Source organism: Humibacter antri (assembly GCF_054777235.1).
Window position 1 is genome coordinate 1 of the sequence record NZ_BAAHAW010000019.1, and the last position, 57,671, is coordinate 57,671.

Here is a 57,671-nt window from a genome sequence, read left to right on the forward strand (position 1 = left end):
CCACATCCCACTCGGAGGTTCTCGTTCGTTCAACCAGGCTCGCCGCCACCAACGTCCTGGCCGGGTACAGCTAGACGCTCTCGATATGACACTGAACAAGACGATCACTGAGAACGGGCTCGACTACCTTCCTTGTTCAGTACTGGAGACCAACCAGGACAATCGGTGCGGCGACGCGCTCGACGCGAACTGGGCGGCACCCGGGACTTACTACAACTGGGCTTGGAACGGGTACCTGATGGATGCCCCGATCAGTTCGCCGACGTCTGCCTCCATGGCCTCCTGGATCGACTCCACACTGTCCTATGGATTCGGACGCACAGAGAACGCACTGCCGCAGGACACGTTCGGCGGATATCCGGGAGAAGGGTTCTACTCGACGGCATACAACGCTGCGTACGGTGGGTGGGGCCTTGCGAGCAACGACTATCGCGATGAGGGCATCCGGGCGTACGAGTTCATGATCAGCAACGATCAGAGCGGTCCGAACGCATGGTGGGAAGGATCGACCGCGCCCAGCGCGTCCACACCTTGGATCGGCTTGCATCCGGCGAGTGGAGGGGGCTCCTCGCCGCACTCGTGGGGTATCGCGTTGGCGAACCTGACCCTCCTGGACTCGCTGGTCGCTCAGCGCGCTGACGGCTCTCTCATCGTGGGTCGTGGGGTGCCGAACAGCTGGGTCGCTGACGGCAAGCCGTTCGGGGTGACGAACGTTCCGGTCTCAGGGGGCAAGCGAGTCGACGTCAGCATACGGGAGCGCGGGAACGTCGTGACTCTCCACGTGTCGGGGGCACGGCGGACGGCCCCCACGACCTTCGAGCTGCCCGCCTTCGTGAACAATATCGCCAGGGCGTCCCAGGGTGCTGTCGATCAAGCCTCGGGTGCCGTCACGGTGGGTGCAATGACGGAAACGCTGACAGTCACGCTGAAGCAGCGGCCCGACACCACCGTCGCGCGACCGCCATCGACCGCCCCTAAGCTCACTGCCGTTCAGCCGTCCGCGGCTTACGCAGGCCAGACGGTTGTCGTCACGGGGATCGGGTTCGGTGCCACGCAGGGATCGAGCTATCTGAAGTTCACCGACGGCGACATCAACTGGGGGCAGCCGGGCGACGCCGCGACCTTCCAAGTCGACTCGTGGAGCGACACGTCTATCAGTTTCACCATCCCTACTGCGTCCGGCCCGGGCGGCGAATATGCGGTTACGTCCGGAACGACGGGAAGCATCATCGTGAACACAAACGGCGGAATATCGAACACCGCAACCGTCTCGCTCCTCGCCGCACCGGACATACCGACGATCACGGCGGTGAACCCGTCCGCTGCCTCCGCGGGCCAGGAGGTGACGATCACGGGGACCGGGTTCGGTGTCACACAGGGGTCGAGCTACCTCAAGTTCACGGATGGTCAGATCAACTGGGGTCAGCCCGGCGATCTCGGTACGTTCCAGATCGACTCATGGAGCGACACTTCGATCTCCTTCACGGTGCCGACGCCTTCTGGTCCAGGGGGCGAGTATTCGGTGACGCCGGGAACGACCGCGACCATCGTGGTGACGACTGCGGTAGGAACGTCGGCGCCGACGACGATGCACGTGCCGCCTTCTTGATCGGACCGCCGCGATTGGACGGGACCACATCCGCACGCAGGGAGCATCCGCCTGCCCGGTCACGGCCGCGCAAATCGCTCATAATTACAATCGATCCCATGGCACAGAGACCGGCGCGGACCACCATGGCTGCCGTGGCGGCCGCCGCCGGTGTCTCGGTTATGACCGTCTCCTACACGTACTCGCGCCCCGATCGGGTCGCTGCCGTGACACGTCAGCGCGTCGAAGCCGCTGCCGCCGAACTCGGTTACCACGGGCCTGATCCGACAGGTCGGCTTCTCAAGCGCGGCCGCAGCAACACCCTTGGCGTGATTGTCGGCGAAGGGCTCCCCTATGCATTCGACGACCCTGAGTCTGCCCGGTTCTTGGCCGGTGTCGCATCGGTGTGTGTGGAATACGAGCAGAACATGATGCTCATTCCGATCAACGACGACGCCGGTGACCGTGATCGCATCCAAGAAGCCGTCGTCGACGCATTCATCTGGTGGACAGGGGTCTCGGATGGACCCGTCCTCGATGCGCTGCTGGCGACGGGGAAGCGGCTTGCGATCCAAGGATCCGAACCGCACCACCTTCGGAAAAGGCTCGAAGAGCCTGGCCGACAGCGTCATGGGGGTGTGCGTGTCATTTCGATCGACGACTTCCGTGCAGCGCAAGATGTGGCGCTGGAGACGCTCAACCAGGCGCGTGCACCGGCGGTAGTGAGTTTCTCACTTGTTCCGAGCGATCACGCTCGACTCGTCTACGGGCCCGACCCGGACGAGGCCGAGATCCCCAACGCACGCGAACGGCTCCGTGGATTTCGAGCCGCCTGCGAGCAGCGGGGGTTCGAGTGGTCCCGCGTGCCGGTGGCGGTGGTGAGTCGCAACGATCGACAGGATGCGGTCCAGATCGTTGATGATCTGCTCGGGTTGGAACCGCGACCAGACGCTGTCATGACCATGAGTGACCAGCTTGCCCTGGCTGTCGCTGACGCCGCCGGGCTGCTGCGGCTGCCCATCCCCGACCACATTGCCATCAGCGGCTGGGATGACTCGACCGCAGCCGCCGAGCACGGCCTGACCAGCGTGCACCAATCTCTCTACGAGCAGGGGGCATCCTGCGCGGGATTCGCCATCAAGAAGGCGCCCAGGCGGGCCACATCGGAATGGAGCCTTGCGGTGCGCGCCTCGACCCGTCGTTCGCAGAGCCCGGGCCGACCGCGGCATGGGCGACTCGCTGGAGACACCGCCCCGGGCAGTGATACCGCGCGGGAGTAATCTGCGGGCACGTTGTGCCGACTACCGCGGGTGGCTGAGGTGGCAACTGTGTGTATCGATACGACATACGTTGCCACGGCGGAGTGCGAGGCGGGCGACGGATCGGAAGAGGGGCTGATGGGGTTATCGAGACCGCACCGGGCGAGCAGGAACGCAGCGGAGGGGTGCACCGACCCGGGTGTGGCAGTGGTTGCGGCGAACCCACGGGCACGCGCGTGATCGCGCTCGTACAATGGGTCGGTGGGAACGGAAGCTGGGAGGTGCACCTTGCAGAAGGTGCGCTTGTCGACCAAACACCCTCCGGGTGGACGCTCCAGATCCGAGGGCAGGTCTTCACGTTCCCGGCCGACTCATGGTCGTTGCTCGAGGATCCAGCAATCCTCCCTGTTCTCAGGCGGGGAGTCGGAAGTTGAGAGAATTAGCGCCGCAGGGCGACCGCTTCGCTCATTCACCTAGCGTGCAGCGCCCCAGCGATTCACGAGCACAGCGTTCCACTGGCCACCGACCGTCAACCGGGAACCCGAGCGGGATCGCTGTTCAGGATGCCTGCACTGCGCGTCTGGCGAACGCCGGACCGGCCAGACGGATGCCCTCCTGGGCGACCGCGGACAGCGACGCGTCGGTGCGCGCCACGAACTCCAGGTACGGCGCGAACTCGTCGTGGGTGCGATCCGTCACTGAGCGCGAGGGTTCGACGGCGACGCCACCGGCTGTGAGACACGTGATCGGAGGCATGTCACAGTAGGCGCGGGTGGGACCGCGGGAACCCCGCATGTTCTGTGCCACGAGAACCTGCTCTGGCACACGATAGGCTCCGTCTCCGCCTCCGCCGCCTTAGATCATCACACCGGGGTTCAGTATCCCGTCGGGGTCGAGTGCGTCCTTGATGCGCCGAGTGAGCAGCATGACATCGGGGCCGAGCTGGTCGGGCAGCGAGTCTCGCTTTGCCCGGCCGACGCCGTGCTCGCCGGTGATGGTGCCGCCGAGCGAGATGGCGAGGTCCATGATCTCGTGGAACACCGTCATCGCCCGCTCCTGGGCTCCGCGTTCATCCGGGTCGAAGACGACGTTGGGGTGCGTGTTGCCGTCGCCGGCGTGCGCGCACACCGAGACATCCATTCCGTGGCGCTCCCCGATCGCCGTGATGCCGTTCACGAGCTGTGGCAGCAGAGGAACATGTACGCCGACGTCGCCGTACATGAGCCTGCCCCGCATGCCCAGCGCCGGAAACACGGCACGGCGTGCTGCCGCGTAGCGCTCGCCGTCGGCCGCGTCCGAGCACACCCGCGTCATGATCGGCGCGTGGGCGCGGCAGATCTCGTCCATACGTGCGATCTCCTGCGATCGCACCGGCTCTGGGGCATCCGATTGGATGATCAGCATCGCCGCGGCGTCCCGGTCGAGGTCTTCGCCGGAGTAGTCGCACACCGCGCACGTCGATGCACGGTCCATGAATTCCAGCATGGCCGGGCGGATGACCTGGCGGATGGCAACGACGGCTTCGGTGGCGTTCTCCACCGAATCGAAGGTGGCCACGAGGGTGGACGGCTCGCCACGCGTCGGGATGAGGCGCAGAATGGCCCGGGTCACGATGCCGAGCGTTCCCTCGCTGCCGACGAAGAGTTTGACCAGTGACAACCCCGCCGTGTCCTTGATCTGCTGCCCACCCAGCCTGACGAGTGTGCCGTCGGCCAACACGACGTCGAGGCCGAGCACGTAGTCGCTCGTCACGCCGTACTTCACGCAGCACAGGCCGCCCGCGTTTGTCGCGATGTTGCCGCCGATCGAGCAGATCTCGAACGACGACGGGTCGGGTGGATACCACAGCCCGAATTCGGCGGCCGCGGCCTTCACCTCCGCGTTGAACAGGCCGGGCTCCACGGTCGCCGTGTGGGCGCGGGGGTCGATGCTGATGGCGCGCATCCGCTCCATGCTGATCGTGATGGCGCCGCTTCGGCCCTCAGCGCCGCCGGAGAGCCCGCTTCCTGCACCGCGAGGCACGATCGGCACGCGATGGCGGCTCGCCCATCTCACGATCTCCTGCACCTGGGTGGCATCGCGCGGGCGGGCCACTGCCAGCGGCGTTTCGGCCGAGCCTTCTTCGGCGGTGTCCCAGCGGTAGCGGGCGAGCACCTCAGGGTCGAGCGAGACGACGTCGTCGCCGAGCCGGTCGACAAGTCTGGATACGGGAATGTCCGTCACGATGACCCCTCTCCGTCGAAGTGTCGCGTCTTCCCAAGCTACTCCCGCCCCACGATGCAGCCGACGGCGCCCTCTGCCGTGTTAGCGTCAGACCGGCCGAACCAGCCCGCGCCATCCGCTCGTGTCGCAAGGAGCATCCGCCGTGCCGAACCCTCCAGGAGTCGCATTCTTCGACGTCGACGAGACGCTCGTCTCGGTGCGCACCCTCGAGTCGTTCCTGCTGTATTACCGGGGTCTGGTGCCGTCGATGATCTCGCAGGATGACCTCCGCACGCTTGCCGCCGAGGTTGTTCGACTGGGTCGGGCGGAGTTCAACCGCCTCTACTTCGGCATCTGGGCCGACCAGCCGGCCGAGCAGGTGCGTGAGGCCGGCCGCGCCTGGTACGCCGAGGCGTCCGCTCGGACGGGCTTCTATAGGGCGAACGTGCTCCGCCGGCTGCGGGAACATCAGGCTGCCGGAGACCATGTCGTGCTCGTCTCGGGGTCGTTCGCGGCACCGCTGGAGCCGCTGGCCGCCGACCTCGGGGTCGAGCGGCTGTACTGCACCGAGCTCGAAGTGCTCGATGGGCGCTTCACGGGTGCGATCAGCCAGGCGATGATCGGCGACGACAAGAGCCGTGTGGTCGAGGAGTACCTCGCGTCCTTCGACTCGGAGACGACCAGCTGGGGTTATGGCGACCACTCCAGCGATCTGTCCCTGCTGGAACGGGTGAGCGATCCGATCGTCGTGGGTTCCGACCCCGTCATGCTCGAGGTCGCGGCCGAGCGGAACTGGCCGGTCATGCCGATCGAGCGGCCTCTCGCGCCGCGCAGCTGAACGGTGCCGGCGGAACCGCCCACGAACCTGCGGTGATCCAGCGGAAATCTTGCCGATCGAGCGGCAGCGCCCCGCGATACCTTGATTTCTATTGCCCCGGAATCAACCGCGAAGGACCTCTATGGCATCGATCGCCGCAGCGCTGAATGAGCTGCTCGCAGACCACGCCGTCTCGGTCGAGGATGCCCTTGCCCGCCATTTCACCGACTCCTACCGGCAGAGCACGAACGGCGAGTGGATCGATCGCGCGGCATTCGCCGAACAGATGGCGCAGATGCGGCCCTTCATAGACCACGTCGAGATCACCGTGCTCGACGAGGTGTCGCAGGGACCGGCGTATGCGGAACGACACGTCATCCGGGTGGCCCAGCGCGACGGCGGAGTGCTTCGCCAAGAGGTGTTCCTCTTCGCCCGCCTCGCCGAGGACGGCAGGTTCGACTCGCTCGAGGAGCTCGTGCGAGCGCTTCCGGCCTGACGGATCGGCGGTTTCGACGGGCTCAACCGGCGGGGGGCTTGACGGATCGGCGGTTTCGACGGGCTCAACCGGCGGGGGGCTTGACGGATCGGCGGTTTCGACGGGCTCAACCGGCGGGGGGCTTGACGGATCGGCGGTTTCGACGGGCTCAACCGGTGGGGGGCTTGACGGATCGGCGGTCGGCGGGAGCGCTCAACCGGCGGGGGCTCGACCGGCGGGGCGCTCAGCGGGCGGTCGAGCGCAGCCGTTGGTCGACGCGGTCCTGCAGCTCCCTGGGGCGGAACGGCTTCGTCATGTAGAAGTCTGCACCGGCGTTCAGGCTGGCCTCCTCCTCGTGCGGAGCGGTGACGGCGCTCAACACTACGATGAGTGCGTCGCTGATCGCTCGGACGCGCCGGATGGTCTCGACTCCGCCGATGCCGGGCATTCGCAGGTCCACGGTTACGACGACCGGATGTACCGCACGCACGGCGGCGAGCCCGTCGAGGCCGTTGGCCGCCGCGACGACAGAGAGATCAGCGCGTTCGAGCACCGCGCAGACGAGGTTCCGGATCTCGTCGTCGTCTTCGATGACGACAGCACTCCGGCGGATGCCCGGGCTCACCGCACCCTAGCCGGTCGGTCGATTCCGGAGTCCCGCGAACGCGTATCGGACGTCGACCGCGGAGGGGGCGTCGGGTTGCTGGACATGCGGTCGCTTCCTCTCCTCGGGCGAGATTCTCCAATCTAGACGCACGTCTGAACATTGCAAAGCCCCCAAGACGAGGGGCAGAGGGCATCGTGAAGCAGACCCGCACGACGGGCCCGTTCAGCGAATCCGAGTTTCAGTAACGCCCCGACTCGGCGCGCAGGCGAGTGACGATCTGTTCCGAATCGTCTACTCCAAGCCCGGGGAGCATGAGCAGCCAGTAACGTTCCACGCGGGCGTGCACGTCTCTGGCTCCGGTCAGACGATGCGCCACCTGCTGCAGCCCGGTGAAGGCTTCGACAAGCACCTCGGCTGCGCCCTCGGCGTCCAGGCCGGGCGGGAGAGTGATGGATGCGCCGGCTTCTTTCAGCAGGCCCAGAATGAGCTTGTTCCAGCCCAGGAACGGGGTGGGCAGCTTGACATCGCGAAGGCCGGCATCGTGTTGAAGGCGGATGCCTGCGCGCACCAGAACATCGTCGCGAAACCTGGCGGAGACGACGAATGACAGCAGTACCATCGCCTCGACGCCTGTGTAGCCGTCGACTCGTGTGCGGTCCAGCACCTCGTCCCACTGGCCGTACTGGCGCACCACGACCTCGCGGGCGAGCTGCTCCTTGGCGGAGAAGTGGTAGCTCATCGCGCCCTTGGTCCGGTCGAGTCGGGCGGCGATGCTCGAGAGCGACGACCCGGCGTATCCGAGCTCATCGAACTCCTCCGCGGCGGCGAGTACGATCTCCTCGCGCCGTGCTGCCCCTCGCGCCTGTGCCATCGAGATAACAGCCTAGATCGACTGAGGTGGAAGCCGCGAGATCTTGCTGTCGCTGCCGAACCGACCCCACCGATGATCGGCGCAGCCGCGAGAGGCGTTGACGGATCGGTTGAGCCTGATTCGATCATGAAGGCTTCGCCAGATGGATCGGCGCCTAGCGGTTGCTACGCTTCCGAGCATGGGAGCGGTCGAGGGGGAATGTGCCGTCGTCATCGAAGACGATGCGGTGATCCGCGAACTGATCGGCACCGTGCTGGAGCAGATCGGTCTCGAGGTGATTGCTGTCTCGAACGGGGTCGAAGGTGTCGCACGGGTGGCCGAGCGGCAGCCGGTGCTCGTGACGATAGACGTGGCCATGCCGGGAATCGACGGATTCGAGACGGCGAAGCGTGTTCGGGCGATCAGCAGCGCGTACATCATGATGGTGACCGCGCGCGATGAGGAGATCGACGCCTTGCAGGGCCTCGGCGTCGGGGCGGACGACTACGTGCTGAAACCGTTCCGGCCGCGGGAGCTTCGGGCACGCGCGGAGGCGATGCTGCGCAGGCCGCGCGCCGTGGAACTGCCGAATGGGCAGGCATCCGCCGGGTTGCATGCACGTTCCGGAACGAATGGAGCAGCGGATGCGTCGGAGACGTCGGGCGGTGCCGTACTGGAACACAATGGCATCGTGCTCGATCCGGACACCCGTATCGTGATGAGGGAAGACACCGAACTCGAGCTCACGCGCAGTGAATTCGAGCTGCTGCAGGCGCTTCTGACGTCTGGCCGCAATGTGCGCAGCAAGGACGACCTCGCGCGGCTTCTGCGCGGTGACGGTTACGTCACGAACCCGTATGTGGGCGATGCGGATCGTCGCGGTGTAGAAGTGCACATCGGGAATCTGCGCAAGAAGCTCGCCGACAACCCCGCTTCGCCATATCTCATCGAAACCGTGCGCGGGGTCGGATACCGCCTGGCGGCTGCGCGCCGACCGTAGCCGCGACCCGGAAATCGTCTGCTCCTTGCCCCCAGTTAAGGGGCAAGGGGAAACGCGCGAGTTTCGCTTCGATGTGGTGAACTCCCGGCTCGGGCAGATACCCTGTAGTTCTCCATACTGTTGTCGTTGTGACGCGCCCATTGGCCTTCGGGCCGCATTCGGGTTGAGGCTCGTCTCAGACCGGGGGAGAGGGGGCGCCTTCATTCGGGTTGAAGGCGCCCCCACAATCGATCGTCTGCGGATTCCCCCTTCGGGTTGAGGAACCCTTGCAATCGGTCGTTCTCATCTCGGGAACATCGTCAGTCTGCATTGCCTGTGCACCGATTGGCCGCATGGCCTGCTCAAGAGAGCCTCAGGAGAGTAGACAGCCACGTGCCAGACTTGAGGTGACGCTGCGGCTCGGGGGCACGGACGTCGCTGCCACCCGCGCTCGAGATGCGTCGGAACGCTTGAGGGCGATCGCGTGGGCGGCGTCCGGAGGGGAGCGCAATGTCTGAGACAACAGTGCGCAGTGGTTCGGCCGAGCGGAGTGACTCGCGTGAACCCGTCGATTCGTTCTCGCATTCGGGTTCGGGGTCGCATCGCGATTCCGGGCGACGCCTCGATTCACCGCGCCCGCATTCCGATGGCGCGGCACAGGCCGTGACGATCTCGACGGACTGTCGCGCCTGCGCCGACGCTGCACGCGCGGCACTGACCGCTGCGGGGCTCGACGCGCGGGCGGCCCACGTCGCGATCGGGCAGGGTGCGGGCATCCACGGTCCTGTGCTGTCGGTGGTGGAGTCCATCGACCGTCTCGACCGCGACCTGCTCGTCACCGCCGTCGACCGCGACTACCTGCTGCTCGAGCAGGTTCCGCAGGAGCTCGCGACGCGCGTTTCGCTGTTGCGCGAGCGGTCCGCACGCAGAGCATCCAGGCTTGCGGATGCCGAACGCTTGAGAAGCGAGACGATCGCCATGGTGTGGGCGGTGCACTCCGAGCAGACGCTGACCGGCCTGGCATCGACCGCGACCGAGGGCATCCGCCGCATCTTCGGCGCGCGCGCGGCCGCTTTGGTCGTACCCGCGGACCCCGAAGGATGCGAGAACGCGGCGGGTCCCGTGCTGTGGGTCTCGCCGGGCGGGGAGTCGCCTGAGGTCTTCGAGAGGGTGTCCGGATTGGTGGCGGAGCAGACATCGATCGCTGATCCGGCTGCGCCGCCGCCGCAATGGCCGCACCAGAAGTCGATCGTTGACCTTCCCCATGACGTGGACACCGATCTGGTGAACACGGTGTTCGACCGGCACGCCGGGCACGTCATGCTGCTTCCGGTCGACTTCGATGACGTGGCGACCGGAGCACTGCTTGTCGCGGAGGCGGTGGGAGCGGCTCCTCGAACCAGTTACGAGCGGGCGCTGATGTCGTGGCTTGCGACGCACATCGGCCGTGCCGCCTCCGAACTCTGGATGCAGGACCGCCAGGAGAATTACCAGAAGGAGCTCAACGAGACGACGTCTGAACTGAAGGCCCTGAACGACGAGATGAGCGACCTGAGCGTGGTCGTTCGCTCGATCGCGGATGCCGTCAACGTCGGCGTTCTCTTCTACGACACCGAGAACAGGCCGGTTCTGCACAACCGCATGGTCGAGCGGCTGCTGGGGCTGACGGGTTTCGACCCCGGGACGGGTCTCAGCAAGCACGTCTACGCATCCGACCGGCGCACCCGTGTGAAGCAGGACAAGAACATCATCTCCGAGACGCTCGAAGGCGATCAGCGGGGCCTGATCTACTGGGTCGGCGATCCGGAAGGCGAACAACGCGCGATCGTCACCGAGGCGCACTCCATCGCCCGCTCGAACGGCGAGGGACTGGGGTCGGCGATCGTCACATACGACGTGACCGACTTGGCGAATGCGATCGAGATCCGTGAAGAGTACCTCGCCACCGTCTCGCACGAATTGCGCACGCCGCTGACCTCCATCGTGGGCTATCTTGACCTGATCGACGACGGATACGACATCGAGACGCTCGGTTTCGGGAAGGAGTTCCGGAACATCCAGCGCAGCGCGACCCCGATGCTCACCTTGATCCGCGACCTGCTCAGCACGAGCACGAGGGAGTTGACGCTTCGCATCGAGCCGATCGACCTCTCCGCGCTGCTGACGCAATCGGTCGCGACGATCCAGCCCACGGTGGATGCAGCCCGGCAGACGCTGCACCTCGAGATGCCTTCGTCGACGGTGCTCGCGCACCTCGACGGTGCGCGGATCAAACAGGTCGTCGACAACCTGATCTCGAACGCCGCGAAGTACACGCCGGAGGGCGGCGCCATCACAGTACGGCTCGGGCGAGGCGACGACACCGTCGAAATAGCCGTCGCAGACAACGGGCGCGGCATCGGCAAGTCGGATCAGGCCCGGCTTTTCGACAGGTTCTTCAGAACGCGGGACGTGCGCGAGGCAGCCATCCAGGGCGTCGGCATCGGGCTGACCATCGTGAAGACGATCGTGGACGCGCATGGCGGCGTCATCGTTGTCGAGAGTGAGCCCGGGCAGGGCTCGACATTCACCGTACGGCTGCCTGCGAGGGCCGAATCCACACCACTGCCCACTCTTCCGATGGTGCCCTGATCGGGGGGTGTGCGGCACCCTGATCGGGGGGTAGAAGCAGCGTCGAATCGGGCATCCGCCCGGCCGGACGCGCGACTAGGGTTGAATCACCTTCGCGTGGCCGTACCCGAATGCGGTCGGAGTCGGCCCCGGCTCGTGTCACAGTCGACACTCTGCACTCGGCGCGAAATCGACAAGTTAAGGGTGCGTACAGTTGCCTCTCATCGACAGCAGCGCCGCTCACCGTTCCACCCGTTCGGAGACGCTCGTGTGGGCCATCGAGCAGCTTTCCGAGCGGTCCTGGTCTGCGGACATCGAGATCCCGCGTAGCCACTGGTTGTGCCACCCCGTTCCCTCTCGCGTTCCGGTCACGCTTCTCGCCGAAGCGTTCCGGCAGGCGGGGCTTGCGATCTGCGTGGCCGGGCTCGGCATGGGGCAGTCCGTTCAGTTCGTGGTCTCGACCATGACGGTGCGAGTGGAGACCGAGGAGCTGTACTTTCCTCGATTCGGGGCGCTCGAGGGAAAGCTCGAGGTGGCGTTCGCCGACATCCGTTACCGCAAAGATCTGCCGCACCTGCTCGAGGTCGACTACCGGCTGCCGGGCGTCGCATCGGGTCACGTCGGCGCCCGCGTGTTGAGCGACCGCGAGTACGGGGCGATTCGTCGCAACGCCGACCGGCTGGGCGATGACGTGCGGGAGACGTCTTCGAAGCTCATCGATGTACTGGAGCAGGATGCCGAGCACGTCCGCGCCCGCCTTGCTCTGAACGAGACCGACCCGTTCTTCTTCGACCACCCGGTCGACCACCTTCCCGGAATGCTCCTGCTGCACGCATCCGCACTTCTCCACGAGGATGTCTACGGCACCCCGCCGCGATCCTTGACCGTGTCGTTTCCGGCATTCGGCGAGTTGCGCATGGAGACGGTCGTGGAGGCGAGCCTCAGCTCGCACGGCATCGAAGCGGCGTTCGTGCAGGGCGAGCGGACCATAGCGACGGCGGCGACGGACACCGGCCCCGCCGCGACGGTCGCCGGCTGAGCGATCCCCGGCAGATCCTCGCTGGTTGAGCGACCCCCGCCGGATCCTCGCTGGTTGAGCGACACCCGCCGGATCCTCGCTGGTTGAGCTTGTCGAAACCAGCCGCTGGCGGTGCCGGGGTTCGACGTGCTGGTTTCGACAAGCTCAACCAGCGGGTTGGATCGACCAGCGGGTGGGCTCGACCAGCGGGTGGGCTCGACCAGCGGGTCGGGTCGGGGTGGCGTGGCCGTGGGCTCAACCGGTGGGTGGGGGGCTGGTTTCGACAAGCTCAACCAGCGGGTGGGCTCAACCAGCGGTCGGGTCGGGGGCCGTGGAAATGACGCGGGCGCCGGACCCTTTCCTGCCGAGCAGTGCAAGGGGGTTGCACTGGGGGACCAAGGATCCGGCGCCCAAACTGCGTCGTACGAACCAAAAGGTTCGTGGTGGGCGAGACGCTTTCGGGTCGCGCTCGCCCGTTCTCGGGTTGAGGCTTGTCGCGGTAGCCGCAACTCGATCCATACTGCCAACCCCGTCGCCGGTGCGAACACTGGAAAAGCTCAGGATTTGCTCAAGCCTCGAGGACTGCGCTCACGATGTGATCTTCCGCAGCAGATCGGGAACGCGACGCAGCAACTCCCGCTCGTCGTCGTCGAGCCGTTCCGTGATGGCGTGCGCGAGCAGGTCGCGCCGTACGTCCCTTCCTCGTTCGAGGGCGACGCGCCCGGACTCGGTGAGCGAGATGACGAATCCGCGGCCGTCGGCCGGGTTCGATGCCCGCGACACGAGGCCGTTCCGCTCGAGTTCGGCGATCGCGCGGCTCATGCCTTGGTGTCGTACGCCGCGACGGGTGGCCAGTTGAGCGATCGTCTGCGCCCCCTCGGCGTCGAGCTGGGCGAGCGCTTCGGCATGCGCCCGAGGCCGGCCGGTGCTCTGCGCGCGCACCGATCGGACGAGACGGCCGATGGCCACGCGGAGGTTCTCGGCCAGTTCTCGGGCATCCGTTTCGGGTGTATCGTCACGCCGGGAGCCGCCGGAGCCGGATGCGGCCGCGCTCACAGCTCAACGGATTCGCCGGGCTTCAATGGCAGCATCGGGATGCCGGTGAGGCTGCGTTCGCCGAGCATCCGGTCGACGCCCGCTCTGCCCAGTTCGCTGAGCATGGCGTCGTGGATCGGGATCGACTGCCGCGGCGACACCGCGCGCACGAAGTCGATCGCCTGCGCCATCACCGTCCACGGGCCGGAGGCCGGGAGCAGGAGGGTATCGACAGGCAACCCAGGCACGGAGTAGGAGTCGCCGGGGTGCAGAACCGTGTCGCCCACGAGGAACATGACGTTCTGGTGCGCGCGCATCTCAGGATGGATCACCCCGTGCAGCCCGGCGAATGCCTTCACCCCGATCGGGCCGATCGTGAATTCCGTATCTTCGGTGATGGCGGTCGTCTGCCCGGCCCTTGCGGCGTTCCGCTCGCTGAGTGCGTCGACGACGGCTTGCGTGCCATAGACGTGCAGGTCCGGCCGCCGCTCGAGTGCTTCACGAACTGCACTTACGTCGAAGTGGTCGAAGTGGTCGTGCGTCACGAGCACGGCGTCGGCGTCACGCAGCAGCTCAGCGGTGTTCGGCGTCAACGTGCCCGGGTCGATGACGAGCGTCGTTCCATCGTGCACGAGCGTCACGCACGCGTGTACGTGCCTGGTCAGTCTCATGGGTCTCCTCGGGGAGTCTGGAAGAAGGGATCGGGATGAACTATACAACCTAGTTGTATATCGTCACTGCGACCTCGGCGCAGTCATGCCAGGCTCGTGATGACGACGACGAGAGGATGTCCATGACCACCAGCTCCGCGGATTACGCCCCCAGCACGACGATCGACGAGACCCGCGACGCGGCGTTCGCCACATCCGGCTGGCGCCGCAGCAGTGCAGAGGCGGAGGGTGTCGACCCCGCCGGCATCCGTGCGCTCATCGACGATCTCGACGGGGATCCGCAGATGGACCCGCACGCGCTCGTCGTGGTTCGCCACGGTGCCGTGATCGCGTCGGCCCAATGGGAACCGTACGGGCTCGAGCGTCCGCAACTCGTGTACTCGCTGAGCAAGAGCTTCACCACGACCGCGGCCGGCTTCGCGGTGGCGGAGGGTCTGCTCGACCTCGACAAGCCCGCAGCCGGCTACTTTCCGGAGTACGCCGACAGTGTCGCGCCGGCGAGCCGCGGCATCCTCGTTCGGCACCTCGCGTCGATGGCAACCGGCCACCTGAACGACATGATCGTCGCGTTCGCGATCGATCCGGAGCATCCGATCAAGGCGTTCCTCGCCAGCCCGCCTGAGCGTGAGCCGGGCAGCTTCTTCACTTACAACCAGCTGGCGACGTACACGCTGGCGGCGATCATCCAGCGCGGCTCGGGCGTGCGGCTCAGCGAGTATCTCCGCCCGCGCCTGCTCGAACCGCTCGGCATCGCGCCGGTGGGTTGGCAGCAGGAGCCGGTGGATGTCGAGCTCGGCTTCTCGGGACTCTTCGCGACTCCGGAGTCCGTCGCGAAGCTCGGGCAGCTGTACCTCGACGGCGGCGTGTGGAACGGCAAGCGGCTCCTGCCGGAGTCGTGGGTGCGCGAGGCGACCAGCAGGCAGGTGGAGAACGCGGCGCCCGGGGGACTGACGAAGGCGGATTCCGACTGGGAACAGGGCTACGGCTTTCAGTTCTGGATGGCCCGACACGGCTACCGGGGCGACGGCGCGTTCGGCCAGTACTGCATCGTTCTGCCCGAGCACGACGCGGTCGTGGCGATCACGTCGCAGACGATCGACATGCAGGACGTGCTGAACCGGGTGTGGAAGCACCTGCTGCCGGCGTTCCACGACGCACCGTTGTCTCCGCAGGCCGACGGCGGGGATGCCCTGCACGGAATCCGCCTGAGCATCGGCTTCGACGCGACGCTCGGCTCGCTCTCACAGCTCGACGACTCGGCGCAGGGCGGGTATCGGCGCGCCGACGACGCGACGTCGCTCGAGGAGTACGACGCGCTCTCCGCCGTGACGCTCGAACGGGACGGCGACGGCTGGCGGGTGACGCTGCTCGAGGACGACGCGATCGAGGATGTCGACCCGGCGACGGCAGGCGGCGGATCCGCCGGGGAGCACGCGATCCCTGAGGAATCCGGCGGTGCCGACGACGGCACCGCCGGATGGGTCGCTGCGGTGGGTCCGCGCCGCACATCAGGCACGCCGTCGGGAACGGTGGGAGGCCGCCTCGGCGACGGCGGCTGGGTGGTGACCGAGGGTGCGGCGTCGGGAACGCTCGAGGTCCCTGTGGCGGTGCGGGGCGGCATCCGTTCACTCGACGGCGTCATGCGTGTCGACGTCGCGTTCATCGACACGCCGCATCGGCTCACGCTCGCCTTCGACACGGATGCCCGCACCGTCACCCCGCGGTGGACGACGCGGGCGCTGGGCTTCGACGGGGCGTACCAGCTGCGAGCCGTGCGACCCGGGGAGTCGTTCTCCGTGCAGCGCTGACGCGCGAAGCGCTGAGGCACACGTCGTCGGCCGTTGGCGCGGGTCATGAGACCGTGCGCCGCCGAGGCTACGGGTGCGCCGCCGAGACTACGGGTGCGCCGCCGAGACTATGGGCAACGTCCGTAGTCTCGGCGCGCCAGTCGTAGTCTCGGCGAAGAGGTGGACCGGCGGCTACGCAGGCGGCGTCATCTCGGCGGAGCGCACGGCGACGATCTTGTCGACGGTTTGCCGCAAGCGCTCCGCGACGGGGGCATCCTTCTGCGAACTGTCGTGCATGACCAGGCCGAAGGCGGCCATCACCAGCGTGACCGCGGCGACGGCGACCTCATGCGAGCTCGCGCGCTCCTCGGCGAGCTGTACGAACTGCTCGCGCACGGTGGCCATCCACTGGCTGAACGGGGGCATGAGTTCCGGTCGGTGCTTGATGACCTGTTTCATGCGCCGGTGGTCGAGGCGGGCGTCGGCCGGCTCGCCGACGAGACTGCACAGCGCGGACACGAGGTCGCCGGTCGCTGCCCGGAACTGGTCGACCAACGCCTCGGAGATCGCGGTCTCGGGCAGCCCGAGCGCCGCGGCGGCCTTCGACGAGTAGTAGTTGAAGAACGTTCGCGGAGAGACGTCGGCGTGCTGGCAGATCTGCTCGATGGTCGTGCCGTCGAGGCCGTTCTGGTCGACGAGGTCGAGTGCCGCCTCGTGGATGGCCTGCCTCGTCTGCTGCTTCTTGCGCTCTCGCAGGGTGTCGGGGGCGGGCTGTTGCGCGATGCTCATGGTGTTTCCATTCTGCTCTTCCACTGCCCGGGACGACCGGATCACGGCCGCCCCGGGCGAAGGATCAGGCGCTCTGCAGCCTGATCGAGCCGGTCTCGGTCATGCCGGCGGCATCCGCCTGCTCCTGCAGGGCCGAGGTGGTGCGCAGCGGCGGCACCCTGAAGAACCAGCTCAGGATGAACGCCAGCAGGATCACGCCGAAGCCCACCCAGTAGACCGACACGACGGCCTGCGTGAACCCGACCATGAACGGCTTGCTCAACCGGCTGTCGGCTCCGTTCAGGAACGACGTGTCACTGGTCGAGGTGTTCGACGCGCTCGAGGCCTTCGAACCCGCCTTCGTCAGCTGCTTCTCCAGAGCAGGCGTGAGCTGGTCGACCCAGTGCGTGCGCTGCGTCGAGTTCGACCAGTTCACCACGACGTGGCCGTCCACGACCGTGGCGTTCGCCTTCTGGGCGACAGCGGTCAGGGCGGCGCTCTCCGCGGCCGGCGTCACCGCTGCGACCTGCTGCTGAATGACGCCGGGGGCCGCGGCCTCGGGGATCGCGCCTTTCGCCACCTGGGCATCCACCGCGGCGGTCACCTTGTCGGTGACTGCCTTGTCGGCAGCGGTCTTCGCGGCAGTGGATGCCTCATCCAGCCCCTTCTGCACGTTCGACTTGATCGGGTCGACGATGGGCGTCCACAGCTGCTTCATGATCGCCTTGTTGTCGGCGGCGTTCGCCACCTGCGGGTTCAGCGCGGCGTCGAGTGCTGCGGTCAGCGTGGGCTTGTCTGCCGTGGCGTTGACGATGTTGGTCGGCAGCACCGAGAACAGCACGGACAGCATGATCGCCGTGCCGAGCGTTCCGCCGATCTGGCGGAAGAACGTGGCGGCACTGCTGGCGACGCCCATGTCGGTGGCCTTCACCGCGTTCTGGCTCGCCAGCACCAGCGACTGCATCAGCTGGCCGAGGCCTAGGCCGATCACGAAGGTGCCGAGCATCAGGAACCAGAGCGGGCTGTCGTACTTGAGGAACGTCAGCACCACGAAGCCCACTGCGGTGAACAGCGTGCCGGTGACCGGGAAGATGCGGTACTTGCCCGTCCGTGCGACCAGCTGGCCGGATCCGAGCGAGGCGATCATCAGGCCGATCACCATCGGGATCATCGCGAATCCGGATGCCGTCGGGCTCAGCCCGGTGACGATCTGCAGGTAGAGCGGGATGGTCATCATCGCACCGAACATGCCGAAGCCGACGAGCACGCCGATCACGGTGGCCATCGAGAACGTGCCGGAGCGGAAGAGCTTGAGCGGGATGATCGCGTCATCCTTCATGAGCCCTTCGATCACGATGAACGAGACGATTCCGACGGCGCCGATGACGTAGCAGGCGATCGAGCCGGCGGACGTCCAGCCCCACTCACGGCCTTGTTCGGCCACAAGCAGCAGCGGGACCAGGGCGACGATGACGGAGGTCGCCCCCCACCAGTCGATGCGCGGCTTGACCTGCTTGCCGACCTTCGGCAGGTGCAGGAACGCGATCACCATGAACAGCGCGATGATGCCGATCGGCACATTGATCAGGAAGACCCAGCGCCAGCCGGCGACCCACAGAATCTGGTTCGCACCTGCGAAGATGCCACCGACGAGCGGCCCGATCACACTCGAGATACCGAAGACGGCGAAGAAGTAGCCCTGATACTTGGCTCGCTCACGTGGCGCGAGGATGTCGCCCATGATCGCCAGCGGCAATGCCATGAGGGCGCCGGCGCCGATGCCTTGGAACGCGCGGAACGAGGCCAGCATGAGCATCGACGTCGAGAACGACGACAGCAGCGAGCCGATGATGAACACCGCGATGCCGAAGATGAACAGCGGGCGCCGGCCGAAGACATCCGACAGCTTGCCGTAGATGGGCACCGAGATGGTCGAGGTGATCAGGTAGGCCGTGGTGACCCAGGCCTGCTGCTCGAGACCGTGCAGGTCGTCGCCGATGGTGCGGATGGCGGTGCCGACGATGGTCTGGTCGAGCGAGGAGAGGAACATGCCGGCCATGAGGCCGTAGATGACGAGGAGGATCTGCCGATGGGTCATGATCGGCTTCGATCCCGTTGGCGAACCCGGTGAGGTTCGCACAGGAGCAGTTGCGGTGGACATGCCGGCCCTTCGAGTGACGAGTGAATCGGGATGCGTCGCACCCGTCACCGTCAGTCGGCGCCGAGCGCCGACGTTGGCGGGCAATTTCTTGCAGGCGGTGCAACAATACGCCGATCATGCAGACTATGCAAGTTTACGGATCATGCAAGTTTGCGGAATCAGCAAATGTGCGGAATCAGCAAATATGCGGAGCTGCAGGTTCAAGGGTCGCACGTTGAACTCGTCGGGGGAGACTCCCTGGGGCCGCCACGCTGTCTTCACTGAAGGTCAGGTCGCGAAATCGCCCCACATTGCCGTGCTGAGGGCCGATTTCGCGATTCGAACCGCCGGATATCGGCGCAGAGGCCGGGTGCAGTCGGCGCGCGGTCGACCGGCGGGGTAGCGGCGCCGTGAAAGCCGGGAATCCTGGAGGCGAAGTGACCCGAACACTCGGCCGCCAGGATTCCCTTTCATCCCTCTGGGAAACGCACCGTTGGCCTCCCCTCCTGGGGATGCCTGCTGGGAGTGCCTGGTGCCACATCCAGAGGATATGAATACCAATGTACCCTACTTTGTGACCCCCATTTGGGGGTGGATTTCGATTCGAGGTCGCCAGGGCCTGCGAGCCGCCACCCCATCGCCTCGCGGTCGGGGCCCGCAGCCTCGTCCGGTGGGCCCGCGTCTTGTCCGGTGGAGCTCGGCGTCTCGCTTGGTGGGGCCTGGCGTCTCGCTCGGTGAGGCCCGCGTCTTGTCCGGTGGGGCCTGGCGTCTCGTCCGGTTGGGTCCGGCGTCTCGCTCGGTGAGGCCCGGCGTCGCTCGGTGAGACTAGCTGTACGGGATGAGACCTGGTGCACGACGCCTAGTGTCGTCGTGTACAGCTAGTCTCACCGCTGCCTCGGGGTCCAGATCGCGGATGCGAGGGTCGGGCTCGCGCCGCTGCGAGGGCCACTCCCATGGCAGCGGCGAGGGCCGGGCCGTTCGCGGCGCGGCTCGGCACCGCCGCTCGGGTGCGGCGCGGCGCGGCACCGCCGCTCGGGTGCGGCAGCAGCGCGCGGCGCAGCGCGGCAGCGCCGCTCAGGAGTGAGAGCCGGGCGCTCAGCGGGCGTAGCGCTCCGCGAACGTGCGCAGCAGTCGTGCCGGCCAGGTCACGGGCGGCGCCGATCGGATCGTCTGCTCCGTCGCATCCAGTTCGTGCGGCTCGAAGTAGCCCTCGTATCGATACGTGCGCACGCGCTCGACGATGTCGTCGGCCGTCAGCTCGGGGTGGAACTGCGTCGCATACAGGTTGGTCTTCACCCGGAACGCCTGCACGGGGCAGGCGTCGCCGGTGGCGAGCAGCGTGGCATCCGACGGCAGCCGTGTCACCGCCTCCTTGTGCCCCACCCATGCCCGGAACGTCGGTGGGATGCCCGCGAAGAGCGGATCGCGCACGCCAGCAGGCGTGAGCCGCACCTCGACCGCGTCGACGGGTTCGCCGTAGCTGCGATCGATCGCCGCGCCTCTGTGCACGCCGAGCGTGCCGACGCCGTAACAGGCGCCGAAGAAGGGGAAGTCCTCCTCGACGATGCGATCGAGCAGCCCTGACATCTCCGCCTCCACGCGCAACTGCACGTGCGACTTCGCACGCCGCGGGTCGCTCGCATTGAACGGGCTGCCGCCCACGAACACACCCGAGTAGTCGCCGAGGTCGACATCGGGCAGAGGATGTCGCTCGAGGCGGATGCGCGTCAACTCCCCCTCGCGCAGCCCGGCGAAGGAGCGGAACGCGGCGTACTCCGCATCGGCGAGGTGATCGTCGAAGCGGGTCGCGAGGAGCAGGAACGGGCGCACGTGCTCCAGCGTGTCACCTGTGACGAGTTCGAAGGGTGTCTGAAGGAATACAACGGAAAGGGATCCGGTTGACCCGTACATACCCCTAGGGGGTATGCTCGAAGTGTCGAGAACGAGAGGATTCCGAATGACCACCACCGAGTACGACGTGACGGGAATGACCTGCGGGCACTGCGAGCTGTCGGTGCGCGAAGAGGTGAGCGAGGTTCCGGGCGTTCAAGACATCCGGGTCAGCGCTCAGGACGGGCGCCTCGTCGTGACCTCGAACGCGACCATCGATGACGACGCCGTGCTGAACGCCGTGCGCGAAGCCGGCTACACAGCGGTGCGCCGCTGACGGTGAGACCACCGCTTCAGGTCGCACGGACTCCGGCGGGGAACGCTCCGCGACCCCGCGCTGTGCGACCTGAACGGAGTCGGACACCAGGCGACGAACGAGAACACGAAAGGGGGCGCAGGTGACCGCGCCACTGACATCCGCTACTGCTCTACCGAACGTCGAGCTCGAGATCGGCGGGATGACGTGCGCGTCGTGCGCGAACCGCATCGAGCGCAAGCTCAACAAGCTCGACGGTGTGAGCGCGACCGTGAACTACGCGACAGAGCGGGCGAGTGTCGCCGCTCCGGCGGATGTCGACGCCGCGACGCTGATCGCGGAGGTGGAGAAAGCCGGATACTCGGCGCACGTGCACGCTCCGGAGCCCGCGCGGCCCGCCGCGACGGAGGCAGATTCGCGGGCATCGGGTGAGGCATCCGAAGACCCGGAACTGACCTCGCTGCGAAACCGGCTGATCGTTTCGGCGGTGCTGTCGGTGCCGGTCATCGCGATGGCGATGATCCCTGTGTTCCAGTTCACCTACTGGCAATGGGCGTCGCTCACGCTGGCCGCGCCCGTGGTGGTGTGGGGCGCATGGCCGTTCCACCGAGCCGCCTGGATCAACCTGCGGCACGGCGCCGCCACCATGGACACGCTGGTGTCGATCGGCACGCTGGCCGCGTTCTTGTGGTCGCTGTACGCGTTGTTCCTGGGCACGGCGGGGATGCCCGGCATGCGGCATCCGTTCGAGTTCACCCTGCAGCGCACCGACGGAACCGGCAACATCTACCTCGAGGTCGCAGCGGGGGTGACCACGTTCATCCTTGCCGGCCGCTACTTCGAGAAGCGATCCAAGCGCCAGGCTGGGGCCGCGCTGCGTTCATTGCTTCAGCTCGGCGCCAAAGACGTGACGGTGCTGCGCGACGGACGTGAGACGACCGTCCCCGTCGGCGAGCTGCGAGCGGGCGACGAGTTCGTCGTGCGCCCGGGTGAGAAGATCGCGACCGACGGCGTCGTCGTGGCGGGGGCATCCGCGGTGGACGCCTCGATGATCACCGGCGAGTCGGTGCCGGTCGAGGTCGGCGTGGGAGATGCCGTCACCGGCGCAACCGTCAATGCGAGCGGTCGGCTCGTGGTGCGGGCGACGCGGGTCGGGGCCGACACGCAGCTGGCGCAGATGGCGAAGCTCGTGGAGGATGCCCAGGCAGGCAAGGCGCACGTGCAGCGGCTCGCCGACCGCATCTCGGGCATCTTCGTGCCGATCGTGCTCGGCGTGGCTGCCGTCACGCTGGTCGGATGGCTGATCGCAGGATTCCCCGTCGCGGCCGCACTCACCGCTGCCGTGGCCGTGCTGGTCGTGGCGTGCCCGTGCGCACTGGGGCTGGCCACGCCGACCGCGCTCATGGTCGGAACCGGGCGCGGGGCGCAGCTGGGCATCCTGATCAAGGGCCCCGAGGTGCTGGAGTCGACGCACAAGGTCGACACGGTCGTGCTCGACAAGACCGGCACGGTGACGACGGGCCGCATGGCGCTCGTCGGAGTGATCCCGGCCGCCGGCGAGGACCGTGCCGAGGTGCTGCGAGTCGCGGGCGCGCTGGAGAACGCGTCGGAGCATCCCATCGCGCGGGCGATCGCGGGCGCGGCCGCGCGGGAGACTGGTGAGCCGGCGCATCCGGAGGACTTCCTCAACATGCCGGGCAGGGGTGTGCAGGGTGTCGTCGACGGGCGCGCGGCGGTGGTCGGGAACACGGCGCTGCTGACGGAGTGGGCCGCACCGCTCACCCCGGAGCTGGCGGAGCAGCTGGCTCGGGCCGAACACGATGGCCGGACGGTGGTCGCCGTCGCGTGGGACGGCGCTGCGCGGGGCATCCTGGTCGTCGCTGACACGGTCAAGCCGACGAGCGCAGGCGCCGTGGCGCGCATGAAGAGGCTCGGCCTCACACCGATCCTGCTCACTGGTGACAACGAGGCCGTGGCAAGACACATCGCGGCCGAGGTCGGCATCGACGAGGTGATCGCCGGCGTGCTGCCGAAGGACAAGGTGGATGTCGTCGCCCGGCTGCAGCAGAGCGGCAAGACGGTCGCGATGGTCGGCGACGGCGTGAACGATGCGCCCGCGCTGGCGAAGGCCGATCTCGGCATCGCCATGGGGACGGGAACGGATGCCGCCATCGCCGCGTCAGACCTCACGCTCGTCGGCGGCGACCTGCGAGGTGCGGTCGACGCGATCCGCCTCTCCCGCGCCACCCTCGGCACGATCAAGTCGAACCTGTTCTGGGCGTTCGCCTACAACACGGCCGCCGTGCCGATCGCGGCGCTCGGCCTGCTGAACCCGATGCTGGCCGGTGCTGCCATGGCGTTCTCGAGCGTGTTCGTCGTGGGGAACAGCCTGCGGCTGCGCGGCTTCCGCACGATCGCCGATTGAGCGCCGGATGGTGAGCACCGGGACGGACTGACGTCCGTGCGGCGGACGCTGCTCTTCCGCCGCGTCGGGTCTTCCGCAGGGTCGGGACTTCCGCAGCGTCGGGGGCGACGTGCGCCGAGACTACGGTTTGCACGCCGGAACTAACGTTCCGGAGGTGAGACTACGGTCAAAGGCCGTAGTCTCGACGCGAAAACCGTAGTATCGGCGCTGGGTGGCGCTGGGCGGCGCTGGGCGGCGCTGGGCGGCGCTGGGCGGCGGTGGGCGGCGGTGGGTGCAGCGGCGGTCAGCGGCCGTAGGCCTCGGCCAGCAGCTGGGTGAGCACGTGTGTGCCCAGGGCGCGCATGCGCGGGTTGTCGTCGGACGACACCGCGAGCGCCGTGCCGATGTTGAGCGCCCAGCCGCGGGCGCGCAGCCAGGTGGCGGCATCCGTCGCGCCCGCCTCGGGATGCGACCCGTCGGCGACGACAGCGCGGAACACCGCACGGGCCTCCGGCAGGAACGTGAGCCACGCCGTGGCCAGGTCGGTAGCGGGGTCGCCCGCCGTGAGGTCGCCGAAGTCGAGCACGGCGGCGAGGGATGCGGTGTGGCCGGTGCGGGCATCCAGGAGCAGGTTTCCCGGATGCAGGTCGCCGTGCAGCCAGATCGGCACGCCCTGCCACGGCGGCGCAGCCAGCGACTCCTCCCACAGCTCGCCGAGCGCGGAGAGGTCCCAGAGGCGCCGCAGCTCAAAGAACCGCTCGCGCACGGCCCGGTCGCGCGAGACGAGCGGAACGCCGCGCACCGGATTGAGCGGGACGTCCGGATGCAGCAGCCCGTCCGGCGTGCGAGGCGCCGGTGTGTGCAGTGCGGCGACGAAGTGGGCGAGCGGCACCGCGAGGGGAGTGCGGTCGGATGCCGCGACATCCGCCGAATCGATGCCCTCGACCCAGCGCACGACGCTCCACGGCCACCGGAATCGTTCGCTCCGCACGCCGATGCGCACCGGCACCGGGCCGGGCACCGTGAGCTGCGGCGCGAGCACGGGAAGCCACCGCTGCTCGTGCTCGATGAGATGCGCTGCGACGTTGCGGCGCGGGATGCGCACGGCGAGGTCGTCGCCGAGGCGGAAGATCGCGTTGTCCCATCCGTTCGAGACCATCCGCAGGTCGCCCTGCAGGTCCGGATGCTGTTCCGCCAGCAGCGCCCGCACGAGATCCTCGTCGACGTGGATGTCTGCTGCCGGGTTCTGCATGGTCGTATCAGCGTAGCCGCGACAGACCGCCACCCGAATAGTGGTCGCGAGATGCCGTCGCGCGGCTCAGCGGCGGCATGACGCGTCCACAATTCGCCGATGGTGGAGGCATCCGCGGTACTACGGTCGGATTCATGGCGCACGTCGGCGCGAAGGGGCGTCGCGTGGTGCACGAGAACCCGAGACAGAGGAGAGGCGGCCATGACGGCAGAGGACTTCGTCGGCGAGAGCGCCGGCACGAACGACCCGAACGGTGAGAGCGCCGGCGCGAGTACGACGCGCAACACGGAGTACGACCCGAGCGAGTTCCGCCGGGTGTTCGAGAACCACTTCACCTGGGCTGCGGCGTTCGAGCGCAACACCCACCGTTATGCGCATCGGCAGGCGCTGACCGACCCGCAGTCCGGCCGCTCGTGGACGTACGAGCAGCTCGGCGAGGTCACCGGACGGCTGGTCGAGGGTCTGCGTGCTCGTGGTGTCGGTGTCGGCGACATCGTCGCGTACCAGCTGATGAACGTGCCCGAGTTCGCCTTCCTCTACATTGCGGCGCAGGGGCTGCGTGCGGTCAGCTCGCCGATGAACTTCCGGCTCGCTCCCGCCGAGACGGCGCACATCCTCTCGGCGCAGACGCCGACCGTGTTCGTGTACGACGTGGACGACACCGCCAACGTGCGCAGCGCGCTCGAGCTGTCGTCGCACACACCGCGCATCCTCGCCGGCGTCGGCGAGGGGGACCTGCTGCCCGGCGCAGTGCGCTTCGACGAGCTGCTGGCGGATGCCGCGCCGAGCTTCCACGCGCCGGCCGACGCGTCGACGTGGGACGAGACATCCCGCCTCTACACCTCCGGCACCACGGGCATGCCGAAGGCCGTGCCGCTGACGAGCCTCAACGAGGTGCTCACGGCGCACGACGTGATCATGCACTTTCCGCTCGCTCCGACCGACAAGTCCATGAACATGTCACCGTGGTTCCACCGCGGCGGCAACTACTGCGCCGGCCCGAACACGGCCTTCTACGTGGGCGCCGAGGTGGTCACGCTGCCCCGGTTCGATCCGCAGGTGGTGCTGGACGGCATCCAGGACTACAAGCTCACCTACGTCATCGGCGCACCCACGAACCTGGAACGCCTCGCGGATGCCCAGGAGGCTCGGCCCCGAGATCTCACGTCGCTGCACGGCATCGTCACGATGGGCGCCCCGCTCGACCGAGCCGCAGCCCTTCGCTACCAGCGGGTGCTGACCCCGCGCATCGCCAACGGCTACGGAACGACCGAGGCGTTCTGGAACACGTACCTGCGTCCCGACGACCTGCCGGATGCCGCCGGCGCCGCAGGCCGTGCCTGCCTCGACGACGACGTTGCGGTGGTCAAGGTGTTCGCCGACCGCATCGCCGGGCCGCAGGAGCAGGCGAAGAAGGATGGCCAGGAGATCGGCGAGGTCATCATGCGCTCGACGAAGAGCGGATACGCCTACCTCGGCGACGCGAAGGAGCAGGCGGAGAAGTTCCGCGGCGGGTGGGTGTATCCGGGAGATCTCGCCACGTGGGACGAGAACGAGATCGTGACGATCGTGGGACGCAAAGACGACATGATCATCTCCGGCGGCGAGAACGTGCATCCGGTGCAGGTCGAAGAGGTGCTCTCCGGCCACGAAGGCGTCGCCGACTCCATCGTCGTGGGACTCCCCGACCAGCAGTGGGGCGAACTCGTGGTCGCCTACGTGCAGCCGCACGGGGAGCGGTTCGCGGATGCCGCTGAAGCCGCCAGGGAGCTCGACGCGTTCCTGCGCGCGAGCGTGGCGCTCGCCGACTACAAGCGTCCGCGCAGGTACACGTTCGTCACCGAGCTGCCCTACACCGCCACCGGCAAGAAGCAGCACTTCAAGCTGAAGGCCCAGGCGCCGCAGGACGCCGCCGACGGGCGGTTCGTCGCACCGTAACGGAGTCGCCCTACCGTCGGTTGAGCTTGTCGAAACCAAGCAGCGTCTGAGAATGCGGTTTCGACAAGCTCAACCGGCGGTATTGCGACCGGCGGTCGCGGGCGGGGCGGCGTCGCTCAACCGATGGCGTCGCTCAGCCGGCGGTGGTGGGCGTCAGCACGGGGTGGCCGTTCACGGTGCGCGGCAAGCGCCACGGGTTGTCGTTCTGCAGGGCGGGCGGGAGCGCCGCGTTCGGCACATCCTGGTAGGCGACAGGCCGTAGGAACCGGCCGATGGATGCCGTGCCCACCGACGTGAAGTGCGGCGCCGTGGTGGCGGGGTACGGGCCGCCGTGCTGTTGGGCGTACGTCACGGAGACGCCCGTTGGCCAGCCGTTGTACAGTACGCGGCCGGCCTTGACGGCGAGCGCCGTGACGAGGGCTTCGGCGTCTGCGTCGGCGTTCGTGCCCTGCACCGTGGCGGTGAGTTGGCCCTCGAGCGCGCCCGCCACGGCGAGCGCCTCGGCGGGCGAGTCGTAGTGCACGAGCAGCGCGGCGGGACCGAAGTGCTCCTCGAGCAGTTCGGCGGGATGGGCGAGCAGCGTGGCGGCATCCGTTCCGTACAGCGTCGGAGTCGGCACGTCGGCGCGGGTCGGGTCGCCCGCGAGCAGTTCGACGTCGTCGCGGTGGGCGAGAGGCGCCAGGCTGTCGAAGAATCCGTCGCGGATCTTCGTGTCGAGCATCTGCCCGCCCGTCGTCGCCTTCACGGCCTCGACCACGAGAGGAGTCAGCCCGGTATCGCGCGGCACGAGCAGCACGCCGGGCTTGGTGCAGAACTGTCCGACACCGAGCGTCAGCGACGCCGCGAACCCGGTCGCGATCGCCTCCGCTCGATCCGCCGCAGCAGCGGCCGTCACGAACACAGGGTTCACGCTGCCGAGCTCCCCGTAGAACGGAATCGGTGTCGGGCGTGACGCTGCGAGGTCGAACAGTGCGCGGCCACCGCCGAGCGATCCGGTGAAGGTCGCGACCGTGAGGTCAGGGTGCAGTACGAGGTCGCGCCCGACCTGCCTGCCCTCGACGAGCGCGAACGAGCCGTCCGGGGCACCGGATGCCTGCAGCGCGTCGCTCACGTGCGCCGCGACCGCGCGCGACAGCTCTGGATGCGCCGAGTGCGCCTTCACGATGACGGGGCATCCGGCAGCGATCGCCGCAGCGGTGTCTCCGCCGGCGACGGAGAACGCGAACGGGAAGTTGCTGGCCGCGAACACCGCGGCGGGTCCGAGCGGACGCAGCATGCGCCGCAGATCCGGCCGCGGCCCCATGCCCCAGTGCGGGTCGGCGTGGTCGATCGTGGCTTCCAGATATGCCCCGCGCTCGAGCAGCGCGGCGAAGAGCCGCAGCTGGAACGTCGTGCGCACCAACTCGCCCTTCAGCCGCTGCTCGAGCAGGTGACTCTCCCGCATCGCCAGCGGGACCAGGGTGCCGGCGTCGGCATCCAGTGCGTCCGCGATCGCCCGCAGCCACCCGGCGCGCCGCGTAGGCGTCGATGCTGCGAGAACGGGAGCGGCCTCCACCGCGGCAGCCATCACCACGTCGAGCTCCGCGTTCGCAGGTGCCTCGGTCGTCGTTGCGCTCATCGTGTCTCCTTCTGCTGCCGGCCACGCGTCAAGAAAACGTTACCTGGCCTATCCTCTCGCACTTCGGTCCCAGCTCTCTCCGCACGATCTGTGCACGGTCGCTCCACGGTTCTCCACGGTTCCGCAATCCCTTCAGGTCGCAGTTTCGGTCGTCAAGGCCCTGCGGTCCCGACAGAAACTGCGACCTGAACGGCGGGGCAGAGACGACACCGGGCTACCGCACGGTCACCGAGATCGTGTGCCAGCCGGTGGCGCCGTTCGGCGCGGGCGGCGCCACTGCGGATGTCTGGGTGTAGCCGTGCGTGTTCGTCGCCCGCACCTGCAGCTGGTGCCGGCCGCTGACGGCATCCCACTCCCACACCCACTGCCGCCAGGTGTCGGCGGAGATGGCCTCGGCCAGTCGTGCCTGGTGCCATTGCCCGTCGTCGACGCGCACCTCGACGGAGCGGATGCCGGTGTGCTGGTCCCACGCGACCCCCGCCACCGCGTACCGTCCGGCCGGAATCGTCCCGCCATCCAGTGGGCGGTCGATGCGCGACGCCGTCTTGATCGGACCCTTCGCCGACCAGCCCTTGTCGGTCCAGTAGCCCTGCGCCTGGTCGAAGCGGGTGAGCGTGAGCCGACTCAGCCACTTCGTCGCCGAGACATACCCGTACAGGCCGGGCACGACCATCCGCACCGGAAAACCGTGCTCGAGGGGTAGGGGCGAACCGTTCATGCCGACGGCGATGAGGGCATCCGTTCCGGTGTCGGTGAGCACGCTGAGCGGTGTGCCTGCGGTGAATCCGTCGACGCTTCGCGAGAGCACCATGTCGGCGGATGCCCGGGGGGCGGCCCGCGCCAGCAGTTTGCGCACCGGATACCCCAGCCAGACGGCGTTGCCGACCAGGTCGCCTCCGACGTCATTGGAGACGCACGCCAGCGTGATCGCGTGCTCCTCGAGCGGCAGTGCGAGCAGCTGTGCGAACGAGAGTGTCGTCGGGTTGCCGATCATGCCGTCGATCGTGAGCTTCCACGTGTCAGGGTCGACGGCCGGGATCTGCAGTGCGGTGTCGATGCGGTAGAAGTCGGTGCTCGGCGTGATGTAAGGGGTGAGGCCGCTCAGGCGCAGGTCGGCGCCGGCCGACACAGGAGGTGCTGGCATCACCGGCCTCGGCAGGTGCACGAGAGCGCGGGCCGAGGCGATGGCCACGCTGCCCGCGTTGATCGTGCGGGCGACCACCCCGGCGATCAGCGCGACCGCTCCGACGCCGATCCCGAATGCCAGGAACGATCTGCGGGTGCGCTCCGGGCTGCTGCTCGGCACGCGCGACGGTTGCGACGCGGAGGACCATTCGCGGAGCCGATCGATGGCACGAACCAGCACGTACACGCCGACCAGCGTGCCGGCGACGGTGGGCAGGAGCCACCAGTACGTGGCATCCGCTCGGGTCATCACCGCGATCAGCGCAACCAGCCCGACCAGGCCGAGCAGGAGCGCTCCGAACGGGCGCCTCACCAGTTCAAGGATGCCGGCGACGCACGCCAGCGCGACCACGAGAACGCCCAGGCAGACGAAGAGGAACACCTTGTCGCCCGTGCCGAAGAGTGCGATCACCACGTCTTTGAACCAGCCGGGGGTGAGGTCGATCACCCACGATCCCACCGCGAACAGGGGACTGGATGCCGCGCCCACGAACACCGCCAGCACCTCGGCGACCGCCCACGCGGCGACCGCGGCGACGACTCCGCAGGCTGCGGCAGACGCAGACAGGGCATGACCCCGCGGAGCAGGGGCGGGCGGCTCGGTCGCGGCGCTCGGCGCGGTGGTGGCGCTCGGCATGTCGCTCAGCCTAGGTCGGTGGCCCTCCAACCGGCTGTGCGTCTCGAGGTGGGCGCCGCCGAATTCTCTCGAGGTGGGCGCCGCCGGAATCGTGGACGCTTGTAGTCGCTCGAGCGAGCTCCAGCGGCATCTCGAGTCCACTATTTCGGGGTGCGGCGTTTCTATTTCGGGGTGGGGCGTTTCGATTTCGAGGTGGGCGCCTCGGGCGCGCTTCAGCGGCCGACGCGGATGACGGGGTTCGAGAGGGTGCCGACGTCGTCGATGCGGATGGCGACCTCGTCGCCTGGCGTGAGCGTGAAGTCTGCGCTCGGCACGATTCCGGTTCCGGTCAGCACGATGGTGCCGTCGGGGAAGTCGAGGCCGCGGAAGAGCCATTCCGCGAGGTCGGGGAGGGCGCGAGCCATGGCATCCGTCGACGTGGCGCCCTCGAACACCGGCTCGCCGCCACGGCTGATGGTCATCGAGATGTCGAACGGCGGTTGCGCAAGCCAGGCCGGCACGATCTCGGGGCCCAGTGCGCAGGAGGCGGTGTAGACCTTGGCCTGCGGAAGGTAGAGCAGGTTCTCTCCCTCGATCGAGCGACTGGATGCGTCGTTGCCCGGCACGTATCCGAAGATCTCGCCGCGGGAGTCGAGCACGATGCCGAGCTCCGGTTCGGGCACATCCCACGTAGAGTCCGCGCGCACTCCGACCGGGTTGCGGTCGGCGACGACGCGGGAACCGGTCGCCTTGAAGAACAGCTCCGGCCGCTCTGCGACGTAGACGCGGTCGTACGGATCGCCGTCGGTGGCCTCCTCGATGCGGCCGTCGCGGCTGCGCAGGTAGGTCACGCCTGCGGCCCACACCTCCTGGCCGGGGTCGACCGGCGCGAGCACGGCATCGACACGGATGCCCGAGCCGGCAGAGCGTGCGTCATCCCCGGTCTGCCGGGAGGTCGCGTCGTGAGCTCGCCCGATGCTCGCACGGGCATCCGCCTGCGGCAGCCGCAGCAGCTGGGACAGCGTCATCCCGAGGGGCGCATACGCGTCGCCCGAGCGCACCGCCCAGAGCACCTCGTCGCCGGAGCGCACCCGCGCCAGTGCGATCGGCGCGCGGTTCGTCATGTCATTCATGCTGTTCCTCTTCATCTCTCGGGCGTTCTCCGCAGCCTGCCGGGGCCTTCCGCGCCGGACCCTGCGCATTTCTCAGGAGTCGTTGACGATGTGTGCGGCGAGGGGTGCGACAATCCGGGATCGAGATGCGGGACGCGCCGCGATTCTCCTGAGAAATGCGCAGTCCAGGCGGACCAGGCAGTCCAGACGGGCGGGGCGGGCGGGAAGGGCGGGCTGGAAGGGTGGGAAGGCAGCGGGCTGTCGCTGCCGACGCGCGCACTGCTCAATGCGACTCCCTCGTGACCTTCGCGCCGCTGGCGCCCACGAGGAAGTCGAGGTCGGCACCGGTGTCGGCGCCCTGCACGTGTTCGATGTACAGCTTCTGCCAGCCACGGTCGGCACGGGCGAACGCGCCGGTCTCGCGGAACGGGGGCTTGCGCAGCGCGAGCTCCTCGTCACTGAGCTCGACCTCGATGCGTCGGGCAGGGACATCCAGCGAGATGATGTCGCCGTCGCGTACGAGCGCGAGCGCGCCGCCTGCCGCAGCCTCGGGAGACACGTGCAGCACGACGGTTCCGTACGCGGTGCCCGACATGCGTCCGTCGCAGACGCGCACCATGTCGCGCACGCCCTGCTTGAGCAGCTTCGGCGGCAGCGGCAGGTTGGCGACCTCGGGCATGCCGGGATAGCCCTTCGGCCCGCAGCCGCGCAGCACGAGCACGGAGTCGGCGTCGACGTCCAGTTCGGGGTCGTCGATGCGCGCATGGAAATCCTCGATCGAGTCGAACACCACGGCACGCCCGCGGTGCACGAGCAGTTCCGGCGTTGCCGCAGCCGGCTTGATGATGGCGCCGCGTGTGGCCAGGTTGCCGCGCAGAACCGCGATGCCTGCGTCATCCTGCAGCGGATCTTCCCGCAGTGAGATCACGTCGCGGTCCCAGACCGGATGGGTGCCGAGGAAGTCCACCAGGGGAGCCCCCATCACGGTCTGCGCCACAGGATCGAACAGGTCCTTCACCTGGTCGAATACGGCCAGCACACCGCCGGCACGGTACAGGTCTTCCATGAGGTACTCGCCGGCCGGTTGCAGATTCACCAGCAGCGGCACGTTCGCGCCGATGCGGTCGAAGTCGTCGAGCGTGAGGTCGATGCCGAGCCGGCCCGCGATGGCGAGCAGGTGCACGACGGCGTTCGTCGATCCGCCGATCGCGGCCAGCGCGACTATCGCATTGTGGAACGACTCCTTCGTGATGACCTTCGACACCGTGCGGTCCTCGGCCACGAGCTCGACGGCGAGGCGTCCGGTGGCGTGGGATGCCTCGAGCAGTCGCGAATCGGCGGCCGGGGTGCCCGCCAGACCGGGGATGGTCATGCCGAGCGCCTCGGCCATGATGCCCATGGTCGATGCGGTGCCCATCGTGTTGCAGTGGCCCTTGGAGCGGATCATGGAGGTCTCGGACCGCTCGAACTCCGCCTCGCTCAGCGTGCCGGCCCGCACCTCCTCGCTGAGCTGCCACACGCCTGTGCCGCAGCCCATCAATGCGCCGCGGAAGTGTCCGTTCAGCATCGGACCGCCGGGCACGACGACGGCGGGGATGTCGACGGATGCCGCGCCCATCAGCAGCGCGGGAATCGTCTTGTCGCATCCGCCGAGCAGTACGACGGCATCCACCGGATTCGCACGAAGCATCTCCTCGACCTGCATCGCCGCGAGGTTGCGCCACAGCATCGCGGTCGGCTTCACGAGCGTCTCGCCGAGCCCCATGATCGGGATCTCGACCGGGATGCCGCCGGCTTCGTAGACCCCGTTCTTCACGTACTGGGCGACCTCGTTCAGGTGCAGGTTGCACGGCACGAGGTCGCCTGCGGTGTTCGCGATGGCGATCTGCGGGCGCTTGCCGTCGAACGCGTCCGCGGGGATGCCCCGACGCATCCATGCGCGGTGGATGTACGGGTCACGGCCCTCGCCGCCGTACCAGTCCTGGCTGCGCAGGGTCATGGGCAAGCTCCTTCGCTCGTTGTCATCGTGCCGCTGTGCGCGGGGAGTGCGTCTCGGCCAGCTCCAGGGTGTGCCTTCGGCCAGTCCTAGTCTGCCGAAAATGTTCGAATTCCGCGCAATTGTTCAGATGGTCGGAAGCGCAGGCGGCGATGCGTCGCGCATGGCCCGCCGGGCCAGCAGGTGGCCGAGCAGATCGAGCACTACGAGCGCTGAAGCGGTCAGAGTCAGAGTCGCCCAGCCCGGCAACCCGACGCTGAGCAATGCAGTCGCTGCCGGCAGCACGATCGCCGGAACGAGGAGCGCGACGATCAGTGACCGGCGTCTGCCGAGGCGAAGGCCGACGAGCGCGTTCGACGCGTAGAAGGCCGCGATGCCGCACGAGAGCAGGAGACGCGTCGGGAGGGCGAGCGGCGCATCGCCGTTGTGCACGGTGATGCCGATGGCAGCCGAGATCAGGGTGAGCCCGGCGATGAGCGGAAAGGGCAGATACATCACAACGTCGCGCAATGCGCCGAACGACTGGGCTGTGCGCATCGAGTTCAGTCCACGTTCGGCGCTGGGTGCTCCCCAGCGGAAGAACGCCCGCGCCAGGAGCGCACAGATCAGCAGGCCGGCGAGGCCCGCTGCGGCCCCGGATGCCGTCGGATGCTCAGCGAGCCTGGTCACGCTGAGATACACCGCTTCGCCGATGACGATCACGATGAAGAGCCCGATGCGGTCGATGAAGTGCGACACGCTCACCCGTCGGTACACCTCGTTCGCGAACCCGCCGCGCGCCGACAGCAGCACCACCTCGACGGCGACGGCGATCGCCCAGATTCCGTACCGGTACGGCGGCGGGACCGCGATCGACGCCAGCCACACTGCGGCGGTCGCCAGGTTGTACGTGAGGAGGCGCCAGAGCGGAACCGCCGACAGGCGAGCGTGATGCGGCAGCAGCCACATCGCCAGGAGCACAAGCCGGATCCACGCCGCTCCGACGGCGTAGAGCCAGCCGTACTGCACGATTCCTGCCGCAATGGAGATCGCCATCGCCGCAGGGCCCGGCATCGCGGCGATGAAGAGCACGCCGATCGCCGGGAAGCGGTCGCCGTACAGATTGTTGGTGGCCATCAGATTGACCCAGGCCCACCAGAGCGGGATGAACAGCAGCAGAACCTGGGCGACGGTCGGCACGTTCGGGCTCGTCTCGATGCGCTCGGCGGCGATCGCGACCACCACGACGAACACGAGGTCGAAGAGCAGCTCGTACCAGTCGGCTGCCCTCCGAACCTCGCTCGGCCGCATCGCCGCTGGTTCGTTCCGCGGCGTCGCAGGCCGCTCCGCCGCCATCACCGGACCTCCGCCATGCGGATCATCCCCACACGCTAACCCGACAGGCACCCGCCGACAGGCACTCGCCGCCAAGCCCGACGAACTGCTCCCTTCGGCATCCGGATGCCCCTGACGCCCGTTGGCACAGCTGTCTCCCAGCTAGCATCCACCATTCATAGGAACTACATGGAGCAGGCAAAGAGCTTTTCCGACCGGCGGAGGTGCACTGGATGCATCGAATCGACCTGAACGGAACGAAGATCATGCGCAATCACACGAGCAAGCGACGTACGGCGGGCTGGATCACGGCTGCGGTGGCGGCATCCGTCGCCTTCGGGCTGGCCGGTGTGGCGGCCAGCGCGGCCACAGTGGACGGCGTAGCGGCCGCGTTCTCCAAGACGGCGATCGCGCATAGCGGCGAGCGCGTCGGGTACGGGTGGTCGTATGGCAGCAGCCAGGGATCAGGCGGCCAGGGTGCGGGCGGCCAGGGATCAGGCGGATCGAGCTCGAGTGGCGCCGCTCAGGCCGCTTCCGCAGGCGAGCAGAAGGGCGTCGTCGTGATCGACACCAGCCTCGCGTACCAGGGCGCCGAAGCCGCCGGCACGGGGATCGTGCTCACCAGCTCGGGCGAGATCCTCACGAACAACCACGTCGTCGACGGCTCCACGAGCATCAGCGTCACTGTGCCGGCGACCGGGGCGACCTACCGGGCGAATGTCGTGGGCACGGATGCGAAGGACGACGTCGCTGTGCTGAAATTGAGCGGTGCATCCGGGCTGGCCACGGCCGCAATCGACAATGATGGCGTCACGGTCGGCGAGAACGTGACGGCCGTCGGAAACGCCGGCGGCACCGGTTCGCTCGTCGCCGCCGGCGGGTCGGTGACCGGAACCGGAAAATCGATCACCACCCAGGCAGAGGGCGTGGTCGCCTCGGAGTCCCTGACCGGTCTCATCGAGACCAATGCCGACATTCAGGCCGGCGACTCCGGCGGACCGCTCTACGACTCCCAGGGCGAGGTCGTCGGCATCGACACCGCGGCATCAGCGAGCCAGAACGTGTCGGACGGCTACGCGATTCCGATCGAGACCGCGCTCGGCATCGCGCACCAGATCGACTCCGGCAGGGCAAGCTCCACGGTCACGATCGGACTCCCGGCGTTCCTCGGAGTCGAGGTGGCATCGAATGCCGCCTCGTCCGGATACTCCGGCACGGGCCTCGGCGGTTCGGGACTCGGTGGGTCGGGCCTCGGCGGTTCGGGACTCGGTGGATCGGGCCTCGGGTACGGCAACGCCTACGGCAACAGCCAGACCGTGACGCAGGGCGCTGCCGTGGGCGGAGTCATCGCCGGCACTCCGGCGGCATCCGCCGGGCTCGCCGCGGGCGACACCATCACCGCGGTCGACGGCACAGCGATCGCCTCGTCGAGCGACCTCACCGCGGCGCTCGCGCAGCACAAGCCGGGCGACTCCGTGACGATCACCTGGGCCGACGGTGCAGGCGCCTCGCACTCCGCGAGTGTGACGCTCACGTCGGGTCCCGCCGCGTGAGTTCAGTCGACGGTTCCCCGCGGTGAAACCCCTTCCGCGGTGGTTCGGGCAGACGCGCACCGCTCGCGCGCGGCATGTCTGCCCGAACCGCCGCGGTTCGTAGAGACTCGGCCCGGGTGGCCGGGTGGCCGGGTGGCCGGGTGGGCCGCTGGGTGGGCCAGGTGGCCCGGGTGGCCCGCCGTGCCTCAGGTCTGGCAGCGCGGGCAGTACCAGGTCTCCCGCAGCTCGAGGGTGCTCCGGCCCAGCGGCATGCGCTCGATCGGGGAGCCGCAGCGACGGCACGGCATCCCCTCGCGGCGGTGCACGTACGAGGTGCGACCGCGACGCGTCTCACCGGTCGTCGAGCGGATCGGGCGGTCAGCATTCGCCACGACCATGCGATGAGCGAGCGCGACGGTCTTCGAGAGGTCGACGTCGCGCACCGGGCGAGTAGGCAGCATCCCGCGCACGAAGCAGAGCTCGTTCACATACTCGTTGCCGAGTCCGGCGAGATTGCGCTGGTCGAGCAGCGCGACTGCGATCGGAGCATCCGGATGCCCCGACAACCGTCGCACCGCCTCCCGTTCATCCCAGTCCGCGCCGAGCAGATCGGGGCCGAGGTGACCGACGGCATCGGGTTCGCGTGCGGTCGGCAGCACCTCCAGCAGGCCCAGCTCGAAGCCGACGGCCTGAGCGGTCGCCGTTGCGAGCACCGCACGTGCCTTGAATGCGGGGCGACGCCACGGCTCTCCTGGCGCATACACGCGCCACTCGCCCTCCGTCTTGAGGTGGCTGTGGATGGTCTGCGGCCCGACCCGCATGAGCAGGTGCTTGCCGCGGCTCACGACGTCGTGCACGAGCTGCCCGGTCAGGTCGACAGTGGCGAAGGCAGGAACCCGCAGGTCGCAGCGGATGAGCACCGAGCCCGCCAGCGCCTCGTTCAGCAGGCGAGCCTGGCGGTAGACGCTGTCCCCTTCAGGCATCGGCGTGGCTCCACAGCGGTGCGTCTGCGCCACTTCTTCGTGACTGCGCCAGGCATTGCGGCGCAGTCGCGCCGAAGTGGCGCAACTGACCGGATCCAGCGGCTCTCACGACCGCAGCCTCAGCCCGCGCGGGGTCGGTGCGAAGCCGGCCGCGATGAGCGCCTCGCCGAACGGGGTCCCCAGCACGAACTCGCCGCCCACGGTCTCGATCGTGAGCGTCGAGATGCGGCCGCGATGGATGGCATCCGCCAGCGCCCGCGTCGCCGGCAGCATCACCTGCTCGTCGTGGTCGAACAGCAGTGTCGTCTTGCCGCCGCGTTCCACGTAGAGCACAAGGGCGCCGTCGACGAGCACGACGATGCCGCCGGCCTTGCGCCCTGGTCGGTGGCCGGTCGCCGATACGACGCCACCCGCTGTGGATGCCTGCGGCCACGGCAGTGCCCCGCCATACGGATTCGCCGGGTCGGTCGCCGCGAGCGCGACCGCGTTGCGCGGCGGCTCGAGCGTGGAGTCCAGCGTGAATGTGCGCAGCCTGTCCACGGTCGCGCTTGTGGAGAACTGGGCGGCGCCGAGCGTCTCGACGAAGTATCCGCGACGGGCGCGGCCGGACTCCTCGAACCCGCTGAGCACCCGGTAGGCGAGCGCGAAGCCGCCCGGCTGGTTCTCGGCCATCACACTGCCCCGTGTGACGACACCGTACCGATCGAGCAGCGTCTCGGCGGCGGCCTTCGCGCGCAGCGTGGCATCCGTCTCCGTGTCCGACAGGGTCAATGGCAGGATCGACCAGCGCCCGGCCGTGGTCGGCGGCCCGGATCGCGCGGATGCCGCTCGAAGCCCCTCCGCCATCGTCGGCCTCCCGTAAGCGCGGGGCATTCGCACCCGAGCGCGCGGCGTCGACCGCTGCGGCTTGTGCGCGCCTCGGCCACCGGTGAGCGCGCGCAACGGGGCGAACGTGTCGTTCGTGACGAGACCTGCCCAGACGAGGTCCCAGAGCGCCGTGGCGAGGGCGGTGTCATCGAGCGAGCCCACAGCGTCTGAGAGTTGCCGGAAGAAGAACGCACCCCCTGCGCCGAGCGCCGCGAGCACCTCGCGCTGCAGCTCGTCGGTGGCGTGCTCGGGCGGCGTCGTCATCGTCAGCGGTGCACTGTCGGTCAGGTGCAGGCTCACCCAGCCGTCATTGCCGGGCAACGAGCCGCTCCCGCTCCACAGCACCTCGCCGCTCGCCGTCAGCTCGTCGAGCATCGCGGGCTGGTAGTCCGCTACGCGTGAGGGCAGGATGAGGCTCTCCCAAGCCGAGGCGGGAATACGAGTGCCGGCGAGCTGCTCGACGACGGATGCCACGGCATCCACTCCCCGGAGCGCGCCACCGACGTGCTGCCAGTCGGGCAGGAACCGGGCGAAGGTCTTCGGATCGACGGGCTCCACCTCGTGCCGCAGAGCTGCGAGCGAAAGCCGGCGGATGCGCCGCAGCACTTCCGCGTCGCACCATTCGGTGCCGCTTGCATCGGGTCGGAACTCGCCCTCGGTGATGCGGCGGCCTTGCGCGAGTCGGCGGAGTGTGTCGTGCGCCACGGCGTTGCCCAATCCGAAGCGGGATGCCGCGTCGCCGACCGTGAACGGGCCGTGAGTGCGGGCGTAGCGGCCGAGCAGGTCGCCGAGCGGGTCGGCCACCGGCTCGATGAACGCCGCGGGCACACCGATCGGGAGTGGAACGCCGAGCGCGTCGCGCAGCCGCGCGGCGTCTTCGATCGCGGCGTAGTGCTCGGCGCCCGCGATCGTGATCCGTAGCGCCCGCTTCGCGGCGACGAGCTCGTCGAGCGCCGCGAGCCCGGCTGCCGCCGTGGGTCGCCCATCGACAGGCTCGGGAACAGAAGGCGGCGCGGCGGCCGTGTCGACCCCAGGTCCGACCGTTGCGGCGGGTGGGTTTCGATACGCGGCGCCTTCGGCGTCGCTACTCAACCGGCGGGAGGGGGTGGCGTCTTCGGCGTCGCTACTGAGGCGGCGGGAGGGGCTGGGGCCTTCGGCGTCGCTACTCAACCGGCGGGAGGTGGGAGCGTCACCGTCGGCGGTGGTACGGGACGGCGACCATCGCTGCGCCAACTCGTCGGCGGTGAGCGGGCCGAGCAGGCGCAGCAGGTCTGCGGAGCCCTCGAGGCCGAACATCCTGCGCTCCGGCGTCAACCGCTGTATCTCGCGTTCCACGCGTTCGATCACCGCCGGATCGAGAAGCTCCCGCAGCTCCGCGCGACCCAGCAACTCCGAGAGCAGCGAGGCATCCACCGCCAGTGCCGCGGCCCGGCGTTCGGCCAGCGGCGAATCGCCCTCGTACATGAACGCTGCGACGTATCCGAACATGAGGGAGCGCGCGAACGGGGATGCCTCCTCGGTGCCGACCTCGACGATGCGGATGTCTCGCGCGGCGATCCGGGTCGCTATCCGCCGCAACGACGGCAGGTCGTACACGTCCTGCAGGCACTCGCGCATCGTCTCGAGGATGATCGGGAACCGCGGATGCCTGCGCGCGACATCCAGAAGCTGCGCCGCCTTCTGCCGCTGCTGCCACAACGGCGAACGCTTGCCCGGGTTGTACTTGGGCAGCAGCAGGGCACGCGCTGCGCACTCGCGGAATCGTGAGGCGAACAAAGCGGAAGCGCCGACCTCGTCGGTGACGATCTGCTCGAGCTCGTCCGCCTCGAAGACGAAGAGGTCGGCGCCGGGCGGATCGGACTCCGCATCGGGGATGCGCACCACGACGCCGTCGTCGCTGGCGATGCACGACCCGTCCACGCCGAGCCGCTCCCGTATGCGGGCCGCCACAGCGAGCGCCCAGGGTGCATGCACTTGCATGCCGTATGGGGAATGCAACACGATGCGCCAGTCCCCGAGCTCATCCCTGAATCGCTCGGCGACCAGCGTGCGGTCGGTCGGCAGGTGCCCGGTCGCCTTCCGCTGTTCGTCGAGATACGTCAGGAGGTTGCCGGTGGCCAGAGCGTCGAGTCCGGCGTCGGTGGCGCGGGCGCGGGCATCCGATTCGGTCGCCGACGAAACCTCCCGCACGAACGCACCGACCGCCTCGCCGAGCTCGGCAGGGCGGCCGATGCCATCGCCTTTCCAGAACGGCAGACGCCCCGGCTCGCCGAATGCCGGGCTGACGAGCACGCGGTCGTGCGTGATCTCCTGGATGCGCCAACTCGTCGCCCCGAGCGCGAACACGTCGCCGACGCGCGACTCGTAGACCATCTCCTCGTCGAGCTCGCCGACCCGCCTGCCGCCCTTGGCCGGGTTCGTCTCGTCGTCGCTGCCGACCATGTAGACGCCGAACAGGCCGCGATCGGGAATGGTGCCGCCACTGGTGACCGCCAGTCGCTGCGCCCCGGGACGGGCGCTGAGCATGCCGCGGTCCCGGTCCCACACCACCCTCGGCCGAAGCTCGGCGAACTCGTCACTCGGGTAACGTCCGGCGATGAGGTCGAGCGTGGCGTCGAACGCGCCGCGCGGCAGGGTCGCGAAGGGAGCGCTGCGGCGTACGGTGTCGAACCATCCGTCGACGTCGACCGGGTCGAGCGCGGTCGCCGCGATCGTCTGCTGCGCGAGGATGTCGAGCGGATTCGCCGGCACCCGCAGCTCTTCGATGAGCCCGGCGACCATCCGCTCGCTGGCGACGGCGGTGTTGATGAGGTCGGAACGGTGCTTGGGGAACATCACACCCTTCGACACCTCGCCGACCTGATGCCCGGCCCGGCCGACCCTTTGCAGACCACTGGCAACCGACGGTGGCGCCTCGACCTGCACGACCAGATCGACCTCGCCCATATCGATTCCGAGTTCCAGGCTGCTCGTTGCGACCACGCAGCGCAGGCGGCCGCTCTTCAGGTCGTCTTCGATGACGGCGCGCTGCTCCTTGCTCACCGAACCGTGGTGGGCGCGAGCCAATATGCCGGAGTCGGAATGCGCCTCTTCGGTGCCGGTCGTCCACTCGCGCGGCTGGCGCCGTTGTTCCACGACGGTGCTCACGGACCACGGGTCGGCGGATGCCGCGGCTCGGCTGGCCTTGGTCTGCCCGGAGCCGCCCATGAGCTCAGCGGGAACGCGCCGGGAAGGCGCGCCGGAACTGCTGGTTGAGCCTGTCGAAACCAGCCCGTTCGGAGAACTTTCCGCTAGGCTGGTTTCGCTCCCGAGCCGCACGGCCGTCCCGTCGCTTCGCGACGCGCCGGAACCGGCGGCTGGGGGCCCAGGCTCGACCAGCGGTGTGGTGGCGTCATCGAGACGCTCTTGATAGATCTCGTTCATCCGCGCCGTGAGCCGTTCGGCCAGTCGGCGGGAGTTCGCGAACACGATCGACGACCGATGCTCGAGCACGCGGTCCACGATCGCCTGCTCGACGTGTGGCCAGATCGATCCGGAGTCCTCCCGGCGAAGCGTAGCTTCGTCGGCGCTGGCGTCGCGGCGGCGCCCCACTGGGGCGCCGCTTTCAGCTCCTGCGCGCATGTCTTCCACGGGTACGACGACGGTGAGGTCGAACCGCTTCTGCGACGGCGGAGCGACGATCGTGACCGGATTGCGTCCGCCGAGGAACCGCGCCACCTCCTCCGGCGGGCGCACCGTCGCGGAGAGCCCGACGCGCTGCGCCGGTCTCGCGAGCATGGCATCCAGCCGCTCCAGCGACACCGCGAGGTGTGCGCCCCGCTTCGTCGCGGCCACCGCGTGCACCTCGTCGACGATGACCGTCTGCACGTCGGCGAGCGTCTGGCGCGCCCGCGAGGTGAGCATGAGGAACAGGGACTCGGGCGTGGTGATCAGGATGTCCGGCGGCTTCGTCAGCAGCGCCCGCCTGTCGTTCGCGGGCGTGTCACCGCTGCGCACACCGACCGTGACGTTCGGCGGTTGCGCACCGAGCCGCTTCGCCGTCTGAGTGATTCCCACGAGCGGGGAGCGCAGGTTGCGCTCCACATCGACGCCGAGCGCTTTCAGCGGGGAGATGTAGAGCACTCGCGTTGCACGCTTCATGTCCGGCTTCTCGTCGGCATCGCTGTGCATGAGGCGGTCGATCGCCCACAGGAACGACGCGAGCGTCTTGCCCGAACCGGTCGGAGCGATCACCAGGGTGTGTTCACCCCGGGAGATGGCGTCCCACGCACCGACCTGGGCAGCGGTGGGCGCGTCGAACGCCCCCTCGAACCACGCTCGCGTGGCGGGAGAGAAGCGTTCGAGCACGTCGCTCATCGCTCCATCCCAGCACGAACCACCGACAAGCGCTCGCCGCTGTCAGGGGCAGGCGTTACGGTCGCGGCATGCATACCTTTCTCATTCCTGGACTCTGGCTCGACGGCTCATCGTGGGATGCCGTCACTCCCGCCATCGAGGGGGCCGGGCACCGTACGCATCCGCTGACCATGCCCGGATTGGAGTCGGACGACGCCGACCGCAACGGGATCACCCTCGACTCGCACATCGACCACGTCGTGCATCTCATCGACGAGGTGCCGGGCGAAGAGAAGGTCGCTCTGGTGGCGCACAGCGGCGGCGCGCTCGTGGCGTTCGGCGCCATCGATCGGCGGCCGGAACGCGTCGACCGCGTCGTCTACGTCGACAGCTGGCCCGGCGGAGAAGGGTCCATCGTCAACGACGAGGTTCCGCACGATGACGTGGACATGCCGTTCCCCGGCTGGGACGCCTTCGAGGAGGGCGACGTGCGCGACATCACACCCGAGCTGGGGGAGGAGATCGCCGCGCACACGCATCCATCGCCATCGCATGCCGCGACCGATGCGTTGCACTTGACCGATGAGCGGCGACTGGATGTGCCCGCGACCATCGTGATCACCACGATGACGGCGGAAGACATGAACGAGCTCGTCGACCGCGGCGTCGCCTGGCTGGGCGACACCCCGCGGCTGTCGTCGCTGCATATCGCCGGTCTTCCCACCGGCCACTGGCCGCAGTTCACCAAGCCGAACGAGTTGAGCGAGCTGATCGTCGACGCGCTGGGGGAGTGAGACCCGAGGCCAGTGAGTTCCGGGGCCCGTGCGACCCGGGTCCAGTGAGACCCGCGGCGTGCGATATCACGCGGTGTCGCTCAGGCCGACCGTGCGGTGTGCGCGGCTCCGAGAAACTCGGCGAGCGCGTCGCGCCCCCGATCGGTGACCCGGATGCTCCGCGGAACCCGTCCGCGCTCGATCCAGCCGGCTTCGAAGAATCTCGTGGCGATGGCAGTGCCAAGCGGACCGGAAAGGTGGTGTGCCTGCTCCGTCCAGTCGACGCAGTACCGCAGTGGGATCGTCGTGGTCAACGCAGCATGAGGGACGCCCCACCCGGTCAGGGTCGACACCCCCGACGGGGTCAGGCGGTAGCGATCGCTGCGTCCCGGTGCGGAAAGCTGGTCCATCGGATCGTCGGGGTGGTGCACACCGTCGCCGCCCACGACGCATCCACTGTCGATGAGGTGCCGGAACAGGTCGACGCCGAATCGCCCGGCGAGGTGGTGGTAGCAGGTGCGCGCCGTTCGGAGGGCTTCGGTGCGAGTGTGCTCGCGAAGCGACGTGATGGGCGTCTTCGGTGCTATGCGGGCGAGTGCTTCGAGCACGCCTTCGACATCGCCGTTGGCGAGCCGGTAGTACCGGTGCCGGCCTTGGGGAACCACGACGACGAGTCCGAGGTCGAGCAGCAGCGCGAGGTGTGCGCTCACGGTGGATGCCGCGACGCCGGCCTCCTCCGCCAGCCGTCCGGCAGGCAGCGCCCTCCCGTCGGCCAGCGCCATCAGCACCCGTACGCGGCGCGGGTCGGCGAAGGCGGATGCCGCCCTGGCGAGATCCGGTGTGGCTGACATAGTCGTCAGGCTACGTCGTAATCGTTTCGACGCATCCCGAAACGTTCCTCGACCAGCATCGATGATCATGACTCCTGATCGAACCGGCCCGCTCTCGATCGCCGGCCCGCTCCCGACAGCCGGCCGGGTTCTCACGGCCGCGCTGTGCGGCGGCTACTTCCTCGTGCTGCTCGACGTGACCGTCGTCAACGTGGCGCTGCCGAGCATCGGCGCCGGGCTCGGTGTGCACTCGCAGGGTCTCGTCTGGGTGGTGGATGCCTACACCGTGCCACTCGCGGCCCTCCTGCTGGCGTCGGGCGCGATCGGGGACCGGATCGGTCATCGCAGCATCGTGATCGCCGGATTCCTCGGCTTCGGCCTGGCCTCGGTGGTCTGCGCGATCGCACCGTCGTGGCCGCTGCTCATCACCGGACGCGCGCTGCAGGGGGTGTGTGCGGCTCTCGTGCTGCCCGGCACGCTCGCCCTCCTGGTCGACCGAGCGAGTGGCGGATCCGCGCGCTCGCGGGTGGTCGGGATGTGGGCGGCCATCGGGGGCGCTGCGCTGCCGGCCGGGCCACTCATCGGCGGCCTCCTCGTCGCCGCGGCAGGCTGGCGTGCCGTGTTCTGGCTGAACGTGCCGGTCGTGGCCGTCGCGCTCATCCCTGTCATGGCATCCCGCCGCTCCACGAGGTCGGGGCAGCGCGCGACCGGGCACATCGACTGGCTCGGCGCGATTGCGCTGACCGTCATGTTCGCGGCGTTGGTCACCGCCGTCGTTCAGCTGGCGGCCCCTCTGCTCGCCGGCGCCGCAGCGGCGATCGTCGTGGTCGCCGCGTCGGCATTGTGGTGGGTGGAGCGCGGTGCGAGGCATCCGTTGCTGCGCGTGCCGAAAGCGGCGCGTCGTCCACTCCTCGCCGCGTGCGGCGTCGCGGGCCTGATGAACTTCAGCGCGCTCGGCGCATTGTTCGTGCTCACCCAGATCCTGCAAGACGTGCGCCGGCTCACGCCGTTGGCTGCTGGGCTCCTTCTGCTGCCCGGTATGCTGCCGCTTCCGGTGCTCGGCGCACCGTCGGGCCGGCTCGTCGCGCGGATCGGTCACTGGCGAACCGCTGCGATCGGTCTGGCCGTGGCCGCACTCGGATTCGCGGGGCTGGCCGCGAGCATCGAGATCACGGAGCCATGGTGGATGGCGGCGCTCGCCGTGTCGCTCGTGATCTGGGGAGCCGGAATCGGCATCCTCACGCCTGCCGTCGTCGCCGGAGCACTTGCGGCGTTGCCGGATGCCTTGGGCGCGGCATCCGGCGTCGGCAACACGGCGAGGCAGGTCGGCGGTGCGATCGGCGTGGCTGTCTTCGGAGTGCTCGCGGGCGATGCATCCGCCGCTGCATTCGCGCCGCGCGTGAGCTTCGTGTTCGCGGGGGCGGCCGTCGTCTTCGCGGCGGTCGCAGCCATGTGCGCCATGGTGCCAGGCGGACGTCGACGAGTCGGTCACGGTGGAGAGACGGAGCTGGTGGAATAAAACGGAGTTGAATGCTCTAAACTCATCGAGAGTTCAATGAACGGGAGGATCCGGTGAACGCTCCAGCAGCTGCCGAGCGCAGTGTCACGATCGCGAACAACGCGGAATCGGTCTTCGATCTGCTGCGGTTGCGTCCGGATGCGGTCGCGAGCAGGCGCATCCTGAAGGTGCCCGGGTTCAGTGTCGTACGGCTCGCACTCGACGCCGGGCAGACGATGTCCGAGCACGAGGCGGCGGTCTCCATTCTCATCCAGGTGCTCGCCGGCGCGGTCGACATCGAAGTCGACGGCGCGACCGAACGGTTCGAGCCCGGCGGCATCGTATACGTCGCTGCGCACGTGCGGCACGCCCTCCACGCGGTGGAGAGCGCGCACGTGCTCCTGACTCTCGCCGACGCCGCAACGCGGGCGCCCTCCGACAGGGCAGGCGTCGGTGAGACCAATGTGGGCGGAGCGGATGCCGCCGCCGAGTCCGTTCAGAACGGCGACGGGGCGGACAGAGCGCACGCCCCGTCGCCCGAGCACCGTCCCCTGCTGGAGGCCGCGGTGTGCGAGTGCGGCGTCGTGGAGGGTGCAGCGTTCCCGGAGCTCGACGTGCGCGAGGTGCCGCACAGCATCCGGCACGCCACTGTCTTCGGCGCGCTCGATTCGCTCGTTCGCGGCGATGGGCTCGTGCTCGTCGCGCCGCACGACCCGTTGCCGTTGTTGGCGCAGATCCGCGAGCGCACCGGCGAGAGATTCGCGGTCAGTTATCTGGAGCGCGGCCCCGAGTGGCGCCTGCAGTTCGTTCACGTGGATGGCGGTGTTCCGCTGGGCGCCGTCACTCGGTGAGCAACGGCACGAATGGCCGCTACGCGCTGACCTTCTTTCTCGTCGGTTCCGCTTTCGTCGTACTCGGCGGGCTGGTCTCCGCGGCGACCATGCCGCTGCGGCTCGCCAGCGGGCCCTGGCTCGCCGCCTACCTGGTGCTGGTGTGCGGGGTGGCGCAGTGCCTGTTCGGGATCATGCGGCGGTACGTGGCGCCTTCGCCGTTGACGGCCACCGGCTTCGCTGTGGAACTCGCCTGCTGGAATGCCGGGAACACCGCGGTCGTCGTCGGCGACCTCGCGAGCATCCCGTTCGTCGTCGGCGTCGGCGGCGCACTGCTGGTCGTGGTTCTCGTGCTTCAACTCGTGCACCTCCGGCACGTCGTCGCCGGCTTGCGCTGGGCGGCGTGGCTGTACGGCATCGTGGTCGTCGTGCTGCTGGTGAGCATCCCGATCGGCATTCTGCTGGCGGCGCTGCAGAGATAGGCGCGCCGCAGCGGATGCTCCGGTCACGGGGGTCGTAGCCTCACCGAACCTGGGTGAGAAGTGGGTGGTCTCGATCCGGACTTCGGCGATCGAAATACCGTGGGAGGACAGCGACAGGTCGCCAGGCGTGCCAGGGGGCGTGCGTAGGGTTTCCGGCCGATCGCGCCGACAGATTTCACGCGATCCGAGGGGGATGAATGCAGCCGCCGCTGGCCGGGGTGTCTCGGCGCAATCTCGTCACGGAATTGACCGCCGGCGTGACGTTGTTGGCGATCGCGATTCCGTTGAACATCGGGTACGCGCAGATCGCGGGGTTGCCGGCGACGGCCGGCTTGTACGCGTTGATCGTGCCGACGGTGGTGTACGCGCTGGTGGTGTCGTCGCGGCAGCTGGTCGCCTCGCCCGATGCCGCTGCTGCCGCTCTGGTGGCCTCCTCGATCGGTGGGTTGGCGGCGGCGGGCAGTGCGAATTACGCGACCTTGGCGTTGGCGCAGGCGATCATCTGCGGTGTGATGTTCATTCTGCTGTCGGTCTTCAAGCTGGGGTTTCTGGCGAACTTCCTGTCGAAGCCGATCCTGGTCGGGTTCGTGGGCGGGCTCGCGTTGGACATCATGGTCAGCCAGATCGCGAAGATGCTCGGAGTGAAGATCAACTCCGGCGGCGAGTTCACCGAGAAGGTCGGTGACCTGTTCGCGAATATCGGCACAGTGAACGGCTGGTCGTTGCTGATTGCGGCGTGTTCGGTGGCGGTGCTTCTTCTGGGTGCCCGGCTTCTGCGTGTGGTGCCGTGGGCGTTGGTCGTGCTGGTGATCACGACGGTGGTCGTGGTTCTCACTCACCTGGACAAGGCAGGAGTGAGCGTTCTGGGCAAGGTTCCCAGCGGTCCGCCGACTCTGACATGGCCGGTCATCGCCTGGTCGCAATGGTTGGCGCTGATTCCGTCGGCGATCGCGTTGACGCTGGTGACGACGGCGGAGGGCCTGTTGGTGTCGCGGTCGTATTCGGAGAAGCACGGTTACCCGTTCCGGGCGAACCGCGATCTGCTCGCGTTCGGTTTGGGGAGCATCGCTGCCGGTGCGCAGGGCAGCTTCGTTCTGGGCTCCTCGACCTCGCGCACGGCAGCGATGGATCAGGCCGGATCACGCACCCAGCTGCCCTCCATCGTTCTCGCCGTCGGAACCCTGCTCCTTCTGCTGTTCGGCACAGCGTTGCTGGCGGACATCCCCTCTCCCGCGATCGGCGCGATTGTCGGGGTCGCGATCATTCCGCTTCTGGGCATCCGCGATTTCATCGACATGTGGCGCAAGGACCGGTTCGAGTTCGTCATCGGCGCCGTCTGCTTTCTGGTGACGCTGTTCATCGGGTCGATCCCGGGAATCGTGGTCGCATTCGTGCTCGCGTTGATCAACCTCGCCAAACGGGCCGCGAACCCGGCAATCGACGTGCTGGAGGCATCCGGCGATCCGGGCGAGTCCCTCCTGGAGGATGCACCGGAGGGCTCCACCACGGCTGACGGCGTGATCGTGGTGCGGCTTGCCGCGCCGTTGTTCTTCGCCAACGGTTCCGTGTTCTCCACCGCGGTGAAGCAGGCGGTCACCTCAGCGGGGAAGGATGATGTGCATCACGTCGTGGTCGACATGGAGGCTGTCACAGACGTGGACCTCACCGGTGCCGAGGCGTTCGAATCGTTGCTGCACTGGTTGGAAGACCAGCACATCGACCTCGGCTTCAGCCGGGTACGACCCCCAGCCCTGCGTCGGCTGAAGAAGCTCGGGCTGCTGACCGGCCAGAGCGTGTATGCCACCAACAGGGCAGCCATCGCCGCACTCACCCGGACGAGGTGAAGGCTGCTCCGAGCACTGCGTCTTCGAGCACTGTTCCGCCGAGCGCTGTTCCCCCGAGCGATGAGGAAGAGGGATAGTCCATGGGCGCAGTGACAGGTGCGATCCTCCCGCTCGCTCTTGGCGTGGCGATCAGTCCGATCCCGATCATCGCGGCCATCCTGATGCTGCTGTCGCCTCGGGCGCGGGTGACCGGGGTCGGATTCCTGCTGGGGTGGCTGATCGGCATCGTCGTGGCGGTCACCGTGTTCACGCTGCTGTCGGCCTTTCTGCCGAAAAAGGATCCGGATGCGTCCACACCGATTCAGGGCCTGATCCAGCTGGTCCTCGGTGTTTTGCTCCTGCTCCTGGCCGTAGGCCAGTGGCGGAAGCGGCCGAAGCCAGGGCAGGATCCGGCGCTGCCGAAGTGGATGCAGGCCATCGACAAGATCACCTTCCCCGTCGCTTTCGGGCTCGGGTTCCTGCTGTCGGCCCTGAATCCGAAGAACCTCATCATGACGGCCAGCGCCGGGGTCGACATCGGTTCCGCCGGTCTCAGCACGGGCCTGATCATCGTGGTCATCGTCATCTTCACGATCATCGCCATCTCCACCGTCGGTGGTCCCGTGATCGCGTACCTGTTCGCGGCACAGAGACTTCGGGGCCCGTTGGATGCGTTACGCGGCTGGCTGGCGAAGGAGAACGCGGTCATCATGGCGGTGCTCCTGCTCGTGATCGGGATCGCGATGATCGGCAAAGGCATCGGCAGCTTCTAAGCGGCCGCATCGAAAGGAGCCATCATGGCAAAGTTCACGCTAGGTCCCGTCGAGTTGTACCTGATCGCGCTCCGCGGGGACCAGCTCTCACCCGGGGCCGTCACAACTCTCACCGATCTCGTCGCCAACGGCACCGTCTGTCTGCTGGACATGGTCATCATCGCGAAGTCGGTGAACGGCGACATCTCCGTCACGGAGGTTGAAGGTCGGCAGGACGCATACGGGCTGACCGGTGTGGAGTTCGCCGCCACCGGCATCGCCGGCGACGAGGACGTCGCCGAACTCGCCCAAGCGATCCCCGCAGGCGGCGCGGCGGCCCTCGTCGCCGTCGAATTGGTGTGGGCCAAGCACCTGGCCGAACAGATCGTGGTCAGCGGGTCGGAGGTGCTCGCTGTGGAGCGCATTCCCGCCCCCGTCGTCAACGCCTTCGTCGATGTCGTCACCGGAGCCCCGGAACAGCCGGGCGCAGCACGAGGAGAGAACTGATGCCTTTCATCGGTAGATTCGGCCGCCCCGGACTGATCGGGCTGGCCGCCCGTACCGCCGTCGTCGCAGGCACGGCCACCGCTGTCACGGGCGGGATCATGCGCCACCAGCAGCGGAAAGCGCAGTCGCAATACGAACAAGACCAGTACGAGGCCGCGCAGCAGCAAGCCCGAATGGATGCCGCGACGCAGACCGAGGTGACCCGCGGCGCGGCGCCCGCGCCCGTCCAGTCGGCCGGCGCCGGCGCGGACATGGTCGCCGAACTGCAGAAGCTCGCTGCGTTGCGAGAGCAGGGCGCGCTTTCAGAAGCCGAGTTCGAGACGGCGAAGGCGAAGCTCCTGGCCTGATCGCAGGGCGGCGATACGGATCGAGGGAGACACTGTGGGTCAGCTGATACTCGACCTGATCCCTGTCGCGCTGGGCGTTGTGCTCAGCCCGCTGGCGATCATGGCGCTGGTCGCCGTGCTCCTCTCCCGCCTTGCCCGGGTGAACGGCATCGCCTACCTGATCGGGTGGGTCGTCGGCCTCGGCGGCCTGCTCGCCCTGTTCCTGTGGCTGTTCGGCCTCTTCAGAGTGCACTCCCTCGGGGGTCTGCCGCTCTGGGTCTCCGTCGTCAGGATCGCCCTCGGGGTCTTCCTGATCTCCGCCGCAGTCTGGGTCTACCGGCGCGGCAAGACGCACATCAAACGCATGGCCGAAGCCAACACCCCGCTCGATGTCGTCGCCGCGGCACCCCAGCTGCCGGGATGGTTGCAGACCGTTTCCACGTTCCGACCAGGGCGCACGTTCTTCCTCGGCGTCGGCCTCTTCGTGCTCAACCCGGTCGACGCATCCTGCGCCATCATCGCCGCCCTGGACATCACCCTCGCCGCCGTCACCGACACGGCCGCGATCTGGACAGCCATCGCGTTCGGAGTCGTAGGCACGCTGCCCATCGCCGTCCCTGTCCTGTTCGTCGTCATTCGGGGAAGCAGAGCCCAACCACTGCTCGACGCTGCGCGCACCTGGATCGCCGGCAACACGCACTTGCTCAACGCAGCGCTTCTCCTCGTCATCGGCGCACTGCAACTGCAGAAGGGCATCTCAGGATTGCTCAGCTAGCGGGACATCCGACGAGCTCTGCGGGATCGCTTCTTTGCCGGCACCGGCTCGGGCGGTCCTGGCTAGATTGCAGGAGTGCCTCTCGACGCGGATGCCCTGCTCGCCGCCCCCCGAGGCCGACGTCTGTGCCTCGAGGCCGCGTCGGCGTGCGCGGGCTTTCCCACGGAGTTGAGCACCGCGCTGTTCTGGGCGGACTACTGGGCTCACGAGTCGAATGCCGTGCTCATTTCCACTGGCGGCAGCGAGGCTGTTCCTGCACCACCACCAGGCGCCTCCGAGATCGCGGGACTGATGAACGCCGTGGATATCAGCGACGTTCGAGGCGTCGTTGCGCAGGCGCTCGAAGAGACGGTCGATCGCGCGTCGTATTGGCAGCATCCGGACGGCCACGACGAGGTGGCGGCCGGGCCGCAAGTGGGCCTGGCGCTGGAGCGGGTCGCTGTGCGCATCGTCGAGCTGCCCGAGACGCGGTGGTGGTCGTCGCCTGTGGCGCTCGAGGATCAATGGCAGGTGCTGTTCGAGGGCGCATCCGCGCCGGATCATCGCACCCCGGTTCATGATCGGCTCGCACGGTGGGTGGCCGCGACGCGCGAGGAGGAGCGACGAGCGCGGCATGATCGTCCGTCCGACGCCACAGCGAACTGGGGTGGCACGTGGTGGAGTCGACCCCCGAGCGATCTCGTCACGACCAGCCGAGCCCTTCCGGGATCGGGCCCGGTGCGGCTGACGCTCGTTGAGGATCGCCTGGGCTGGATGCACGCCACGGCGACACAGATGCGAACGCCGACGAGCCCACGGGTGTGCGAGATCGACGGACCGGATGCCTGGGTCGAGCTCTGCAGGCGGCATCCGCTCGACGTCACCGCCTCGCGCCGCCACGAGTGGTACCGCACGACCGGCCGTGACGGGAGGTGGGTCATCCCTGACTGGTCGGCGATCGGACGCGAGTACGACGGCGTCCACCTGAGCGTCGCCGGATACCTCACGACCGCGGGCCGCACGCTAATTGTCGAGGATGCGGCACCCAGCGATCCGTCCAGCAGCGCCGCGGCGACGCTGCTGGGAGGCTGGGACCCGGACGCCACCTACTGGTTCGTCGACCTGCCCGAAGTTGACGGCTCCTTCAACGAATGGCGGAAACGGGAAGACGGCGAATGGCAGCGATGGGCGGGCAGACCCCACACAGTCGAGCATGGTGAGACCAGCCGGTTGTGAGCCGTCGGGTCGGCGCGGGCACGATCATCCGTAAGATCGAGCCATGGAGGTGCGAACACCCGACCCCGACCCGGACGACCAGGTGCCGTCCGACGGGGCGCTGCCCGGAGTCGGACCAGGCTGGCTCAGCGACATCGAATTGGAGCAGGTGCGGCGACGGATGCCCATCCTCTACGTCGAGGCCGTTCCGGTTCGTGTCGACGGGCTCGGTCAGGTCACCGAGGTCGGGATGCTGCTGCGTGCGAACGCTGTCGGCGAGATCACCCGCACTCTCGTTTCGGGTCGGGTGATGTACGGCGAGACGCTGCGCGACGCGCTGTTCCGGCATCTCGAGAAGGATCTCGGCCCGATGGCGTTCCCCCAGCTGCCCGCGAGCCCGGTGCCGTTCATGGTGGCGGAGTATTTCCCGATCCCCGGCGTCTCCGCGTACGACGACGACCGTCAGCACGCTGTGTCTCTCGCCTATGTTGTGCCCGTCACCGGCACCACCGAGCCGCGGCAGGATGCCCTCGAGCTCACCTGGATGTCGCCGGCCGAGGCATCCTCTCCGCAGGTCGCCGCCGACCTGGAGGGCGGTCGCGGTGCGCTCGTGCGCGCGGCACTCGCCTCGGTCGGGATGCTGCCGTAAGCGTTGTGCTCAACTCGCGCTCGCCGCAGGGTCGGGGATGGCCGCAATGAGCCGCTCGGCGGTGTCGGGCGCGACGATCGAGCATCCCACCTCGTAGCCGGACTCCGCGAAGGCTGCACTGTCGGGCAGATACCCGGGGGCACCGTTCGCGTACCCCACGGTCAGTACGTGCGCGTCGGGGAACCTCGCCGTCACGCCGGCTCGGAGTGCACCGAGTGGTTCCCCGGGAAACGCCACCAGCCTGAGCGTGTCGCCGAACCCGATCACCTGCACCTCCAGTGTGATGTCGCCATCGGATGCCTCGCCCAACTCCATCGAGTTGAAGACCCGATTGCGTTCGCGTCGCAACCCGGTGATCCACTCCTCCATGGCGATCGCGGTCGGCGTGGCGTCTGGGCCGCGCACCACGGCTCCCCGACGCCGGATCGCATGAACGACGGTGGATGCCGCGGTGAGCGCCCCGGAATGGGTCGCGGCCTGACGCAGGGGGACCGGCACCACGGCGTCCAGGCTGAGGTTGATGACGCCTGCTTCGCGGCCGGTGGCCGTGATCTCGGCGATCCGGCCGACGATGGTGCCTGCAGCGCTCAGCCCCACCCGCTTCGCCTCCCGTGCGGAACTCTCCACACGGACCGGGTTCACGTCGCCTGCGAAGCCCTGCAGATACACGCAGACCCCACCGGTCGCATCCTCGACGAGCGAGCGCAGCGGGCCGATGAAGTCCGGGTCGTACTGGCGCCATGCGGGGTCGAGCACGACCGGATGGCACGCGAGATCGACGAGGGTGGCGACGATCGCGCCGTCCGTTGCCTGGAGCACCACGAGGTGCGCGTCGTGGTCGACGGGAGCGTCAGGGTCACGACGGCTTCGTCCGATTCCGAGGCCGCCGACGACGTCGGACAAGACCCTGACCGGGGCGAGGCGCGAGACGGCCTCCTCCACCACGCCGAATCCGGCATCCGCGAGCGCCTCGACAAGCTCCGGTCCCGATTCGAGGGTGATGTCGCGAGGCCCGCAGTGCGTGTGGGTGCCGGCGACGAGCACCCGGTGGGCGGGCATCCCGAGGCGCTCCTCGAGCAGCCCGCGGAGCCGCGACGTGAGTCCAGCACCTGCGTAGAGCAGATCGAACACCACAATGGCGACCCGCACGCCACCGGAGGCGAGCACGACGGCACGAACGCTCAGGCTCGAGTTCGGCGCAGCGGCGTTGCGGGCATCCGCGAGATATCCACCGAGCGGGAGACCAGCATCGAGGGGCAGGATCGCTGCCGCCGCACCCGCCTCGTAGCCGTTCTCGCTCATCGGTCACCGTCCTCGGCATGGTCTGCGACGACTGCCGCGACGTCGCGCACCATCCGCAGTTCGTGCGCCGGCTCGCCGCCGAAGGTGTCGACCTTGCTGGTGCCGTCGGTCGCGAAACCGTTGCGCCGGTAGAACGCCTGCGCCCGAGAGTTATCGGCAAGCACCCACAGATACGCGGCCGCATCGCCGAGCGCGGCATCCAGAAGCTGCTGACCTGCACCGGTTCCGTAGTGGTCGCGGAGCACGTAGATGCCGTTCAACTCGCGTGGCGCAGGGCCGTCGGCGTCGCGGCTCGTGCCGGCGGATGCCCATCCGATGATCCGCTCGCCGGTCGGCACCCGCACCTCGGCGACCCACACCTCGACGCCGGAGGCGAGGATGCCACGCCACCGTTCCGCCCGCGTCTGCACGCTCAGCCCATCGAGCAGGAACGCCGAGAACACGTGCCGGTACGATTCGCGCCACGACCGCACGTGCACGCGGGCGATGCCGAGCGCATCCTCCGTCGTCGCCTTGCGGATGCTCATGGGCGCCTGCTCTTCGGCCATACCAGGACGATAGTGCGGCGCGCGGGCCGCAGGTGCGGCATCCGACGTGCGCTCGTTCGGAGCTTCTGGGGAACACGCCGACGGCCCGGTGGCTCCGTACGGCGTGTCGCGCGAAATCTCCGTCTGAGCGCGCGGGCCAGGTGTCGTGCGGTGTCCTGCGGCATCCGGTCCCCGCGGTTATTCTGTGTTCGGCGCTGCGCGCCTCAACACTCACTCGCTCGATAGGAGAGCAAGCGAGTTCGCTCTCTTATCTCGCTCAATCGTGTTGCGGTCGACACGCCGACCGGGCATGCCAGCAATGGGGGGAGCAGCGTGAAGCCGCTGACCGAGCAGGACATCCGTTCGTCGTTTGTGAACGCCACACCGGAACAACTGGCGAGACTGCCCATCCCCGGCATCCACGAGACGCTCTGGAGTGAACGCGAGTTTCTCGGCTGGCGCGACCCGCAGGCATCCCACCTCGGCTACATCGTGCACTGGATGAACGACCGTCCCACCGGCATCGTCGTGCGTGCAGCAAGCGGCGGGCTTCGGCCGGGCATCGCCGCGATGTGCTCGTTCTGCCACTCGGCGCAGCCGGCGACCCAGGTGCGCATGTTCAGTGCGCCGCGAGCCGGCGAGTCCGGACGCAACGGCAACACCATCGGCTCCTACATCTGCGACGACCTGGCCTGCTCGCTGCTCATCCGCATCACGCCGCCGCATGCGCAGTCGGCCGAGCACATCGCCGAGCGAGCGGATGCCCTGCTCGACCGGGTGCACAACTTCACCGCGACCGTGATGAAGACGGCATAGCCGGTCCCCGCCCGGTTCGCGCGTCTGCGCCAGATCGTCGCGATTGCGCCAGGTAATGGGGCGCAATCACTGCGAAGTGGCGCAGTCATGGGTGGCGCGTCCGCCACGTTGAGCATGGGGGCGGCCCGCTGCGCCGAGCATGGGTGGTCCGCCCGCCGAAGGGGGTACTGGCGTTACCGGGAACGATCGGCACTCCCGTTCCGCGCCTCGACGGCGTTGACTGTCGTCATGACCGCAGAACCGAACCGCGCACAGAACCGCGCGCGCACCCCCGCGCAGATGGCCGTTGGCGATATCGCACCGAAGCTGGCAGAGCTCACCGACGATGTGCTCTTCGGCGACGTGTGGGCTCGTCCGGAACTTGTGCGTCGCGACCGCAGCCTCGTCACGGTGTCGAGCCTCGTCACGTCGGGCAGCACGGAGCAGCTCGTCTCGCACCTGCGCATCGCGAAGCAGAACGGTTTGAGCGAAGCGGAGCTCGTGGAGGCGCTCGTGCATCTCGCGTTCTACGCCGGCTGGCCCAAGGCGATGTCGGCCATTCAGGTCGCCAAGCGCGTCTTCGCCGAAGGTGCGGCAGACAGCGCGGCCACCGCCGACGGCGGGCAGGCATCGTGAGCGGCTGGAGCGCGGCAGAGCTCGGGGCGGTGGGGCGGTCGGACGAGCTGCAGATCGCATCCCGCCGCGACGACGGTTCGCTGCGACCGTACGTGACCATCTGGACCGTGCGCGTCGGCGACGAGCTGTTCGTGCGCTCCGCATACGGCGCGACCAACCCGTGGTTCGTGCGGGCGAAGCGGGCCCAGTATGGGCGCATCCGTGCAGGAGGCGTGGAGCGCGATGTGGCGTTCGCCCCGGCCGACGATGCGGATGCCGCGACCATCGACACCGAATACCACCGCAAGTACGACCGTTACGGACAGCGCATCGTGGAAACCGTCGTGGGCGAGATGGCCCACCCGAACACGCTGCGCCTGACCCCGGAGGAGTGAACATGACCCAGAACGAAGCGACCCAGAATGAAGCAACCCGGAAGGAATTGGCCACGAACGAACTCACGCTGAACAACGGAGTGGCCATGCCGCCGCTCGGCCTCGGCGTGTTCCAGAGCGCACCCGAGGAGACGGCGAAGGCCGTGGCGACCGCACTCACGACGGGGTACCGCCACATCGACACCGCCGCCGCCTACCTCAACGAGCGCGAGGTGGGTGAGGGCATCCGTCGCTCCGGCATCGATCGCGACGACGTGTTCATCGAGACGAAGGTGTGGGTCTCCGACTACGGCTACGACGAGACGCTGCACGCGTTCCAGAAGGCGACAGGCAAGCTCGGCGTCGACCGCATCGACCTGCTGATCCTGCACCAGCCGGCCACCGACCGGTTCGAGAAGACGATCGCCGCGTACAAGGCGCTCGAGACGCTGCTGGCGCGCGGTGATGTTCGGGCGATCGGCGTGAGCAACTTCACGCCGAAGCATCTCGAGCGTTTGCTCGCCGAGACCGAGGTCGTGCCCGCGGTGAATCAGGTGGAGCTGCATCCGTACTTCGCGCAGCGAGATGTGCAGAGCGCGGATGCCGAGCACGGCATCGTGACGCAGGCCTGGTCCCCGATCGGCGGCATCACGTTCTATCCGGGTTGGGGAGACGAGCGTCGGAGCGTGATGGATGACCCGACTCTCGCCGACCTTGCCGCCCGCCACGGCAAGTCCCCGGCCCAGATCATGCTGCGCTGGCACCTGCAGCAGGGACGCTCCGCCATTCCGAAGTCGATCAACCCGTCGCGCATCGCCCAGAACTTCGACGTGTTCGACTTCGAGCTCTCCGCCGACGAGCTCGCCGGCATCGACGCGCTCGACACCGGTGTGCGCAGCGGCCCCGACCCGGACGTGCCGCGCCCCGAGCGCTTCGACCTGCCGATCCCCGAGGCGTGATCCTTCCGTATCCACTCCTGGCCGCCCGCCTCGCGGCCCCGCGGCAGGCGCCGCGCATCGAATGCGGCCTCAGCAGAAAGGCCATCCCTCATGAACCTCGAATCGAAGAAGCCGACCGCGAAGGGCCAGGAAGCCACCTTCACCGGCGACGTCTGGGTCGACCCCATCGCCGCGCCGATTGCCGAAGGCCAGCGGATGATCGTGAGCAAGGTGCGCTTCGCACCCGGCGCGCACACCGCGTGGCACTCGCACGCGCTCGGTCAGACGCTGCACGTGACGGAGGGGGTCGCCCTCGTCGGCACCCGTGACGGGCGTGTGATCCAGGCCCATCCTGGCGAGACGATCTACACGCCGCCCGGCGAGGAGCACTGGCACGGGGCGACGCCGGACGACTTCATGGAGCACCTCGCGATGCTCGACAGCGGCGACGACCCCGCATCCACCACCGTCTGGCTCGAGCACCTGACCGACGCGGAGTACCACCGCCCGTAGGCCGGGGCACGGTCGCGGGTGGCGCCGCTCAGCGGCTCGATCGCCTCGGTGGTGGGAGCGAGCT

48 protein-coding genes are annotated in these 57,671 nt (G+C 68.3%); 28 read left to right on the forward strand and 20 right to left on the reverse strand.

Annotation, left to right across the window (positions count from 1 at the left end; all coding sequences use genetic code 11):
* The first annotated feature begins 85 nt into the window (after positions 1-85).
* Positions 86-1,609, forward strand: coding sequence for an IPT/TIG domain-containing protein (locus ACYVDK_RS06440; protein WP_460519636.1), 1,524 nt, complete (start codon positions 86-88; stop codon positions 1,607-1,609).
* Between the two features lie 98 nt (positions 1,610-1,707).
* The gene (locus ACYVDK_RS06445; RefSeq protein ID WP_460519639.1) at positions 1,708-2,868 is read left to right on the forward strand and encodes a helix-turn-helix transcriptional regulator; all 1,161 of its coding nucleotides are present in this window, start codon (positions 1,708-1,710) and stop codon (positions 2,866-2,868) included.
* 537 nt (positions 2,869-3,405) lie between these two features.
* On the opposite strand, the gene ACYVDK_RS06450 is transcribed toward ACYVDK_RS06445, so the two are convergent.
* Together ACYVDK_RS06450 and ACYVDK_RS06455 are read right to left on the reverse strand one after the other, a co-directional pair.
* Positions 3,406-3,546, reverse strand: coding sequence for a hypothetical protein (locus tag ACYVDK_RS06450; protein ID WP_460519642.1), 141 nt, complete (start codon positions 3,544-3,546; stop codon positions 3,406-3,408).
* 156 nt (positions 3,547-3,702) lie between these two features.
* Complete coding sequence (locus ACYVDK_RS06455) at positions 3,703-5,070, reverse strand: FAD-binding oxidoreductase (RefSeq protein ID WP_460519645.1); 1,368 nt, start codon at positions 5,068-5,070, stop codon at positions 3,703-3,705.
* Positions 5,071-5,212: 142 nt separating this feature from the next.
* Here ACYVDK_RS06455 and ACYVDK_RS06460 point away from each other — a divergent pair, with 142 nt between their 5' ends.
* Together ACYVDK_RS06460 and ACYVDK_RS06465 are read left to right on the forward strand one after the other, a co-directional pair.
* Positions 5,213-5,887, forward strand: coding sequence for an HAD family hydrolase (locus tag ACYVDK_RS06460; RefSeq protein WP_460519647.1), 675 nt, complete (start codon positions 5,213-5,215; stop codon positions 5,885-5,887).
* Between the two features lie 121 nt (positions 5,888-6,008).
* Positions 6,009-6,362: a hypothetical protein gene (locus tag ACYVDK_RS06465; RefSeq protein ID WP_460519650.1), complete on the forward strand. Its 354-nt coding sequence runs from the start codon at positions 6,009-6,011 to the stop codon at positions 6,360-6,362.
* Between the two features lie 223 nt (positions 6,363-6,585).
* On the opposite strand, the gene ACYVDK_RS06470 is transcribed toward ACYVDK_RS06465, so the two are convergent.
* Together ACYVDK_RS06470 and ACYVDK_RS06475 are read right to left on the reverse strand one after the other, a co-directional pair.
* Positions 6,586-6,966: a response regulator transcription factor gene (locus ACYVDK_RS06470; protein WP_460519653.1), complete on the reverse strand. Its 381-nt coding sequence runs from the start codon at positions 6,964-6,966 to the stop codon at positions 6,586-6,588.
* A gap of 220 nt (positions 6,967-7,186) precedes the next feature.
* Positions 7,187-7,819 (reverse strand): ScbR family autoregulator-binding transcription factor, encoded by a 633-nt coding sequence (locus ACYVDK_RS06475; RefSeq protein ID WP_460519656.1) that lies wholly within the window; start codon positions 7,817-7,819, stop codon positions 7,187-7,189.
* 178 nt (positions 7,820-7,997) lie between these two features.
* Between ACYVDK_RS06475 and ACYVDK_RS06480 the strand changes: the two genes are divergently transcribed.
* The 3 genes from ACYVDK_RS06480 (at position 7,998) to ACYVDK_RS06490 (ending at position 12,426) form a co-directional block, all read left to right on the forward strand.
* A complete protein-coding gene (locus tag ACYVDK_RS06480) occupies positions 7,998-8,798 on the forward strand; it encodes a response regulator transcription factor (protein ID WP_460519659.1) in 801 nt (266 codons plus the stop codon).
* Between the two features lie 642 nt (positions 8,799-9,440).
* The gene (locus ACYVDK_RS06485) at positions 9,441-11,408 is read left to right on the forward strand and encodes a sensor histidine kinase (protein ID WP_460519662.1); all 1,968 of its coding nucleotides are present in this window, start codon (positions 9,441-9,443) and stop codon (positions 11,406-11,408) included.
* Positions 11,409-11,601: 193 nt separating this feature from the next.
* Complete coding sequence (locus ACYVDK_RS06490; RefSeq protein WP_460519664.1) at positions 11,602-12,426, forward strand: AfsA-related hotdog domain-containing protein; 825 nt, start codon at positions 11,602-11,604, stop codon at positions 12,424-12,426.
* Positions 12,427-12,993: 567 nt separating this feature from the next.
* On the opposite strand, the gene ACYVDK_RS06495 is transcribed toward ACYVDK_RS06490, so the two are convergent.
* Both ACYVDK_RS06495 and ACYVDK_RS06500 read right to left on the reverse strand, forming a co-directional pair.
* The gene (locus ACYVDK_RS06495) at positions 12,994-13,461 is read right to left on the reverse strand and encodes a MarR family winged helix-turn-helix transcriptional regulator (protein ID WP_460519667.1); all 468 of its coding nucleotides are present in this window, start codon (positions 13,459-13,461) and stop codon (positions 12,994-12,996) included.
* Entirely contained in the window at positions 13,458-14,111 is a 654-nt protein-coding gene (locus ACYVDK_RS06500; RefSeq protein WP_460519670.1) for an MBL fold metallo-hydrolase, read from the reverse strand. The genes ACYVDK_RS06495 and ACYVDK_RS06500 overlap by 4 nt, the downstream gene beginning before the upstream one ends.
* Before the next feature lie 122 nt (positions 14,112-14,233).
* On the opposite strand from ACYVDK_RS06500, the gene ACYVDK_RS06505 reads away from it, so the two are divergent.
* Positions 14,234-15,919: a serine hydrolase domain-containing protein gene (locus tag ACYVDK_RS06505; RefSeq protein WP_460519673.1), complete on the forward strand. Its 1,686-nt coding sequence runs from the start codon at positions 14,234-14,236 to the stop codon at positions 15,917-15,919.
* Between the two features lie 171 nt (positions 15,920-16,090).
* On the opposite strand, the gene ACYVDK_RS06510 is transcribed toward ACYVDK_RS06505, so the two are convergent.
* The 3 genes from ACYVDK_RS06510 to ACYVDK_RS06520 form a co-directional block, all read right to left on the reverse strand.
* Positions 16,091-16,687: a TetR/AcrR family transcriptional regulator gene (locus ACYVDK_RS06510; protein ID WP_460519675.1), complete on the reverse strand. Its 597-nt coding sequence runs from the start codon at positions 16,685-16,687 to the stop codon at positions 16,091-16,093.
* A gap of 64 nt (positions 16,688-16,751) precedes the next feature.
* Entirely contained in the window at positions 16,752-18,764 is a 2,013-nt protein-coding gene (locus tag ACYVDK_RS06515) for an MDR family MFS transporter (RefSeq protein ID WP_460519678.1), read from the reverse strand.
* 1,137 nt (positions 18,765-19,901) lie between these two features.
* The gene (locus ACYVDK_RS06520; RefSeq protein ID WP_460520738.1) at positions 19,902-20,636 is read right to left on the reverse strand and encodes a glutamine amidotransferase; all 735 of its coding nucleotides are present in this window, start codon (positions 20,634-20,636) and stop codon (positions 19,902-19,904) included.
* A 127-nt stretch (positions 20,637-20,763) separates the two neighbouring features.
* Here ACYVDK_RS06520 and ACYVDK_RS06525 point away from each other — a divergent pair, with 127 nt between their 5' ends.
* Positions 20,764-20,973 (forward strand): heavy-metal-associated domain-containing protein, encoded by a 210-nt coding sequence (locus ACYVDK_RS06525; RefSeq protein ID WP_460519681.1) that lies wholly within the window; start codon positions 20,764-20,766, stop codon positions 20,971-20,973.
* 181 nt (positions 20,974-21,154) lie between these two features.
* Complete coding sequence (locus tag ACYVDK_RS06530; protein WP_460520740.1) at positions 21,155-23,377, forward strand: heavy metal translocating P-type ATPase; 2,223 nt, start codon at positions 21,155-21,157, stop codon at positions 23,375-23,377.
* Between the two features lie 283 nt (positions 23,378-23,660).
* On the opposite strand, the gene ACYVDK_RS06535 is transcribed toward ACYVDK_RS06530, so the two are convergent.
* On the reverse strand, positions 23,661-24,608 hold the full coding sequence (locus tag ACYVDK_RS06535) for an aminoglycoside phosphotransferase family protein (RefSeq protein WP_460519684.1): 948 nt from the start codon (positions 24,606-24,608) through the stop codon (positions 23,661-23,663).
* Positions 24,609-24,809: 201 nt separating this feature from the next.
* Here ACYVDK_RS06535 and ACYVDK_RS06540 point away from each other — a divergent pair, with 201 nt between their 5' ends.
* Entirely contained in the window at positions 24,810-26,546 is a 1,737-nt protein-coding gene (locus ACYVDK_RS06540; RefSeq protein ID WP_460519687.1) for a class I adenylate-forming enzyme family protein, read from the forward strand.
* Positions 26,547-26,679: 133 nt separating this feature from the next.
* Here the strand turns inward: ACYVDK_RS06540 and ACYVDK_RS06545 are convergent, their stop codons facing one another.
* From ACYVDK_RS06545 to ACYVDK_RS06565, 5 genes are all read right to left on the reverse strand, one after another.
* A complete protein-coding gene (locus tag ACYVDK_RS06545; protein ID WP_460519690.1) occupies positions 26,680-28,164 on the reverse strand; it encodes an aldehyde dehydrogenase (NADP(+)) in 1,485 nt (494 codons plus the stop codon).
* Positions 28,165-28,378: 214 nt separating this feature from the next.
* The gene (locus ACYVDK_RS06550; RefSeq protein ID WP_460519693.1) at positions 28,379-29,986 is read right to left on the reverse strand and encodes a molybdopterin-binding protein; all 1,608 of its coding nucleotides are present in this window, start codon (positions 29,984-29,986) and stop codon (positions 28,379-28,381) included.
* 212 nt (positions 29,987-30,198) lie between these two features.
* Positions 30,199-31,098, reverse strand: a complete 900-nt coding sequence (locus tag ACYVDK_RS06555; RefSeq protein ID WP_460519696.1) for a fumarylacetoacetate hydrolase family protein — start codon at positions 31,096-31,098, stop codon at positions 30,199-30,201.
* A 262-nt stretch (positions 31,099-31,360) separates the two neighbouring features.
* Positions 31,361-33,076, reverse strand: coding sequence for an IlvD/Edd family dehydratase (locus ACYVDK_RS06560; RefSeq protein WP_460519698.1), 1,716 nt, complete (start codon positions 33,074-33,076; stop codon positions 31,361-31,363).
* Positions 33,077-33,199: 123 nt separating this feature from the next.
* Positions 33,200-34,363 carry a low temperature requirement protein A gene (locus ACYVDK_RS06565; RefSeq protein WP_460519701.1) on the reverse strand — a complete coding sequence of 388 codons (1,164 nt, stop codon included), beginning with the start codon at positions 34,361-34,363 and terminating at the stop codon, positions 33,200-33,202.
* Positions 34,364-34,620: 257 nt separating this feature from the next.
* On the opposite strand from ACYVDK_RS06565, the gene ACYVDK_RS06570 reads away from it, so the two are divergent.
* A complete protein-coding gene (locus ACYVDK_RS06570) occupies positions 34,621-35,940 on the forward strand; it encodes a S1C family serine protease (RefSeq protein WP_460519704.1) in 1,320 nt (439 codons plus the stop codon).
* A 185-nt stretch (positions 35,941-36,125) separates the two neighbouring features.
* Here ACYVDK_RS06570 and ACYVDK_RS06575 read toward each other — a convergent pair whose 3' ends face one another.
* Positions 36,126-36,902: an Fpg/Nei family DNA glycosylase gene (locus tag ACYVDK_RS06575; protein WP_460519706.1), complete on the reverse strand. Its 777-nt coding sequence runs from the start codon at positions 36,900-36,902 to the stop codon at positions 36,126-36,128.
* Between the two features lie 105 nt (positions 36,903-37,007).
* Positions 37,008-42,125, reverse strand: a complete 5,118-nt coding sequence (locus tag ACYVDK_RS06580) for a DEAD/DEAH box helicase family protein (RefSeq protein ID WP_460519709.1) — start codon at positions 42,123-42,125, stop codon at positions 37,008-37,010.
* Positions 42,126-42,193: 68 nt separating this feature from the next.
* Between ACYVDK_RS06580 and ACYVDK_RS06585 the strand changes: the two genes are divergently transcribed.
* Positions 42,194-42,898 carry an alpha/beta fold hydrolase gene (locus tag ACYVDK_RS06585; RefSeq protein ID WP_460519712.1) on the forward strand — a complete coding sequence of 235 codons (705 nt, stop codon included), beginning with the start codon at positions 42,194-42,196 and terminating at the stop codon, positions 42,896-42,898.
* An 80-nt stretch (positions 42,899-42,978) separates the two neighbouring features.
* Here ACYVDK_RS06585 and ACYVDK_RS06590 read toward each other — a convergent pair whose 3' ends face one another.
* Entirely contained in the window at positions 42,979-43,728 is a 750-nt protein-coding gene (locus ACYVDK_RS06590; RefSeq protein ID WP_460519715.1) for an ArsR/SmtB family transcription factor, read from the reverse strand.
* A 67-nt stretch (positions 43,729-43,795) separates the two neighbouring features.
* Between ACYVDK_RS06590 and ACYVDK_RS06595 the strand changes: the two genes are divergently transcribed.
* The 10 genes from ACYVDK_RS06595 to ACYVDK_RS06640 all read left to right on the forward strand — a co-directional run bounded on the left by ACYVDK_RS06595 (position 43,796) and on the right by ACYVDK_RS06640 (position 52,543).
* Entirely contained in the window at positions 43,796-45,226 is a 1,431-nt protein-coding gene (locus tag ACYVDK_RS06595) for an MFS transporter (protein WP_460519718.1), read from the forward strand.
* A gap of 53 nt (positions 45,227-45,279) precedes the next feature.
* Positions 45,280-46,056 carry a DUF2249 domain-containing protein gene (locus tag ACYVDK_RS06600; protein WP_460519720.1) on the forward strand — a complete coding sequence of 259 codons (777 nt, stop codon included), beginning with the start codon at positions 45,280-45,282 and terminating at the stop codon, positions 46,054-46,056.
* A complete protein-coding gene (locus ACYVDK_RS06605) occupies positions 46,053-46,517 on the forward strand; it encodes a hypothetical protein (protein ID WP_460519723.1) in 465 nt (154 codons plus the stop codon). The genes ACYVDK_RS06600 and ACYVDK_RS06605 overlap by 4 nt, the downstream gene beginning before the upstream one ends.
* 197 nt (positions 46,518-46,714) lie before the next feature.
* The gene (locus ACYVDK_RS06610; protein ID WP_460519726.1) at positions 46,715-48,361 is read left to right on the forward strand and encodes a SulP family inorganic anion transporter; all 1,647 of its coding nucleotides are present in this window, start codon (positions 46,715-46,717) and stop codon (positions 48,359-48,361) included.
* A gap of 80 nt (positions 48,362-48,441) precedes the next feature.
* Positions 48,442-49,113 (forward strand): sulfite exporter TauE/SafE family protein, encoded by a 672-nt coding sequence (locus tag ACYVDK_RS06615; RefSeq protein WP_460519729.1) that lies wholly within the window; start codon positions 48,442-48,444, stop codon positions 49,111-49,113.
* 24 nt (positions 49,114-49,137) lie between these two features.
* On the forward strand, positions 49,138-49,599 hold the full coding sequence (locus ACYVDK_RS06620) for a DUF6325 family protein (RefSeq protein WP_460519731.1): 462 nt from the start codon (positions 49,138-49,140) through the stop codon (positions 49,597-49,599).
* Entirely contained in the window at positions 49,599-49,946 is a 348-nt protein-coding gene (locus ACYVDK_RS06625; RefSeq protein WP_460519734.1) for an SHOCT domain-containing protein, read from the forward strand. The genes ACYVDK_RS06620 and ACYVDK_RS06625 overlap by 1 nt, the downstream gene beginning before the upstream one ends.
* Before the next feature lie 34 nt (positions 49,947-49,980).
* Positions 49,981-50,700 carry a sulfite exporter TauE/SafE family protein gene (locus tag ACYVDK_RS06630; RefSeq protein WP_460519736.1) on the forward strand — a complete coding sequence of 240 codons (720 nt, stop codon included), beginning with the start codon at positions 49,981-49,983 and terminating at the stop codon, positions 50,698-50,700.
* A gap of 75 nt (positions 50,701-50,775) precedes the next feature.
* Positions 50,776-51,915, forward strand: coding sequence for a hypothetical protein (locus ACYVDK_RS06635; protein ID WP_460519739.1), 1,140 nt, complete (start codon positions 50,776-50,778; stop codon positions 51,913-51,915).
* A 43-nt stretch (positions 51,916-51,958) separates the two neighbouring features.
* The gene (locus tag ACYVDK_RS06640; protein ID WP_460519742.1) at positions 51,959-52,543 is read left to right on the forward strand and encodes an NUDIX hydrolase family protein; all 585 of its coding nucleotides are present in this window, start codon (positions 51,959-51,961) and stop codon (positions 52,541-52,543) included.
* A 9-nt stretch (positions 52,544-52,552) separates the two neighbouring features.
* Here ACYVDK_RS06640 and ACYVDK_RS06645 read toward each other — a convergent pair whose 3' ends face one another.
* Together ACYVDK_RS06645 and ACYVDK_RS06650 are read right to left on the reverse strand one after the other, a co-directional pair.
* Positions 52,553-53,845 (reverse strand): hypothetical protein, encoded by a 1,293-nt coding sequence (locus ACYVDK_RS06645; RefSeq protein ID WP_460519745.1) that lies wholly within the window; start codon positions 53,843-53,845, stop codon positions 52,553-52,555.
* Positions 53,842-54,393: a GNAT family N-acetyltransferase gene (locus ACYVDK_RS06650; RefSeq protein ID WP_460519748.1), complete on the reverse strand. Its 552-nt coding sequence runs from the start codon at positions 54,391-54,393 to the stop codon at positions 53,842-53,844. Before ACYVDK_RS06650 ends, ACYVDK_RS06645 begins: the two co-directional genes overlap by 4 nt.
* A 312-nt stretch (positions 54,394-54,705) precedes the next feature.
* On the opposite strand from ACYVDK_RS06650, the gene ACYVDK_RS06655 reads away from it, so the two are divergent.
* From ACYVDK_RS06655 to ACYVDK_RS06675, 5 genes are all read left to right on the forward strand, one after another.
* A complete protein-coding gene (locus tag ACYVDK_RS06655) occupies positions 54,706-55,188 on the forward strand; it encodes an FBP domain-containing protein (protein ID WP_460519751.1) in 483 nt (160 codons plus the stop codon).
* Between the two features lie 228 nt (positions 55,189-55,416).
* On the forward strand, positions 55,417-55,803 hold the full coding sequence (locus ACYVDK_RS06660) for a carboxymuconolactone decarboxylase family protein (RefSeq protein ID WP_460519754.1): 387 nt from the start codon (positions 55,417-55,419) through the stop codon (positions 55,801-55,803).
* On the forward strand, positions 55,800-56,177 hold the full coding sequence (locus tag ACYVDK_RS06665) for a DUF2255 family protein (protein WP_460519757.1): 378 nt from the start codon (positions 55,800-55,802) through the stop codon (positions 56,175-56,177). Before ACYVDK_RS06660 ends, ACYVDK_RS06665 begins: the two co-directional genes overlap by 4 nt.
* Before the next feature lie 2 nt (positions 56,178-56,179).
* Positions 56,180-57,115 carry an aldo/keto reductase gene (locus ACYVDK_RS06670; RefSeq protein ID WP_460519759.1) on the forward strand — a complete coding sequence of 312 codons (936 nt, stop codon included), beginning with the start codon at positions 56,180-56,182 and terminating at the stop codon, positions 57,113-57,115.
* 90 nt (positions 57,116-57,205) lie between these two features.
* Positions 57,206-57,607 carry a cupin domain-containing protein gene (locus ACYVDK_RS06675; RefSeq protein ID WP_460519762.1) on the forward strand — a complete coding sequence of 134 codons (402 nt, stop codon included), beginning with the start codon at positions 57,206-57,208 and terminating at the stop codon, positions 57,605-57,607.
* The last annotated feature ends 64 nt before the right edge of the window (positions 57,608-57,671 follow it).

Coding starts and splice junctions, on each gene's coding strand:
- ACYVDK_RS06585 (WP_460519712.1), top strand. CDS start 42,194: ATGCATACCTTTCTCATTCCTGGACTCTGGCTCGACGGCTCATCGTGG.
- ACYVDK_RS06565 (WP_460519701.1), bottom strand. CDS start 34,363: ATGCGGCCGAGCGAGGTTCGGAGGGCAGCCGACTGGTACGAGCTGCTC.
- ACYVDK_RS06475 (WP_460519656.1), bottom strand. CDS start 7,819: ATGGCACAGGCGCGAGGGGCAGCACGGCGCGAGGAGATCGTACTCGCC.
- ACYVDK_RS06510 (WP_460519675.1), bottom strand. CDS start 16,687: ATGAGCATCGCGCAACAGCCCGCCCCCGACACCCTGCGAGAGCGCAAG.
- ACYVDK_RS06505 (WP_460519673.1), top strand. CDS start 14,234: ATGACCACCAGCTCCGCGGATTACGCCCCCAGCACGACGATCGACGAG.
- ACYVDK_RS06525 (WP_460519681.1), top strand. CDS start 20,764: ATGACCACCACCGAGTACGACGTGACGGGAATGACCTGCGGGCACTGC.
- ACYVDK_RS06610 (WP_460519726.1), top strand. CDS start 46,715: ATGCAGCCGCCGCTGGCCGGGGTGTCTCGGCGCAATCTCGTCACGGAA.
- ACYVDK_RS06560 (WP_460519698.1), bottom strand. CDS start 33,076: ATGACCCTGCGCAGCCAGGACTGGTACGGCGGCGAGGGCCGTGACCCG.
- ACYVDK_RS06650 (WP_460519748.1), bottom strand. CDS start 54,393: ATGGCCGAAGAGCAGGCGCCCATGAGCATCCGCAAGGCGACGACGGAG.
- ACYVDK_RS06620 (WP_460519731.1), top strand. CDS start 49,138: ATGGCAAAGTTCACGCTAGGTCCCGTCGAGTTGTACCTGATCGCGCTC.
- ACYVDK_RS06465 (WP_460519650.1), top strand. CDS start 6,009: ATGGCATCGATCGCCGCAGCGCTGAATGAGCTGCTCGCAGACCACGCC.
- ACYVDK_RS06545 (WP_460519690.1), bottom strand. CDS start 28,164: ATGAGCGCAACGACGACCGAGGCACCTGCGAACGCGGAGCTCGACGTG.
- ACYVDK_RS06625 (WP_460519734.1), top strand. CDS start 49,599: ATGCCTTTCATCGGTAGATTCGGCCGCCCCGGACTGATCGGGCTGGCC.
- ACYVDK_RS06550 (WP_460519693.1), bottom strand. CDS start 29,986: ATGCCGAGCGCCACCACCGCGCCGAGCGCCGCGACCGAGCCGCCCGCC.
- ACYVDK_RS06535 (WP_460519684.1), bottom strand. CDS start 24,608: ATGCAGAACCCGGCAGCAGACATCCACGTCGACGAGGATCTCGTGCGG.
- ACYVDK_RS06540 (WP_460519687.1), top strand. CDS start 24,810: ATGACGGCAGAGGACTTCGTCGGCGAGAGCGCCGGCACGAACGACCCG.
- ACYVDK_RS06640 (WP_460519742.1), top strand. CDS start 51,959: ATGGAGGTGCGAACACCCGACCCCGACCCGGACGACCAGGTGCCGTCC.
- ACYVDK_RS06445 (WP_460519639.1), top strand. CDS start 1,708: ATGGCACAGAGACCGGCGCGGACCACCATGGCTGCCGTGGCGGCCGCC.
- ACYVDK_RS06675 (WP_460519762.1), top strand. CDS start 57,206: ATGAACCTCGAATCGAAGAAGCCGACCGCGAAGGGCCAGGAAGCCACC.
- ACYVDK_RS06440 (WP_460519636.1), top strand. CDS start 86: ATGACACTGAACAAGACGATCACTGAGAACGGGCTCGACTACCTTCCT.
- ACYVDK_RS06515 (WP_460519678.1), bottom strand. CDS start 18,764: ATGACCCATCGGCAGATCCTCCTCGTCATCTACGGCCTCATGGCCGGC.
- ACYVDK_RS06590 (WP_460519715.1), bottom strand. CDS start 43,728: ATGTCAGCCACACCGGATCTCGCCAGGGCGGCATCCGCCTTCGCCGAC.
- ACYVDK_RS06480 (WP_460519659.1), top strand. CDS start 7,998: ATGGGAGCGGTCGAGGGGGAATGTGCCGTCGTCATCGAAGACGATGCG.
- ACYVDK_RS06595 (WP_460519718.1), top strand. CDS start 43,796: ATGACTCCTGATCGAACCGGCCCGCTCTCGATCGCCGGCCCGCTCCCG.
- ACYVDK_RS06615 (WP_460519729.1), top strand. CDS start 48,442: ATGGGCGCAGTGACAGGTGCGATCCTCCCGCTCGCTCTTGGCGTGGCG.
- ACYVDK_RS06660 (WP_460519754.1), top strand. CDS start 55,417: ATGACCGCAGAACCGAACCGCGCACAGAACCGCGCGCGCACCCCCGCG.
- ACYVDK_RS06555 (WP_460519696.1), bottom strand. CDS start 31,098: ATGAATGACATGACGAACCGCGCGCCGATCGCACTGGCGCGGGTGCGC.
- ACYVDK_RS06530 (WP_460520740.1), top strand. CDS start 21,155: ATGACGTGCGCGTCGTGCGCGAACCGCATCGAGCGCAAGCTCAACAAG.
- ACYVDK_RS06570 (WP_460519704.1), top strand. CDS start 34,621: ATGCATCGAATCGACCTGAACGGAACGAAGATCATGCGCAATCACACG.
- ACYVDK_RS06670 (WP_460519759.1), top strand. CDS start 56,180: ATGACCCAGAACGAAGCGACCCAGAATGAAGCAACCCGGAAGGAATTG.
- ACYVDK_RS06645 (WP_460519745.1), bottom strand. CDS start 53,845: ATGAGCGAGAACGGCTACGAGGCGGGTGCGGCGGCAGCGATCCTGCCC.
- ACYVDK_RS06580 (WP_460519709.1), bottom strand. CDS start 42,125: ATGAGCGACGTGCTCGAACGCTTCTCTCCCGCCACGCGAGCGTGGTTC.
- ACYVDK_RS06575 (WP_460519706.1), bottom strand. CDS start 36,902: ATGCCTGAAGGGGACAGCGTCTACCGCCAGGCTCGCCTGCTGAACGAG.
- ACYVDK_RS06500 (WP_460519670.1), bottom strand. CDS start 14,111: ATGAGACTGACCAGGCACGTACACGCGTGCGTGACGCTCGTGCACGAT.